Annotated in this window: 53 protein-coding genes (2 of these 53 running past the window's edge); 24 read left to right on the forward strand and 29 right to left on the reverse strand. The window is 72.7% G+C overall.

Annotated elements, in window-relative coordinates:
* Positions 1-346, reverse strand: partial view of a TetR/AcrR family transcriptional regulator gene (locus LQ940_RS20990; protein WP_308217416.1) — the 5' portion only. The gene continues 269 nt to the left of window position 1, outside the view; the window shows 346 of its 615 coding nt (coding positions 1-346); its start codon is at positions 344-346; its stop codon lies off the left edge, out of view.
* 164 nt (positions 347-510) lie between these two features.
* On the opposite strand from LQ940_RS20990, the gene LQ940_RS20995 reads away from it, so the two are divergent.
* From LQ940_RS20995 to LQ940_RS21005, 3 genes are read left to right on the forward strand one after another with little or no spacing between them, the layout of a single operon-like run.
* Complete coding sequence (locus LQ940_RS20995) at positions 511-1,890, forward strand: extracellular solute-binding protein (protein ID WP_231241376.1); 1,380 nt, start codon at positions 511-513, stop codon at positions 1,888-1,890.
* Positions 1,887-2,834 carry a carbohydrate ABC transporter permease gene (locus LQ940_RS21000; protein ID WP_231241375.1) on the forward strand — a complete coding sequence of 316 codons (948 nt, stop codon included), beginning with the start codon at positions 1,887-1,889 and terminating at the stop codon, positions 2,832-2,834. Before LQ940_RS20995 ends, LQ940_RS21000 begins: the two co-directional genes overlap by 4 nt.
* Positions 2,831-3,748: a carbohydrate ABC transporter permease gene (locus LQ940_RS21005; RefSeq protein ID WP_231241374.1), complete on the forward strand. Its 918-nt coding sequence runs from the start codon at positions 2,831-2,833 to the stop codon at positions 3,746-3,748. The genes LQ940_RS21000 and LQ940_RS21005 overlap by 4 nt, the downstream gene beginning before the upstream one ends.
* Before the next feature lie 21 nt (positions 3,749-3,769).
* Here LQ940_RS21005 and LQ940_RS21010 read toward each other — a convergent pair whose 3' ends face one another.
* On the reverse strand, positions 3,770-4,114 hold the full coding sequence (locus LQ940_RS21010) for a hypothetical protein (protein WP_231241373.1): 345 nt from the start codon (positions 4,112-4,114) through the stop codon (positions 3,770-3,772).
* 102 nt (positions 4,115-4,216) lie between these two features.
* On the opposite strand from LQ940_RS21010, the gene LQ940_RS21015 reads away from it, so the two are divergent.
* Positions 4,217-4,975, forward strand: coding sequence for an SDR family oxidoreductase (locus LQ940_RS21015; RefSeq protein WP_231241372.1), 759 nt, complete (start codon positions 4,217-4,219; stop codon positions 4,973-4,975).
* 80 nt (positions 4,976-5,055) lie between these two features.
* Here the strand turns inward: LQ940_RS21015 and LQ940_RS21020 are convergent, their stop codons facing one another.
* From LQ940_RS21020 to LQ940_RS21035, 4 genes are read right to left on the reverse strand one after another with little or no spacing between them, the layout of a single operon-like run.
* Positions 5,056-5,724, reverse strand: coding sequence for a histidine phosphatase family protein (locus LQ940_RS21020; RefSeq protein ID WP_231241371.1), 669 nt, complete (start codon positions 5,722-5,724; stop codon positions 5,056-5,058).
* Positions 5,724-6,806 (reverse strand): phosphotransferase family protein, encoded by a 1,083-nt coding sequence (locus tag LQ940_RS21025; RefSeq protein ID WP_231241370.1) that lies wholly within the window; start codon positions 6,804-6,806, stop codon positions 5,724-5,726. The genes LQ940_RS21020 and LQ940_RS21025 overlap by 1 nt, the downstream gene beginning before the upstream one ends.
* The gene (locus LQ940_RS21030; protein WP_231241369.1) at positions 6,803-7,558 is read right to left on the reverse strand and encodes an SDR family NAD(P)-dependent oxidoreductase; all 756 of its coding nucleotides are present in this window, start codon (positions 7,556-7,558) and stop codon (positions 6,803-6,805) included. Before LQ940_RS21030 ends, LQ940_RS21025 begins: the two co-directional genes overlap by 4 nt.
* Positions 7,555-8,811 (reverse strand): acyl-CoA dehydrogenase family protein, encoded by a 1,257-nt coding sequence (locus LQ940_RS21035; RefSeq protein WP_231241368.1) that lies wholly within the window; start codon positions 8,809-8,811, stop codon positions 7,555-7,557. Before LQ940_RS21035 ends, LQ940_RS21030 begins: the two co-directional genes overlap by 4 nt.
* A gap of 29 nt (positions 8,812-8,840) precedes the next feature.
* Between LQ940_RS21035 and LQ940_RS21040 the strand changes: the two genes are divergently transcribed.
* Positions 8,841-9,383 carry a hypothetical protein gene (locus LQ940_RS21040; protein ID WP_231241367.1) on the forward strand — a complete coding sequence of 181 codons (543 nt, stop codon included), beginning with the start codon at positions 8,841-8,843 and terminating at the stop codon, positions 9,381-9,383.
* Positions 9,384-9,463: 80 nt separating this feature from the next.
* Here LQ940_RS21040 and LQ940_RS21045 read toward each other — a convergent pair whose 3' ends face one another.
* Both LQ940_RS21045 and LQ940_RS21050 read right to left on the reverse strand, forming a co-directional pair.
* Positions 9,464-11,653, reverse strand: coding sequence for a 3-hydroxyacyl-CoA dehydrogenase NAD-binding domain-containing protein (locus LQ940_RS21045; protein ID WP_231241366.1), 2,190 nt, complete (start codon positions 11,651-11,653; stop codon positions 9,464-9,466).
* Between the two features lie 179 nt (positions 11,654-11,832).
* Positions 11,833-13,044: an acetyl-CoA C-acetyltransferase gene (locus LQ940_RS21050; RefSeq protein WP_231241365.1), complete on the reverse strand. Its 1,212-nt coding sequence runs from the start codon at positions 13,042-13,044 to the stop codon at positions 11,833-11,835.
* 155 nt (positions 13,045-13,199) lie between these two features.
* Between LQ940_RS21050 and LQ940_RS21055 the strand changes: the two genes are divergently transcribed.
* The gene (locus LQ940_RS21055; protein WP_231241364.1) at positions 13,200-13,943 is read left to right on the forward strand and encodes a MerR family transcriptional regulator; all 744 of its coding nucleotides are present in this window, start codon (positions 13,200-13,202) and stop codon (positions 13,941-13,943) included.
* Between the two features lie 195 nt (positions 13,944-14,138).
* On the opposite strand, the gene LQ940_RS21060 is transcribed toward LQ940_RS21055, so the two are convergent.
* A complete protein-coding gene (locus LQ940_RS21060) occupies positions 14,139-15,593 on the reverse strand; it encodes a DEAD/DEAH box helicase (protein WP_231241363.1) in 1,455 nt (484 codons plus the stop codon).
* A 207-nt stretch (positions 15,594-15,800) separates the two neighbouring features.
* Here LQ940_RS21060 and LQ940_RS21065 point away from each other — a divergent pair, with 207 nt between their 5' ends.
* On the forward strand, positions 15,801-16,685 hold the full coding sequence (locus tag LQ940_RS21065) for an NAD(P)H-binding protein (protein ID WP_231241362.1): 885 nt from the start codon (positions 15,801-15,803) through the stop codon (positions 16,683-16,685).
* A 3-nt stretch (positions 16,686-16,688) separates the two neighbouring features.
* Here LQ940_RS21065 and LQ940_RS21070 read toward each other — a convergent pair whose 3' ends face one another.
* The 4 genes from LQ940_RS21070 to LQ940_RS21085 all read right to left on the reverse strand — a co-directional run bounded on the left by LQ940_RS21070 (position 16,689) and on the right by LQ940_RS21085 (position 20,312).
* Positions 16,689-17,375 (reverse strand): CPBP family intramembrane glutamic endopeptidase, encoded by a 687-nt coding sequence (locus tag LQ940_RS21070; RefSeq protein WP_231241361.1) that lies wholly within the window; start codon positions 17,373-17,375, stop codon positions 16,689-16,691.
* Positions 17,376-17,442: 67 nt separating this feature from the next.
* A complete protein-coding gene (locus LQ940_RS21075) occupies positions 17,443-17,637 on the reverse strand; it encodes a CsbD family protein (RefSeq protein ID WP_231241360.1) in 195 nt (64 codons plus the stop codon).
* Positions 17,555-19,132 (reverse strand): flavin-containing monooxygenase, encoded by a 1,578-nt coding sequence (locus LQ940_RS21080; RefSeq protein ID WP_269214286.1) that lies wholly within the window; start codon positions 19,130-19,132, stop codon positions 17,555-17,557. Before LQ940_RS21080 ends, LQ940_RS21075 begins: the two co-directional genes overlap by 83 nt.
* A 22-nt stretch (positions 19,133-19,154) precedes the next feature.
* On the reverse strand, positions 19,155-20,312 hold the full coding sequence (locus tag LQ940_RS21085; RefSeq protein ID WP_231241359.1) for a CaiB/BaiF CoA transferase family protein: 1,158 nt from the start codon (positions 20,310-20,312) through the stop codon (positions 19,155-19,157).
* Between the two features lie 103 nt (positions 20,313-20,415).
* On the opposite strand from LQ940_RS21085, the gene LQ940_RS21090 reads away from it, so the two are divergent.
* The 4 genes from LQ940_RS21090 to LQ940_RS21105 all read left to right on the forward strand — a co-directional run bounded on the left by LQ940_RS21090 (position 20,416) and on the right by LQ940_RS21105 (position 25,544).
* Entirely contained in the window at positions 20,416-20,955 is a 540-nt protein-coding gene (locus tag LQ940_RS21090) for a PadR family transcriptional regulator (protein ID WP_231241358.1), read from the forward strand.
* Positions 20,952-22,967, forward strand: coding sequence for an NADPH-dependent 2,4-dienoyl-CoA reductase (locus LQ940_RS21095; RefSeq protein ID WP_231241357.1), 2,016 nt, complete (start codon positions 20,952-20,954; stop codon positions 22,965-22,967). The genes LQ940_RS21090 and LQ940_RS21095 overlap by 4 nt, the downstream gene beginning before the upstream one ends.
* A gap of 101 nt (positions 22,968-23,068) precedes the next feature.
* Positions 23,069-24,220 (forward strand): MalY/PatB family protein, encoded by a 1,152-nt coding sequence (locus LQ940_RS21100; protein WP_231241356.1) that lies wholly within the window; start codon positions 23,069-23,071, stop codon positions 24,218-24,220.
* A 10-nt stretch (positions 24,221-24,230) separates the two neighbouring features.
* Positions 24,231-25,544 (forward strand): UDP-glucose dehydrogenase family protein, encoded by a 1,314-nt coding sequence (locus LQ940_RS21105; protein WP_231241355.1) that lies wholly within the window; start codon positions 24,231-24,233, stop codon positions 25,542-25,544.
* Positions 25,545-25,662: 118 nt separating this feature from the next.
* On the opposite strand, the gene LQ940_RS21110 is transcribed toward LQ940_RS21105, so the two are convergent.
* The 3 genes from LQ940_RS21110 to LQ940_RS21120 are packed head-to-tail and all read right to left on the reverse strand — an operon-like array spanning position 25,663 to position 29,253.
* Positions 25,663-27,288, reverse strand: a complete 1,626-nt coding sequence (locus tag LQ940_RS21110) for a hypothetical protein (RefSeq protein WP_231241354.1) — start codon at positions 27,286-27,288, stop codon at positions 25,663-25,665.
* Complete coding sequence (locus LQ940_RS21115; RefSeq protein WP_231241353.1) at positions 27,281-28,201, reverse strand: hypothetical protein; 921 nt, start codon at positions 28,199-28,201, stop codon at positions 27,281-27,283. The genes LQ940_RS21110 and LQ940_RS21115 overlap by 8 nt, the downstream gene beginning before the upstream one ends.
* Positions 28,198-29,253 carry a sulfotransferase family protein gene (locus tag LQ940_RS21120; RefSeq protein WP_231241352.1) on the reverse strand — a complete coding sequence of 352 codons (1,056 nt, stop codon included), beginning with the start codon at positions 29,251-29,253 and terminating at the stop codon, positions 28,198-28,200. Before LQ940_RS21120 ends, LQ940_RS21115 begins: the two co-directional genes overlap by 4 nt.
* 72 nt (positions 29,254-29,325) lie before the next feature.
* On the opposite strand from LQ940_RS21120, the gene LQ940_RS21125 reads away from it, so the two are divergent.
* Positions 29,326-30,081 carry a sulfotransferase gene (locus tag LQ940_RS21125; protein ID WP_231241351.1) on the forward strand — a complete coding sequence of 252 codons (756 nt, stop codon included), beginning with the start codon at positions 29,326-29,328 and terminating at the stop codon, positions 30,079-30,081.
* Between the two features lie 16 nt (positions 30,082-30,097).
* On the opposite strand, the gene LQ940_RS21130 is transcribed toward LQ940_RS21125, so the two are convergent.
* On the reverse strand, positions 30,098-31,441 hold the full coding sequence (locus LQ940_RS21130; protein WP_231241350.1) for a GH1 family beta-glucosidase: 1,344 nt from the start codon (positions 31,439-31,441) through the stop codon (positions 30,098-30,100).
* A 15-nt stretch (positions 31,442-31,456) separates the two neighbouring features.
* On the opposite strand from LQ940_RS21130, the gene LQ940_RS21135 reads away from it, so the two are divergent.
* On the forward strand, positions 31,457-32,152 hold the full coding sequence (locus tag LQ940_RS21135) for a pirin family protein (RefSeq protein ID WP_231241349.1): 696 nt from the start codon (positions 31,457-31,459) through the stop codon (positions 32,150-32,152).
* 116 nt (positions 32,153-32,268) lie between these two features.
* Here LQ940_RS21135 and LQ940_RS21140 read toward each other — a convergent pair whose 3' ends face one another.
* From LQ940_RS21140 to LQ940_RS21155, 4 genes are all read right to left on the reverse strand, one after another.
* A complete protein-coding gene (locus tag LQ940_RS21140) occupies positions 32,269-33,477 on the reverse strand; it encodes an RNA polymerase sigma factor (RefSeq protein WP_231241348.1) in 1,209 nt (402 codons plus the stop codon).
* Positions 33,478-33,493: 16 nt separating this feature from the next.
* The gene (locus LQ940_RS21145; protein WP_231241347.1) at positions 33,494-33,886 is read right to left on the reverse strand and encodes a YciI family protein; all 393 of its coding nucleotides are present in this window, start codon (positions 33,884-33,886) and stop codon (positions 33,494-33,496) included.
* A 175-nt stretch (positions 33,887-34,061) separates the two neighbouring features.
* Positions 34,062-34,982, reverse strand: a complete 921-nt coding sequence (locus LQ940_RS21150) for a diacylglycerol/lipid kinase family protein (protein ID WP_231241346.1) — start codon at positions 34,980-34,982, stop codon at positions 34,062-34,064.
* Positions 34,979-36,559, reverse strand: coding sequence for an FAD-binding oxidoreductase (locus LQ940_RS21155; protein WP_231241345.1), 1,581 nt, complete (start codon positions 36,557-36,559; stop codon positions 34,979-34,981). The genes LQ940_RS21150 and LQ940_RS21155 overlap by 4 nt, the downstream gene beginning before the upstream one ends.
* 17 nt (positions 36,560-36,576) lie before the next feature.
* On the opposite strand from LQ940_RS21155, the gene LQ940_RS21160 reads away from it, so the two are divergent.
* The 5 genes from LQ940_RS21160 to LQ940_RS21815 all read left to right on the forward strand — a co-directional run bounded on the left by LQ940_RS21160 (position 36,577) and on the right by LQ940_RS21815 (position 41,526).
* Positions 36,577-37,170 (forward strand): TetR/AcrR family transcriptional regulator, encoded by a 594-nt coding sequence (locus LQ940_RS21160; protein ID WP_231241344.1) that lies wholly within the window; start codon positions 36,577-36,579, stop codon positions 37,168-37,170.
* Positions 37,167-38,807 carry a glycerol-3-phosphate dehydrogenase/oxidase gene (locus tag LQ940_RS21165; RefSeq protein ID WP_231241343.1) on the forward strand — a complete coding sequence of 547 codons (1,641 nt, stop codon included), beginning with the start codon at positions 37,167-37,169 and terminating at the stop codon, positions 38,805-38,807. The genes LQ940_RS21160 and LQ940_RS21165 overlap by 4 nt, the downstream gene beginning before the upstream one ends.
* Positions 38,808-38,902: 95 nt before the next feature.
* On the forward strand, positions 38,903-39,907 hold the full coding sequence (locus LQ940_RS21170) for a sigma-70 family RNA polymerase sigma factor (protein ID WP_231241342.1): 1,005 nt from the start codon (positions 38,903-38,905) through the stop codon (positions 39,905-39,907).
* Entirely contained in the window at positions 39,907-40,518 is a 612-nt protein-coding gene (locus LQ940_RS21175) for a TIGR03086 family metal-binding protein (RefSeq protein ID WP_231241341.1), read from the forward strand. Before LQ940_RS21170 ends, LQ940_RS21175 begins: the two co-directional genes overlap by 1 nt.
* Before the next feature lie 9 nt (positions 40,519-40,527).
* A complete protein-coding gene (locus tag LQ940_RS21815; protein WP_269214284.1) occupies positions 40,528-41,526 on the forward strand; it encodes a LuxR C-terminal-related transcriptional regulator in 999 nt (332 codons plus the stop codon).
* A 70-nt stretch (positions 41,527-41,596) separates the two neighbouring features.
* On the opposite strand, the gene LQ940_RS21185 is transcribed toward LQ940_RS21815, so the two are convergent.
* From LQ940_RS21185 to LQ940_RS21200, 4 genes are all read right to left on the reverse strand, one after another.
* Entirely contained in the window at positions 41,597-43,054 is a 1,458-nt protein-coding gene (locus LQ940_RS21185; protein ID WP_231241340.1) for an NAD-dependent succinate-semialdehyde dehydrogenase, read from the reverse strand.
* A 162-nt stretch (positions 43,055-43,216) separates the two neighbouring features.
* Positions 43,217-45,100 carry a penicillin-binding transpeptidase domain-containing protein gene (locus tag LQ940_RS21190; RefSeq protein WP_231241339.1) on the reverse strand — a complete coding sequence of 628 codons (1,884 nt, stop codon included), beginning with the start codon at positions 45,098-45,100 and terminating at the stop codon, positions 43,217-43,219.
* 25 nt (positions 45,101-45,125) lie between these two features.
* Positions 45,126-45,776: a GDSL-type esterase/lipase family protein gene (locus LQ940_RS21195; protein ID WP_231241338.1), complete on the reverse strand. Its 651-nt coding sequence runs from the start codon at positions 45,774-45,776 to the stop codon at positions 45,126-45,128.
* Positions 45,777-45,795: 19 nt separating this feature from the next.
* Positions 45,796-46,236: a MerR family transcriptional regulator gene (locus LQ940_RS21200; RefSeq protein ID WP_231241337.1), complete on the reverse strand. Its 441-nt coding sequence runs from the start codon at positions 46,234-46,236 to the stop codon at positions 45,796-45,798.
* A 58-nt stretch (positions 46,237-46,294) separates the two neighbouring features.
* Between LQ940_RS21200 and LQ940_RS21205 the strand changes: the two genes are divergently transcribed.
* Complete coding sequence (locus LQ940_RS21205; protein ID WP_231241336.1) at positions 46,295-47,233, forward strand: NAD(P)/FAD-dependent oxidoreductase; 939 nt, start codon at positions 46,295-46,297, stop codon at positions 47,231-47,233.
* 84 nt (positions 47,234-47,317) lie between these two features.
* On the opposite strand, the gene LQ940_RS21210 is transcribed toward LQ940_RS21205, so the two are convergent.
* The 4 genes from LQ940_RS21210 to LQ940_RS21225 all read right to left on the reverse strand — a co-directional run bounded on the left by LQ940_RS21210 (position 47,318) and on the right by LQ940_RS21225 (position 51,665).
* On the reverse strand, positions 47,318-49,096 hold the full coding sequence (locus tag LQ940_RS21210; protein ID WP_231241335.1) for a DEAD/DEAH box helicase: 1,779 nt from the start codon (positions 49,094-49,096) through the stop codon (positions 47,318-47,320).
* A 123-nt stretch (positions 49,097-49,219) separates the two neighbouring features.
* Positions 49,220-49,543 carry a hypothetical protein gene (locus LQ940_RS21215; protein WP_231241334.1) on the reverse strand — a complete coding sequence of 108 codons (324 nt, stop codon included), beginning with the start codon at positions 49,541-49,543 and terminating at the stop codon, positions 49,220-49,222.
* Positions 49,544-49,572: 29 nt separating this feature from the next.
* On the reverse strand, positions 49,573-51,390 hold the full coding sequence (gene glmS / locus LQ940_RS21220) for a glutamine--fructose-6-phosphate transaminase (isomerizing) (RefSeq protein WP_231241333.1): 1,818 nt from the start codon (positions 51,388-51,390) through the stop codon (positions 49,573-49,575).
* Between the two features lie 11 nt (positions 51,391-51,401).
* Complete coding sequence (locus LQ940_RS21225) at positions 51,402-51,665, reverse strand: hypothetical protein (RefSeq protein ID WP_231241332.1); 264 nt, start codon at positions 51,663-51,665, stop codon at positions 51,402-51,404.
* Positions 51,666-51,864: 199 nt separating this feature from the next.
* Here LQ940_RS21225 and LQ940_RS21230 point away from each other — a divergent pair, with 199 nt between their 5' ends.
* The 5 genes from LQ940_RS21230 to LQ940_RS21250 form a co-directional block, all read left to right on the forward strand.
* Positions 51,865-52,437: a YceI family protein gene (locus LQ940_RS21230; protein WP_231241331.1), complete on the forward strand. Its 573-nt coding sequence runs from the start codon at positions 51,865-51,867 to the stop codon at positions 52,435-52,437.
* 104 nt (positions 52,438-52,541) lie between these two features.
* Entirely contained in the window at positions 52,542-53,471 is a 930-nt protein-coding gene (locus LQ940_RS21235) for a GNAT family N-acetyltransferase (RefSeq protein ID WP_231241330.1), read from the forward strand.
* A 41-nt stretch (positions 53,472-53,512) separates the two neighbouring features.
* Positions 53,513-54,499 (forward strand): LLM class flavin-dependent oxidoreductase, encoded by a 987-nt coding sequence (locus LQ940_RS21240; RefSeq protein WP_231241329.1) that lies wholly within the window; start codon positions 53,513-53,515, stop codon positions 54,497-54,499.
* 95 nt (positions 54,500-54,594) lie between these two features.
* Entirely contained in the window at positions 54,595-55,560 is a 966-nt protein-coding gene (locus LQ940_RS21245) for an ABC transporter ATP-binding protein (protein ID WP_231241328.1), read from the forward strand.
* Positions 55,557-55,952: the 5' portion of an ABC transporter permease gene (locus LQ940_RS21250; protein ID WP_231241327.1), read on the forward strand. It continues 387 nt past the right edge of the window; 396 of the gene's 783 nt are visible here — the first part of the coding sequence; the start codon lies at positions 55,557-55,559; the stop codon falls past the right edge of the window. The genes LQ940_RS21245 and LQ940_RS21250 overlap by 4 nt, the downstream gene beginning before the upstream one ends.

The raw sequence follows: 55,952 nt of genomic DNA on the forward strand, positions 1-55,952 counted from the left end.
GCTCCAGCGCGGCGGTGAACACCGGCGAGGTGAAGTGGTCGCCGAGCATCTCCAGCACCGCGCGGGTGCGGCGCTCGCCTTGCGGCAGGCGCGTGGCCGCGGCGGCGAGCTCTCGGCCGCGCACCTCGGTCAGGTGCTCGACCGCGGCGACGACGAGGTCGTTCTTGGTCGGGAAGTGGTGCAGCTGGGCGCCGCGACTCACCCCGGCCCGCTCGGAGACCAGCGTCGTGGTCGTGCCGCCGAAGCCGCGCTCGACCAGCACCTCCACCGTCGCCTGCAGTAACCGGGCCCGCATCGCCCGGCTTCGCTCCTCCTGGGAGACGCGGGTCGCGGGTCCGGTGGTCACAGGGCGAGCCTGCCGCCTCATGAACAAACAGTCAAGCCTGACTTTTACTTTTTACTTACCAGCACCGTTGATTTCGATGTAAAACGCAAGTGGCAGGAGAAGTGGGTACCGGAGTGGTTGCCCTGCGCCGCGCCCACCGGGGTCGGCCGCCCTGAGGAGGCCCCATGAGGCGTACCCACCAGCTCGTCCCCCTGGCCGCAGCGGCCCTGCTGCTGACCGCGTGCGCGACCGGGTCGTCCGACGACGAGTCGGACGACGCGTCGTACGACCGCGAGGCCGAGCTCAGCGGCGCGCTGACCGTGATGGGCTTCGGCGCCGTCGACGAGATCGCGAGCACCCGCCTGGACCGCGCCGAGGAGGCGCTGGGCGGCGACGTCGACGTGGAGCTGGTCGAGGGCGACCTGGACATCCAGCAGTTCCTGTCGTCGGTGGCCAGCGGCGAGCCGCCGGAGATCATCTATGCCGACCGCAAGCAGATCGGCACCTTCGCCTCGCGGGGGGCGATCGTCCCGCTCACCGACTGCATCGACGGCGAGCAGGTCGACACCTCGGTCCTGCGGGAGTCCGCGCTGGACCAGGTCACCTTCGCCGACGAGATCTGGGCCGTGCCGGAGTTCAACCTGGTCCAGATCGTGCAGGCCAACGGCGACCTGCTGCGGCAGGAGGGGCTGACGCTCGACGACGTCAACGGCTCCGACTGGGACGCCGTGGCCGAGGCCAACCGCGCGCTGATGGGGCGCCAGGGCGGCGACCTCTCGGTGATCGGCTACGACACCAAGCTGCCGGAGTTCCTGCCGCTGTGGGCCAAGGCCAACGGCGCCGACCTGATCTCCGAGGACGGCCGCACCGCCCAACTCGACGACCCGGCGGTCGTGGAGGCGCTGGAGTTCGCGGTGTCGGTCTACGACGAGCAGGGCGGCTTCAGCGACGTCAAGGCGTTCCGCGACTCCGCCGACTTCTTCGGCGAGGGCAACCAGTTCGCCTCCGGGACGCTCGGAGCGATGCCGATGGAGCAGTGGTACGTCAGCGTCCTCAACGACGTCTCGCCCCAGGCCCCGGTCGTCTTCGACACCTTCCGTGACACCGACGGCGAGCCACTGGCCTTCGCCTCCGGCTCGGCGTGGGCGATCCCCAAGGGCAGCGCCAACCCCGAGGCTGCCTGCCGCTTCGCCCGGGTCATGACCGAGACCGAGAGCTGGGTGGCCGCCGCGCAGGAGCGCGTCCGCCTGCGCGGCGAGAAGGAGGGCGGCATCTTCACCGGGCTGCTGACCGCCAACGAGGAGGCCGACGAGCAGGTGCGCGCGATGGTCGAGCCCAGCGGCGAGGAGAAGTGGGACAGCGCCGTCACCGCGCAGTACGACGCCAACGACCACACCTTCTCGCTGCCGGCGAACCCCGCCGGCGAGGAGTTCGAGACGGCCTGGGAGGACGCGGTCAACCGGGTGCTCAACGGCCAGCAGTCGCCCCAGGAGGCGATGGCCCAGGCCCAGGAGGAGGCGCAGAGCGCCCTCGACGCCGGCTGGGCCGAGTGGGAGGAGCGGTGAGCACCGCTGCGCTCACCCCCTTCCGACGCACGCCCTCCTCCCGCGGTGGCGCCGAGCGCCGGGACCGGCGCGCGGCGCTGCTGTTCATCAGCCCCTGGATCGTCGGCTTCCTGCTCTTCACCGCCTACCCGGTCCTCTACACCGGCTACCTCTCCCTGACCGACTACGACGTGATCAACGACCCCTCCTTCGTCGGGACCGCCAACTTCGAGGAGCTGCTGCAGGACCCCAAGGTCTCGCTGGCGTTGCGCAACACCTTCGTGTTCGTCCTGTTCAGCGTGCCGGCCCAGGCCGTCGTCTCCCTGGGGCTGGCCCTGCTGCTCAACGCGGCGGGGCGCGCCTCGGGCTTCTTCCGCACGGCGTTCTTCCTGCCCAAGATGACCCCGCCGGTGGCGATCGGGATCCTGCTGCTGCTGCTGTTCAACGGCCAGAGCGGACTCATCAACGAGGCGCTCGGGCTGGTCGGGATCGACGGTCCCTCGTGGACCACCGACCCGACCTGGGTCAAGCCGGGGCTGGCGATGATGAGCCTCTGGACGGTCGGCGGCTCGGTCATCATCCTGCTGGCGGCCCTGCGCAACGTGCCGGAGGAGCTCTACGACGCCGCCCGCTGCGACGGCGCCGGCTGGTGGCGCCGCACCTGGCACGTGACCCTGCCGATGATCAGCGGGGCGCTCTTCTTCGTGGTCATCGTGGACACCATCGCCGGCTTCCAGTCCTTCACCGAGGCCTACACCGCCTTCTTCGGCAGCGGCAACACGACCTACGGCAACGACGCGGCGCTCTTCTACTCGATCTACCTCTTCCAGCAGGCCTTCGAGTTCCTGCACATGGGCTACGCCGCCGCCCTCGCGTGGGTGCTGTTCCTGATCATCATGGTCGTCACCTTCGTCCAGGTCCGGGTCAGCAAGCGACTGGTCTACCTCGAGGGGGAGCAGCGATGACCGCCGTCGACACCCCCGCGCCGCGTACCGACCCCGTCGCGCCCCACGCCGCCGTCGCCCACGAGGAGCCCCCGCCCCGCCGCCGTCCCGGCAGCCGCCTCCAGCGGGCGCTGGTCACCGCCGCCCTGGTGCTGCTCACCGTCGTGTTCGTCTACCCCTTCGTGTGGCTGGTCAGCGCGTCGTTCAAGCCGCGCGGCGAGGTCTTCGACAACCGGCTCATCCCGCGGACCTTCACCCTCGACAACTACGTGGAGGTGTGGAACGAGCCGATCGGGCAGTGGCTGGTCAACACCGCCCTGGTGACCGTGCTCGCCACGGTGACCGTCACGCTCTCCAGCGCGCTGGTGGCCTGGGGCTTCAGCTACTTCCGCTTCCGCGGCCGGGGCGTGCTCTTCGGGGTCGTGCTGGCCACGATGATGCTGCCCGGCGCGGTGACGATGATCCCGACGTACCTGATCTGGGACGCGCTCGGCCAGGTCGGCACGCTCACCCCGCTGTGGGCCGGCAACCTGTTCGGCAGCGCCTTCTACATCTTCCTGCTGCGCCAGTTCTTCCTCGGGCTGCCACGCGACGTCTTCGAGGCGGCGACCCTGGACGGCGCCAACAACTGGCAGGTCTTCTGGCACATCGGGCTGCCGCTCACCAAGCCGGCGCTGGTCGTCGTGGCGCTGTTCGAGTTCCAGGCGGCGTGGACCGACCTGATGCGGCCGCTGATCTACCTGCGCGACACGGCGGACTTCACCGTGCCCCGCGGCCTGAAGTCGATGCTGGACCAGTTCGGCTTCGGCGGCGAGTGGCACTGGGAGATCGTCATCACGGCCAGCGTCATCGCCACGGTGCCGATGATCGTGCTGTTCTTCCTGGGTCAGCGGCACTTCGTGCGCGGCATCGCGACCACCGGCAACAAGGGCTGAGCCGTCCGGCGTCAGCCGGGGTCAGCGGGGCACCGCCACCACGGAGACCTGCACGTTGCCGGCGTCCGCGCTGCCGTTGCACACCAGGGAGACGTCGTGGGTGCCGGCGGCGACCGGCACGACCGCCCCCACCGGCACCATGCTGAAGTCCTCGTCGATGTCGTAGCTGTGCGTCGGGGCGGTGACCCCGTCCACGCGGAACTGGCACCACAGCGTGTCGGCGCCCGTCCCCTGCTGCTGGATGGAGAGCTGCCCGGTGGCGATGATGGTCGCGGCCGGGGTGCGCAGCGCCCCGGTCCCGTTACCGGTCGAGAGCGAGCCCAACACGGTGGGGGCGGTGCCGGTGTGCGGACGACGTGGCTGCATGGGGGGCTCCGGGCGTCGAGGGGACAATCTCTCGATGATGCGCCTGGGGGCGCCCGGTGGCTACCCGCTCGGCCCCGCGGGGCGGTGCGGCAGACTCCCTGCATGCCCACGATCCTGATCACCGGGGCCTCCTCCGGTCTCGGCGCCGAGATGGCCCGCCAGTTCGCCGCGAAGGGCTACGACCTCGCCCTGTGCGCCCGTCGCCTGGAGCGGCTCGAGGAGCTGCGCGCGGAGATCGCGGCGGCGTACCCCGAGCGCCGGGTCGTCCTCCGCGCGCTCGACGTCACCGACGACGAGGCGGTCTTCGAGGTGTTCCGCGCCTTCCGCGCGGACTTCGGCACCCTCGACCGGGTCGTCATCAACGCCGGCCTCGGCAAGGGTGCGGCCCTCGGCACCGGCCGCTTCGACGCCAACCGCGAGACGGCGATGACCAACTTCGTCGCCGCCCTCGCCCAGACCGAGGCGGCGATGGAGATCTTCCGCGACCAGGAGTTCGGCCACCTGGTGATGGTCTCCTCGATGTCGGCGCTACGCGGGATGCCGAAGTCGATGACGACGTACGCCGCCACGAAGGCCGGCGCGGCGATGCTCGCCGAGGGCATCCGCACCGAGCTCTACGGCAAGCCGCTGGGCGAGCGGCTCAAGGTCACCGTCCTCTACCCCGGCTACATCGCCTCGGAGATGAACGACGCGGTCGCCGACAGGCCGCCGTTCCTCGTCTCCACCGAGAAGGGCGTGCGCTCCATGGTCTCCGCCATCGAGAGACAGGTCGCCGACGCCTGCGTCCCACCCCTCCCCTGGGCCCCCCTCTCCCTGCTCATGAAGCACGCCCCGCTGCCGGTCCTCAAGCGCCTCATCTAGGTCGCCGTCGGGATAGTCCCGGACGAATGTGTCGTTCCAGCGGCCGAAAAGCGACACAAACGTCCGGGACTACCCCACCCTCAGCGGTAGGTCAGCATCTCGCCGCGCAGGTGGGTGTGCTCGTTGAAGGTGAGCAGGCGGGCGCCCGTCGAGCCGACGACCACACGGGTGACCGAGGAGTTGACCATGACCGTGTTGAAGCGCGACCAGACGCGAGCCGCGGTGGCGGGGTCGCCCTCCGGGTCGGTCAGGGCCGCGGCGACGACGGCGATGGTGCCGCCGGAGCTGACGACCACGACCGTGCGGCCGGGCCCGGCCTCCGCGACCGCGGCGCCCAGCGAGGAGCGGACCCGGGCGACGAAGCCGGCGTAGGTCTCGGAGAAGCCGTGCGCCTCCCCCGCGCTCCAGCGCGCGGTCGCCCGCTCGAAGAGCTGCTGGAAGGTACGGCGGTCGAGCGGACCGGGCGGCAGGTCGGGCTGGGCGGTGACCAGCCCGACGTGGTCGAACTCGTCCCAGCCGGGGTCCACGGTCACCGGCACGTCGTGCCAGCCGCCGCCCGCCGCGATCGCCTCCGCGGTCTCGCGGTGGCGCCGCATGCCGCCGCGGACCACCAGCGCCGGCGCGACGTCCTGGTCGCGCAGCCGGGCGCCGAGCACGCGGCCCTGCGCCCACCCTTTCTCGGACAGCACGTCGTAGTCGTCCGCGCCGAACGACGCCTGGCCGTGGCGCACCAGCAGGAGCTGCCCCATCAGCCGGCCGACACGAGCGAGCGGCAGCGGGTCTCGAGGTAGCCGACCGCGGGGCCGAAGACGGCGTACTGCTGGTTGGTGGTCTGCCCGTGGAAGTAGCGGTACCAGATCTGCTGGGCGATCACGGCCAGCCGGAACAGCCCGAACACCTCGTAGAAGCGCCACCGCTGGGGCGTCATGTCGAAGCCCATGCGCTCGCAGTAGCGCTCCACGACCTGCGCGCGCGTGCACATGCCCGGCGTCGTGGTCGGCTGGCGGCGGAACATCTGGAAGAACTCGTCGTCGCCGGCCTCGACCCAGTACGAGAGCATCCCGCCGAGGTCCATCAGCGGGTCGCCGACGGTGGCCATCTCCCAGTCGAGGACGCCGACCACGCGCATCGGGTCGTCGGCGTCGAGGACCAGGTTGTCGAACCGGAAGTCGTTGTGGATCATCCGCTGGCCGACGTCGGCCGGCTTGTGCTCCTCGAGCCACGCCACGATGTCGGACCAGTCGCCGGTGTCGTCGGTGCGGGCGTCGGCGAACCGCCGGGTCCAGCCGGCCAGCTGACGGTCGACGTAGCCGTCGCCTCGGCTGTACGCCGCCAGCTCGGGCGCCGCGGACACGTCCACCGAGTGCAGCGCCACCAGCACGTCGAGCACGCTCTCGCACAGCCGCGACACCTCCTCGGGCGGCAGCTCCCAGGGCAGGTCGCGGCGCGGGATCGTGCCCTCGATGCGCTCCATCACGTAGAAGTCCGAGCCGATGACCGACTCGTCGGTGCAGTGGCCGACCATCGTGGCGACGTACGGGAAGAGCGGCGCCAGCGCACGCTGGATGACGAACTCGCGGCCCATGTCGTGCGCTCCGGCGGCCTTCACGCCCGCGGGCGGGCGGCGCAGGATCAGGTCGCGCGCGGGGTAGCGCAGCAGGTAGGTCAGGTTGGAGGCTCCGCCGGGGAACTGCCGCACCTCCGGCGTGCCGTCGAGGTCGTCACGGAAGGCCAGCGCGTGCTCGCGCAGCCAGCCGGCGACCCCCTCGACATCGAAGGCGTCCTCGTCGCGGACCGGCGTGGCCGGGTTGCCGGCGTCGCGGTCGCTCATGCGCCGACCTCGTCGAGCTTGGCCGCCTGCGCGCGCATGACCGCGTCGTACGTCGCCCGATCGGCCTGCTTGAGGCCGTAGGCGTCCCGGGCCGCCTGGTCGGGCACGATCACCTCGTCGCCGCGGTCGAGGCCCTCGAGCACCGCCGCGGCGATGTCGTCGGCGCTGAACGGCGAGGTCTCGACCAGCCGGCCGACCACGCCGGCCAGCGCGGAGTCGGCGCCGCGCATGGAGGACATCAGGTTGGTGCGGAAGTACGACGGGCAGACGACGTGGGCGCTCACGCCGTACGCCGCCAGCTCGTGACCGGTGGTCTCGGTGAGCGCGACGACCGCCGCCTTGCTGGCGTTGTAGGACGCCATGCCGGCGGGGTGGACGAGGCCGGCGAGCGAGGCGATGTTGACGATGCGCCCGGAGCGCTGGCGCTTGAGCATCGGCACGAACGTCCGGGTGCCGCGCACCGCGCCGAACAGGTTGATCTCCATGATCCACTGCCACTCGTCCAGCGTGGCGACGTCGAGCCGGCCGCCGCCCGCGACGCCGGCGTTGTTGACCAGGACGTCCAGCCCGCCCCACGTCGACTCCACGTGGGCGAGTGCCACGGCCCAGTCGTCGTCGCTGGTGATGTCGAGGCGCAGATCGGCCCCGTCGGCGACGTCCGTGCGCAGCACCTCGTCGCCGCGCGCCTCGAAGGCCGCGGCCAGCGCCGCCCCCAGCCCCGACGCGGCGCCGGTGACGAGGACCCGGCTCACCGCTTGGCTCCGTACGGGCCGAGCTCGAGACGGGCGACGACGCCGAGGTGCACCTCGTCCGGCCCGTCCGCCAGGCGCAGCGACCGGGCCGAGGTCCACGCGGCGGCGAGCGGGAAGTCCTCCGAGAGGCCGCCGCCGCCGTGGATCTGCATCGCGAAGTCGATGACCTGCTGGGCCATCCGCGGCACCGCGACCTTGATCTGCGACACCTCGGACAGCGCGTTGAGCGGGCCGCCGACGTCGAGCTTCCAGGCGGCGTTGAGCACCAGCAGCCGGGCCTGGTCGATGGCGATCCGCGCCTCGGCGATCCGCTCGCGGTTGCCGCCCAGGTTGACCAGCGGCTTGCCGAACGCCGTGCGCTCGGTGCCGCGCTCGCAGGCCTTCTGCAGGGCCAGCTCGGCCAGCCCGATGAGCCGCATGCAGTGGTGGACGCGACCCGGCCCGAGGCGGCCCTGGGCGATGCCGAAGGCCTCTCCCGGCCCGCTGAGGATGTTGGTCACCGGGACCCGGACGTCGGTGAAGGACACCTCGCCGTGGCCCAGCGGCTCGTCGTACAGGCCCATCACGCTGAGCATCCGCTCCACCTTGACGCCGGGGGTGTCGCGCGGCACGAGCACCATGGAGTGGCGGTGGTGACGGTCGGCGTCGGGGTCGGTGAGCCCCATGAACACCAGGATCTTGCAGTCCGGGTGGCCGATGCCGGTGGACCACCACTTGCGCCCGTTGATGACGACCTCGTCCCCGTCGACGACGGCCGTGGCCTCCATGTTGGTGGCGTCCGAGGACGCGACGCCGGGCTCGGTCATCGTGAACGCCGAGCGGATCCGGCCGTCCAGCAGCGGCTCGAGCCACTCGCGGCGCTGCGCCTCGGTGCCGTAGCGCAGCAGCACCTCCATGTTGCCGGTGTCGGGGGCGTTGCAGTTGAGCACCAGCGGCGCGATCGCGGAGCGGCCGGTGAGCTCGGCGATCGGCGCGTAGTCGACGTTGGTCAGCCCCTCGCCGCCGTCGGTGCCGAACCGTGCGGCGTACTCGCCGGCGTGCTCGTGGGGCAGGAAGAGGTTCCACAGCCCCCGCTCGCGCGCCTTGGCCTTGAGCTCCTCGATCAGCGGCAGCGGCTGCCACGGGTCGCCCGTACGGCGGGCCTCCGCGAGGTCGCGGTGGTAGTCCTCCTCCGCCGGCTCGATCTCGGTCTCGATGAAGTCCTTGACGCGGGCGGTCAGGTCGGCGGCGCGCGGTGAGGGAGAGAAGTCCACGTACCGCACAGTAGTGCGACGATGCCCAAGTGCTGACCCGTCTGCGCGTCCTCGCGGCCGTCGCCCTGGTGGCGCTGCTCGCCGCCGGCTGCAGCTCGACCGAGGAGGAGGAGCGCGCAGACGTCGACGAGGCCGCCCTGCGCGACGGGCTCGTGGCCCTGTGGGTGGGCGACGACGAGACGGCGATGGACACCGCCACGGGCGAGTGCTTCGCCGACGCGCTGCTCGACGCGGCCACGCCCGAGCAGCTGCGCGACGCGGGCATCCTCGACGTGTCCTACGCCGTGGTCGACGAGCTGGCGTTCCTCGACGAGGCGGGGGCGGGGCTGTGGGCGGAGGCCCAGTTCGCCTGCACCGACTTCGTCGAGGAGTCGGTCCGCGCCCAGGTCGCCGCAACCAAGGGCCGGGTCGACCGGGACGCGTACGGAAACTGCCTGCGCAGCGCGCTGACCGAGGACCAGCAGCGCGCCGCCGCCGAGCAGTCGCTCATGGGCGACCTTGACGGCGACGCGGTGGCGGCCTTCAGCGCCGCACAGCTCACCTGCGTCCAGCAGGCCCTCCCACCCGACTGACCCGTCACCAACTGCACGAAATCACCGCTGACCCGTCAGAAAGTTTCTGACGGGTCAGCGGGGGTGGGGCTGGGCGGGGCTCAGGCGGGGAAGGAGCCGCCGGTCTCCGCGAGGTTGCGCAGCCACGGGGTGGGGGCGAAGCGCTCGCCGTACGTCGCCGCGAGCTCGTCGGCGCGCTTGACGAACGCCGTCAGGCCGATCTCGCCGTCGGCACCCTCGTAGCCGGTCATGAACTGGGCCGCACCGCCGGTCATCGGCGGGAAGCCGATGCCCATGATGGAGCCGATGTTGGCGGCCGCCGCGGACTCGATCACGCCCTCCTCGAAGCACTTGGCGGTCTCGAGCGCCTCGGCGAAGAGCATCCGGTCCTTCACGTCCTGCAGCGGGATCTGCTCCTCGGCGACCGGGAACAGCTCGGCCAGGCCCGACCAGAGGGACTGACGCTTGCCGTCCTCGTAGTCGTAGAAGCCGGCGCCGCGCAGGCGGCCGGCGCGGCCGGCCTCCAGCATCCGGTCGACGACCGCGGTGCCCGGGTGCTCCGGCGCGGGCGAGCCCTCGCGCTCGGCGGCCTCGCGGGTGGCCTTGGCGATCTTGGCCATGAGCTCGAGGTTCAGCTCGTCGGAGAGCTGGAGCACGGGGGCGGGGTAGCCGGCCTGGGTCGTGGCGCGCTCGATGGTCCAGGGGCGCACGCCCTCAGCCAGCATGGCCATGCCCTCGTTGACCATGAAGCCGATGACGCGCGAGGTGTAGAACCCGCGGCTGTCGTTGACGACGATCGGCGTCTTGCGGATCTGCTGCACGACGTCGTAGGCCTTGGCCAGCGCCGCGTCCGAGGTCGCCTTGCCCTTGATGATCTCGACCAGCGGCATCTTGTCGACGGGGCTGAAGAAGTGCAGCCCGATGAAGTCGGCCGGGCGGTCGACGCCCTCCGCGAGCTCGGTGATCGGCAGCGTCGAGGTGTTGGAGCACAGGAGCGCGTCCTTGTTGACGTACGGCGCGATCTCGGCGAAGACCTTGTGCTTGAGGGACGGGTCCTCGAAGACGGCCTCGATGACCAGGTCGCAGCCGGCGAGGTCGGACGGGTCGGTCGTGGCGGTGATCCGTCCGAGCAGCTCGTCCTTCTTCTCCGGGGTGGACTTGCCGCGCGAGATCGCCTTGTCCAGCAGCTTCTCCGAGTAGGCCTTGCCCTTGTCGGCGCTGGCCTGCTCGACGTCCTTGAGCACGACCTCCATGCCGGCCCGGGCGCAGGAGTAGGCGATGCCGGCGCCCATCATGCCGGCGCCGAGGACGCCTACCTTGGTGGCCTGGAACGGCTCGAACCCATCGGGGCGCAGCGAGCCGGAGTTGATGGCCTGCAGGTCGAAGAAGAACGCCTGGATCATGTTCTTCGAGCCCTGGTTGACGATCAGGTTGGTGAGGTAGCGCGACTCGATGCGCGAGGCGGTGTCGAAGTCGACCTGCGCGCCCTCGACCGCGGCGCTGAGGATCGCGCGGGCGGCGGGGTAGACGGCGCCCTTGGTCTGCTTGCGCAGCAGCGCGGGGAACGCCGGCAGGAAGCCCGCCAGCGCCGGGGACTTCGGCGTACCGCCGGGCATCTTGTAGCCGGGCGCGTCCCAGGGGTTCTGCGCGGCCTCGGGGTTGGCCTTGATCCACGCCTTCGCGGCGGGCACGAGGTCCTCGCGGGTGGCGACGAGCTCGTCGACCAGGCCCTTCTCCTTGGCGGTGGCCGGGTTGAACTGGGTGCCCTGCAGCAGTACGTCCATCAGGCCGGACTGCAGCCCGAGCAGGCGCACGATGCGGGTGACCCCGCCGCCGCCGGGCAGCAGCCCCAGGCTGGACTCGGGCAGGCCGAGCTTGACCTTGGCGTCGTCGACGACGATGCGGTGGTTGGTGGCCAGCGCGATCTCGAAGCCGCCGCCGAGCGCGGCGCCGTTGATGGCGGCCACGACCGGACGGGGGTACTTCTCGAGGCGGCGCAGGCCGGCCTTGACGCTCTCGGCGAGCTCGAAGACCGAGGCGGCGTCGTCCTGGGTCGCCTGCACCATGGACTTGAGGTTGCCGCCGGCGAAGAAGGTCTTCTTGGCGCTCGTCACCACGACGCCCGTCACGTCGTCGACCTCGGCGTAGAGCCGGTCGACGGCGTCGTTCATCGAGGAGATGTAGAGCTCGTTCATGGTGTTGGCGCTCGACGTCGGGTCGTCGAGGATCAGCGTGACGATGCCGTCGGCGTCGCGCTCGTAGTGCACTGCGGTCTGGGTCGTGGTGCTCATCTGGGTGTCCTGTTCTGGAGTCGGTGGTTGAGGTGCGAGGGCCGCTGGGCCCGAGCCTCGAAACCACCTGTTCTGGAGTTGTGCTGCAGGCCTGCGCTCAGCTCACGGGGTCTCGACACGCGGGTCACGGCTTCGTTCCTCAGCCGTGCCGCTCGCTCGACCACCATCAGCGGGTCCGCTCACACCAGCTCGACGATGGTCGCGATACCCATGCCGCCGCCGACGCAGAGCGTGGCCAGGCCGCGGCGCAGGTCGCGGCGCTGCAGCTCGTCGATGAGGGTGCCGAGGATCATCGCGCCGGTCGCGCCGAGCGGGTGGCCCATGGCGATCGCGCCGCCGTTGACGTTGGTGATGTCGTGGCTGATGCCCATGTCGCGCATGAACCGCATCGCGACGGCGGCGAACGCCTCGTTGATCTCGAACAGGTCGATGTCGTCGACGCCCAAGCCGGCCTTGGCCAGCGCCTTGCGGGCCGCCGGGGCAGGACCGGTCAGCATGATCACCGGGTCGGCGCCGGAGACGGCGGTCGCCAGGATGCGCGCGCGCGGGGTGAGGCCGAGGTCGGTGCCGACCTGCTCGGAGCCGATCGCCATGACCGCGGCGCCGTCGACGATGCCCGAGGAGTTGCCGGCGTGGTGGACGTGGTTGATCTTCTCGATCCAGTGGTACTTCTCCAGCGCCACGTCGTCGAAGCCGGCGTCGGCGCCGATCTGCGCGAACGACGCCTTGAGGCCCGCGAGGCCCTCGGGGCTGGTGTCGGGGCGGATCGTCTCGTCGTGGTCGAGGATGGTGAGGCCGCTGGCGTCCTTGACCGGGATGACCGCGCCACCGAAGTAGCCGTTGGCCCAGGCCTTCGCGGCGCGGTGGTGCGACTCGGCGGCGTAGGCGTCGACGTCACCGCGGTCCCAGCCCTCGATGGTGGCGATGAGGTCGGCGCCGATGCCCTGCGGGACGAAGCCGGTCTTGAGCGCGGTGGCCGGGTCGGAGGCCCAGGCGCCGCCGTCGGAGCCCATCGGCACCCGGCTCATCGACTCGACGCCGCCGGCGAGGATCAGGTCCTCGAAGCCGCCGCGGACGCGGGACGCGGCCTGGTTGACCGCCTCGAGGCCCGAGGCGCAGAAGCGGTTGAGCTGGACGCCCGCGACCGTGTCGGGGTAGCCGGCCGCGAGCGCGGCGGTCTTGGCGATGTCGCCGCCCTGGTCGCCGACCGGGGTGACGACACCGAGCACGACGTCGTCGACGCGGGCCGGGTCCAGGCCGGGGTTGCGCTCCTTGACGGCGTCGAGCAGGCCGACCACCAGGTCGACGGGCTTGACCTCGTGCAGGGAGCCGTTGGCCTTGCCCTTGCCGCGCGGCGTACGGATGTGGTCGTACACGAATGCTTCTGCCATGACCGTCCTCGGTGTTGTGGTGACGTGCTGGTGTGTCGTGGGTCGAGCGCCCCCCCATGATTGTGACACTATCGGTGTCACAATCGTCAAGGGCAGCCGTGTGGGCTGACTCACCCGCGGGCCGCACGAGCCCTCGACCCTCGAAGGAGGCAGGCATGAGCCAGGAGCCCGACGCCGACGCCGCGAGCGAGACGCGGGGCCTGCTCACGCTGGACGAGCTCACCGCCCGGGTCGGCATGAGCGTGCGCAACGTGCGGTTCTACACGACCAAGGGCCTGGTGCCGCCGCCGATCCGGCGTGGCCGCTCGGGCTACTACACCTCCGACCACGTGGCCCGGCTGGAGTTGGTCAAGGAGCTGCAGAGCCACGGGTTCACGCTCGCCGCGATCGAGGGCTACCTGGCAGGGATCCCGACGGAGGCCAGCCCCGAGGACATCGCGCTACGGCGCTCGATGCTCGCGCCCTGGCAGGCCGGCCGCCCCGTCGTACTCTCGCGAGACGAGCTAGTCCGCCGCTGCGACCGGGACGTCTCCGCCGAGGACCTGCAGGTCCTGGAGGCGCTCGGCATCGTCGTACCGGCGGGGTCGGACGCCTTCGAGGTCGCCGAGTCCCAGCTGTCGGTCGGGGTGGCGCTGCTCGACCTGGGCTACCCGCTCGAGGCCGCCGTGGCGACCGGTGAAATCTACCGCCGCCACGGTCGCGAGATCGCCCATGAGCTGTACGACGTGTTCCGTCGCATGGTCTGGCCCGTCTACCGCGAGTCCGGCGCGACCCCGGAGACCGTGCAGACCGTCGTCGAGCGGCTCAAGCCCCTCTCGATCGCCAGCCTGGTCTCCGCCTACGAGGCCGGCATGGACGAGACCAAGCGCGAGAACATCGCTCGCAAGGCGCGCGGCTGAGGGCAGGTGCCGCTCGCCGGGGCCGTGAGCTCGACCCGTGAGTTTCACCGGGTGCCCGGTGAAACTGGTGGCTCCCCGACAAAGTTTCATACGGGAGGCGTGAGTTTCACCGGGTCCCCGGTGAAACTCCTCAGCCCCCACCCGCGCCGAAACGCCCGCCACCGTGAGGTGACGGGCGCTTCGAGGAGTGCGGGGTCAGCGACGACCGGAGCTGAACGACGCCGCGGTGTGGCCGCCGCCCGAGGAGGACGCCGAGCCGCCGCGCGAGCGACCGCCGCCGGAGCGACCGCCGCCGGCCTTGGGGGCCGCCGACTGGGCGGACCCGCCGCGGCCGCGGCCGCCACCGCCACCGGACTTGGGCTGGCCGCCGGAGCGACCGCCGCCACCGCCGCCACCGGAACGACGGCGCGGGCCGCTGCCGGCCGGGCGCGAGCCCGACGTCTCGGGACGGTCGAGCTCGATGCCGCCGACGACCACGGTGCGCTCGCCGGGGGCGAGCGTGGCCAGCATCGGGTGGGCGGCGTTGTCGATGCGCGTGGTGGTCGGCTTGATGCCGGCCGCGCGGGTCAGCTGGCGCACGTCGCGCACCTGGTCGTCGGTCATCAGCGTGATGACGGTGCCGGCGGCACCGGCACGCGCCGTACGGCCCGAGCGGTGCAGGTAGGCCTTGTGCTCGGTCGGCGGGTCGGCGTGGACCACGAGGGCCACGTCGTCGACGTGGATGCCGCGGGCGGCGATGTCGGTCGCGACCAGGGTCGTGGCCTTGCCGGAGTGGAACATCTCCATGTTGCGCGTGCGCGCGTTCTGGCTGAGGTTCCCGTGCAGGTCGACCGAGGGCACGCCGGACTTGTTCAGCTGGCGGGCCAGCGCCTTGGCGCCGTGCTTGGTGCGGGTGAAGACGACCGTCCGGCCCGGCGCGCTGGTCAGGTCGACCAGGACCGAGATCCGGTGCTCGCGATCCACGTGCAGGACGTGGTGGTCCATCGTCGACACCGGCGACTGCGCCGAGTCGGCCTCGTGGACCTTCGGCGAGTGCAGGAACCGCTTGACCAGGACGTCGATCGCCTTGTCGAGCGTGGCCGAGAAGAGCAGGCGCTGCCCGGACTGCGGGGTCTTGTCCATGATCCGGCGTACGGCGGGCAGGAAGCCGAGGTCGGCCATGTGGTCGGCCTCGTCGAGCACGGTGACCTCGATGTTGCCGAGGTCGAGGTGGCCCTGCTGCATGAGGTCCTCGAGGCGACCGGGGCAGGCGACGACGATGTCGACGCCCTTGCGGAGGCCCTGCACCTGCGGGTTCTGGCCGACGCCGCCGAAGACGGTGATCGTCGAGAAGCCGGCGGCCTGGGCCAGCGGCTGCAGGGCGGCGTGGATCTGGCCGACGAGCTCGCGGGTCGGCGCCAGGATCAGCGCGCGGGGCGACTTGGGCGCCGCGCGGCGACCGCTGTCGCTCAGGCGGGAGATCATCGGCAGCAGGAACGCGTAGGTCTTGCCGGAGCCGGTGCGGCCACGGCCGAGGACGTCACGGCCGGCGAGCGAGTCAGGCAGCGTCGCGGCCTGGATCGGGGTCGGGACGGTGATGCCGTTCTTGGTCAGGATGGCGACGAGCGCGGAGGGGACGCCGAGCTCGGCGAAGGAAGGAACAGAGTTCACAGAAGTCACTAACGTTGGTGTGTCTCACCAAGCTGGCCCGTCGGCGACGGGCGGAAAGCATGTGCCTCACGAAGGAGGGGCGCGACCCGAGACGAGAAGTTCCGGTGCGCGCAGGAGCTCGAGGCAAGACTGAACGAGCTGCTGGGTAAGACCCTAGAGCAATCGCGCACCCAACCCCGCATTGCGACGCCTCCCTAGGGTGTGAGCATGACCACCGTCCTCGTCACCGGCGCCACGGGCTTCGTCGGTCGCCGGCTCGTGCCCGAGCTCGTCGAGCGCGGGCACGCGGTGCGCGCGATGACCCGCCGCCCCGATGCGTACGACGGTCCGGGCGAGGCCGTGGCCGGCGACGTCCACGACCCCGCCAGCCTGGAGCGGGCGCTCGCGGGCGTGGACGTCGCGGTCTACCTCGTGCACTCGCTCGACGACGACGACTTCGAGCGCAAGGACGCGGAGGCGGCCACGGCGTTCGGGCGCGCCGCGGCGGGCGCCGGCGTACGCCAGATCGTCTACCTCGGCGGGCTCGGCGCCGACGGCGACGACCTGTCGGCCCACCTCCGCTCGCGTCGCGAGGTCGAGAGGCTGCTCGGCGAGGCCGGGGTGCCGGTGACCGTGCTGCGCGCCGCGATCGTCGTCGGCGCGGGGGGCATCTCGTGGGAGATGACCCGGCAGCTGGTGAAGAACCTCCCCGCGATGGTGGTGCCCCGGTGGGCCGCCACCCGCACGCAGCCGATCGCGATCTCCGACGTCGTGCGCTACCTCGCCGGCGTCGTCGACGTACCCGAGGCGCTGGGCCGGGTCTACGAGATCGGCGGCGCCGACCGGCTCAGCTACGTCGAGATGCTGCAGCAGGCCTCGCAGGTCATGAACGGCCGGACCGCCAAGGTCGTCCAGGTCCCCGTGCTGACCCCGAAGCTGTCGTCGTACTGGATCTCTTTCGTCACCAACGTCGACGTCACCACCGGCCGCAACCTGATCGACTCCATGGGGACCGAGGTGATCGTCACCGACGACGCCATCCGCGAGCTGGTCCCGGGTGAGCCGTTGACCTACACGCAGGCGGTCGAGGCTGCGATCCGCGAGTCGGCGTAGCGCTCACCCGAAGAGCAGCGGCAGCGCGAAGAGCATGGTCAGCGACCAGGTGCAGTGGGTCAGGATCGGCGCCAGGATGCCCCCCGACGCCCGGCGCTGGAGGCCGACGATCAGGCCGAGCAGGATCGCGGCGAAGGACAGCATCACGTTGCCCGACGCCAGCGTGGCCACGAAGTAGGCCAGCGTCGTCCAGAGCACCGGCCGACGCGGGATGGCTGCGTAGGCCGCGCCGCGGAAGAAGAGCTCCTCGGCCACGCCGTTGACCGCGGTGATGACGACCAGCAGGGGCAGCGATCCCTGGTCGGCGAAGTCGAGGATGGAGCTGACCTGACGCTCCAGCGGGTCGATGGTGCGCACGAGCAGGCCGCCGACCACGAACACCGCGGACAGCGCCAGGCCGATCAGGATCGGGGTGAGGACCGGCCGGACGTGCGTCTCACGGCGCTGGATCCGGCCCAGGTGCAGCGGACCGGAGGCGAAAGCCCCGACCGCCCAGACGGCCGCGAGGCCGAAGGTCGCGGGGTAGAACCACCGGCTGCCCGGGTCGATGCGCAGCGACAGCCCCAGCACCACGGCGCCGATCAGGACGAAGGCGACGGTGACCAGCTGGCGGCGCCGCAGCGCCTGCGGGGTCTCCCGGTGGTCGCGGGGCACGACGTCCCACAACGACCGCTCGAGCCACGTACGCACACAGATCACCCCTCGCCGTAGGACTCTACGGGCGAGGGGTGAGCGTGCTGGAACGGTGTGACGAGGACTACTTCTTGAAGGCGTCCTTGACGTCTCCGGCGGCGTCCTTGACCTTCTCGACGCCGTCCTTCATCGAGGCGCTGGCCTGGTCGCCCTTGCCCTCGGCCTCGAGGTTCTCGTCACCCGTGGCCTTGCCGGTGCCCTCCTTGGCCTTGCCGCCGAGGTCCTCGGCCTTGTTGCTCAGCTTGTCGTCCAGTCCCATCGCTACCTCCAGGGTTGTGCGGGTACGCCGCCGGGCGGATGCCCGCGGACGTCCCTCCAGTGAACGTCAGAACGCCGTCCTCCACTTCACCCCGGCGGATGGTCCGCAGGTCCGTGACGTAGTTCTGCTTCAGCAGCCAGGGCGCCCGGTCGCCCTGCTTGGGCAGCCGGTCGAGGTCGCGCAGCACGTAGCCGGCCTTGAAGTCGAGGAACGGCTGCTCGCCCACCGACGGGTCGCGCACCGCGACGACCGACGTGGCGCCGCGCTCGTCGAGGTGCCGCAGCAGCCGGCACACGTAGTCGGCGACCAGGTCGGCCTTGAGCGTCCACGAGGCGTTGGTGTAGCCGATCGTGTAGGCGAAGTTCGGGACGCCGCTGAGCATCAGCGCCTTGTAGGCCATCGTCCGCGACAGCTCCACCGGCACGCCGTCCACCTCGAGGTCGATGCCGCCGAAGGGCAGCAGCCGCAGCCCCGTCGCGGTCACGACCAGGTCGGCCTCGAGCTCGCGCCCGGACGTCAGCCGGATGCCGCCCTCGGTGAAGGTCTCGATGGTGTCGGTGACGACGGCGGCCGTGCCGCGACGCAGGGCCTTGAACAGGTCGCCGTCCGGCACGAAGCAGACCCGCTGGTCCCAGGGGTCGTAGACCGGCTTGAAGTGCTCGTCGACGTCCATGCCGTCGGGCAGCTGCTTGGCGGTCTGGCTGCGGATGACCCGCTTGACGAGCCCGGGCCGGCGCCGGCTCAGCTGGTAGAACCCGATCGCGGTGAGGATGTTGGACCAGCGGACGGCCGGGTAGGCCAGCCGCTGCGGCAGGCGCCTGAGCAGCCGGGCCAGCGGATCGCGGCCCGCCCGGGAGAGCACGTACGTCGGCGAGCGCTGCAGCATGGTGACGTGCGCGGCCGTCTCGGCCATCGCGGGGACCAGCGTGATCGCCGTGGCCCCGCTGCCGATCACCACGACCCGCTTGCCGGCGTGGTCCAGGTCCTCCGGCCAGTGCTGCGGATGCACGATCTCGCCACCGAACCGCTCCTGGCCCGGCAGCTCGGGCGCGTAGCCCTGCTCGTAGTCGTAGTAGCCCGAGCACGCCCACAGGAAGCTCGTCGTGATCGTCACGGGCTCGCCGTCGCGCTCGACCTCCACCGTCCATCGCGCGGTCTCGGAGTCCCAGCTGGCCCTGGTGACGCGGTGCCGGTAGCGGATCAGCTCGTCGACGCCGTACTCGCGCGCGACCGTGCGCAGGTAGTCCAGGATCAGCGGCCCGTCGGCCAGCGCGGTGTCGCCGGGCCACGGCCGCCAGTGGAAGCCGAAAGTGAACATGTCGGAGTCCGAGCGGATGCCGGGGTAGCGGAAGAGGTCCCAGGTCCCGCCGCTGCGCTCACGGCTCTCCAGCACCGCCACGGTGCGGCCCGGGTGCTCGGTGCGCAGGCGGCAGGCCGCGCCGATCCCCGCCAGGCCGGCGCCGACCACCAGGACGTCCACGTGCTCGGTGCTCATGCCCGGATCGTAGGGCGGGCGCTCACACCTGGACAGCGACCCCGCGGTCGATGAGGTCCTCGACGCCCGCGACGCCCCAGGCGGTGAGGGCGTCACGGGTGTGCTGGCCGGCGGCGGCCGACGGGGGCAGGCCCAGCGTCGCGGTCGTGCGGGAGAAGCGGGGGGCCGGCTGCGGCTGGACCATGCCGTCGCGCTCCACGAAGGTGCCGCGGGCGCGCAGGTGCGGGTGCTCGAAGGCCTCGCTGATCGGGATGATCCCGGCGACGCAGGCATCGGTGCCCTCGAAGAGGGCCACCCACTCCGCCTGGGTGCGCGAGCGGAAGGTCTCGGTGAGAAGGGCCCGCATCTCGTCGTACCGCTCGGGCTCGCCCTGCCCGGGGCAGGTGTCCTTGACGCCGAGCGTCGTGACGAGCGCGTCGAAGAACTGCGGCTCGAGCGCGGCCACCGACAGGTGCCGCCCGTCGGAGGTCTCGTAGACGTCGTAGAACGGCACGCCGCCGTCGAGCAGGTTGGCGCCGCGCTCCTCGGTGAACCCGCCGCTCGCGAGGAAGGCCGCGGTCATGGCGTTCAGGTGCGCGGTTCCGTCGACGATCGCAGCGTCCACGACCTGGCCCCGGCCGGAGATCCTCGCCTCCAGGAGGGCGGCGAGGACGCCGATGACCAGGTACGTCGAGCCGCCGCCGAAGTCGCCGACCAGGTTGCTCGGGAAGTGCGGGCGGGCGGGGTCCTGCCCCATGCCGTGCAGCGCCCCGGTGATCGCGATGTAGTTCATGTCGTGTCCGGCGGACTGGGCCAGCGGCCCGTCCTGGCCCCACCCGGTCATGCGGCCGTAGACCAGCCGCTCGTTGACGGCGAGGCAGTCGTCCGGGCCCAGCCCGAGCCGCTCGGTCACGCCGGGGCGCATCCCCTCGACGACCACGTCGGCGCCGCGGACCAGCTCGAGGACGGTGGCGACCGCGTCGGGGTCCTTGAGGTTCAGGGCGACGCTGGGCCGGCCGCGGTTGAGCAGCATGCTAGAGCCTCCGGCGAGCGGCTGTCCGCCGGGACGCTCGACCCGGATCACGTCGGCGCCGAGGTCGGCCAGGATCATGCAGGCGTGCGGGCCGGGCCCGATGCCGGCGATCTCCACGACCTTCACCCCGCGCAGCGGCCCGGTGCCCTGACCCAGTTCGTACGTCATGGCGGCGAGCATGACAGAGCCACTGTGACCGTGCCTGCGTGACCCGGGTCACCCCGCGTTGCAACTAGTTGCAACTAGTTGCATAGCCTGCCAGGCTGCGCCCATGGCCCTCGAGCACGCCCTCCTCGTCGCGCTGCGGGAGCGGCCCGCGAGCGGGCTGGAGCTGGCCAAGCGCTTCAGCCGGTCGATCGGGTTCTTCTGGAGCGCCACCCACCAGCAGATCTACCGGGTGCTGGCGCGCATGGAGGCGGACGGCTGGCTGGCGGCGACCACCGTCGCGCAGGCGGGCAAGCCGGACAAGAAGGTGTACGACGTCACGCCGGCCGGCGCGGCCGCCCTGGCGCAGTGGCTGGCCGCGCCGACGCCTCCGCACGCGCTGCGCAGCGACCTCGCGGTGAAGATGCGCGGGGCGTCGTTCGGCGACCGTGAGGCGGTGCTGGACGTCGTCCGCGCCCACCTGGCCGACCACCACGCCCGGCTGGAGCACTACCGCCGGCTCATGGAGCGCGACTACCCGGCACCCGACAACCCGGCGAGCCTGAGCGGGCTCGACCTGGACCACTACCTCGTGCTGCGTGGCGGGATCCTCACCGAGGAGACCTGGGTGACGTGGCTGACCGAGTACCTGGAGGCTCACGCATGACCCCGTCGACGGAGTACCCACGCCTGCTGTCCCCGATCACGCTGGGCTCCCTGACGCTGCGCAACCGCGTGGTCATGGGCTCCATGCACACCGGGCTCGAGGACCGCCGGCGCGACCTCCCGGACCTCGCGGCGTACTTCGCCGCGCGCGCCCGCGGCGGCGTCGGGCTCATCGTCACCGGCGGCTACGCCCCGAACAAGCGCGGCTGGCTCAAGCCGCTGGCCTCCGAGATGACGACCCGGCTGCAGGCGATGCGGCACCGCGAGGTGACCTCCGCGGTGCACGAGGAGGGCGGCGCGATCGCGCTGCAGGTGCTGCACGCGGGCCGCTACGGCTACCACCCGCTCAGCGTCTCGGCCTCGTCGCGCAAGTCGCCCATCACGCCGTTCCGCCCGAGCGCGCTGTCGACGCGCGGCGTGGACCGGACCGCCACGGACTTCGCGCGCTCGGTCGCCCTGGCGGTGAAGGCGGGCTACGACGCCGTCGAGATCATGGGCTCCGAGGGCTACCTCATCAACCAGTTCCTGGCCGCGCGCACCAACGACCGGACGGACGCCTGGGGCGGTACGGCGGCGAAGCGGATGCGCTTCCCCGTCGAGGTCGTGCGCCGCGCGCGCGAGCTGGTCGGCGACGACCTGCCGATCGTCTACCGGATCTCGCTGCTCGACCTGGTCGAGGGCGGCCAGACCTGGGAGGAGGTGGTCGAGCTCGCCGGACTGCTGGAGGCGGCGGGAGTCACCGTGCTCAACACCGGCATCGGATGGCACGAGGCCCGGGTGCCGACGATCATCACCCAGGTCCCGCGCGGCGCCTGGCGATCGGCGACCGCGCGCCTGAAGGGCGTGGTGTCGGTGCCGGTGTGCGCGTCCAACCGGATCAACACCCCCGAGCTCGCCGAGGAGATCCTGGCCGCGGGCGAGGCCGACCTGGTGTCGCTGGCCCGCCCCCTGCTCGCCGACCCGGACTTCGTGGCCAAGGCCGCGGCCGGCCGAGCCGACGAGATCAACACCTGCATCGCCTGCAACCAGGCCTGCCTCGACCACGTCTTCGTCAACCGCTTGGCCTCGTGCCTGGTCAACCCGCGCGCCTGCCGCGAGCTGACCCTCACGCTGGGCGCCACGCGGCGCGCCGCCTACGTAGCCGTCGTCGGCGCCGGTCCGGCCGGCCTCGCCGCCGCGGTCTCGGCCGCGGAGCGCGGCTTCGCGGTGACGCTGTTCGAGCGGTCGGCGGCGATCGGTGGGCAGTTCCGCCTGGCCATGGCCGTGCCGGGCAAGGAGGACTTCGCCGACACCCTGCGCTACTACGCCCGCCGGCTGGAGGTGCTCGGGGTGGACGTGCGGCTGGGGGCCGCCGCGTCGCCCGATGACCTGGCGGCGTACGAGGAGGTGGTCGTGGCGACCGGGGTGGTGCCGCGGGTGCCATCGTTCCCCGGCGTCGATCACCCGAAGGTCGTGTCGTACGCCGACGTGCTCTCCGGCGCGGTCGTGCCGGGGCGGCGGGTGGCCGTCGTGGGGGCCGGCGGCATCGGCGTGGACGTGAGCGTCTGGCTCACCCACGACCCGGCCGAGGGCCTCGACGAGTGGATGTCGCACTGGGGCGTGGGCGACCCGTCGCTGCACCCCGGCGGCCTGACCGAGCGCAAGCCGCGCACGCCGCTGCGCGAGGTGACGCTGATCCAGCGCAAGACCACCCCGATCGGCATCGGGCTGGGCAAGACGTCCGGCTGGGCGCACCGCGCCGTGCTCAAGCAGTCGGGGGTCGTGCAGGTCAGCGGCGCGACGTACGACCGGGTCGACGACGCCGGCCTGCACCTGAGCGTCGACGGCGTCGCCTCGGTGCTCGACGTCGACCACGTCGTGCTCTGTGCGGGCCAGGAGTCCGTGCGCGGGCTGTACGACGAGCTGGTCGCGGCCGGCGCCTCCGCGCACCTCATCGGCGGCGCCGACGTCGCCGCCGAGCTCGACGCCAAGCGCGCGATCGAGCAGGGGACGCGGGTGGCGGCGGCGCTGTGAGCGGGCTTGTAACTCACCGCTACGACCTCTGTCATGCCCTTACAAGGGTGCGCTGGATGCACCAACGGTGAGTTACAAGCCCGGCGGCTACCGTCGGCCGCATGATCCGAGACTTCACCGACGACGAGGCGCGACGGGCGCTGGTGCTCAAGTGGGGGACCGTTGAGCGTGACGTGATCCCGGCGTGGGTGGCGGAGATGGACTACGCGCTGGCGCCGCCGGTGGCGCAGGCGCTGAGCGAGGCGGTGGCGCGCGGGGTGACCGGCTACCCGCCGTTCGAGATGGGCGGCGAGCTCGGCCGGGCGTACGCCGGGTGGGCGCGGCGGCAGTTCGGGAGCGAGGTCGACCCGGAGCTGGTGATCCCGACGGTGGACGTGACGGCCGGGGTGCGGGTCGCCCTGGACGTGCTCTCCGACCCCGGTCCGATGGTGATGCCGGGACCGGCGTACGCGCCGCAGCTGGAGGTGGCGCAAGTGACCGGACGGGAGCGGGTCGACCTGCTGCTCGACCCCGACGCCGAGCGCGCCGAGCTGGACCTGGACCGGCTGGACCGGCTGTTCGCCGACGGAGCGCGCACCCTGCTGCTGACCCAGCCGCACAACCCGTGGGGACGGGCCTTCAGCCGCGCCGAGCTGGAGGGGGTCCGCGACGTCGTCGTACGGCACGGGGCGCGGGTGATCTCCGACGAGATCCACGCCCCGCTGGTGCTCGAGGGCGCCGAGCACGTCTCCTACCTCTCCATCGACGGCACCGCCGACCACGCGGTGGCGGTGGTCGCCGCGTCGAAGGCGTTCAACACCGCCGGCCTGCGGTGCGCCCAGATCGTCAGCGCCGACCGCGCGACCCACGAGCGGCTCGTGGACGTGCCGCTGGTGCGCAACGACTCGTGGTCGCCGCTCGGCGTGATCGCCGCGGTCGCCGCCTACACCGACGGCGACGCGTGGCTCGACGCCCTGCGCGCGCGGCTGTCGGCCCAGCGCGACCTGCTCCGCGTCCTGCTCGCCGAGCAGCTGCCGGCGGCCCGGATGCGGCCGCTCGAGGCGACGTACCTCGCCTGGCTGGACCTGCGCGCCTACGGCCACGACGACCCCGCCGCCGTCGCGCTCGAGCGCGGGCGGGTGCGGTTGGCGCCGGGCCACGACTACCAGCCGGGTCTCGGCGGGCACGTGCGGCTCAACATCGCCACGTCCCCCGAGCGGCTGACCCTGATCGTCCAGCGCCTCGCCGAGGCGCTGGGAGAGCCCGCCTCATAGACTCCGAGCCGTGAAGATCACGGTGATCGGCTGCGGCTACCTCGGCGCCACCCACGCGGCCTGCATGGCCGAGCTCGGCTACGACGTCCTCGGCGTCGAGGTCGACGACCGCAAGCGCGAGCTGCTCGCCGCCGGCGAGGTGCCGATGTACGAGCCCGGGCTCGCCGACCTGCTCTCCACCCACGTCGCCTCCGGCCGGCTGCGCTTCACCGACTCCCTCGAGGAGGCCGCCGCCTTCGCCGACCTGCACTTCGTCTGCGTCGGCACCCCCCAGCTGCCGTCCAGCATGGGCGCCGACGTCTCCTACGTGGAGGCCGCGATCGCCGGGCTGGCGCCGCACCTGACCCGACCGTCGTACGTCGTCGGCAAGTCGACCGTGCCGGTCGGCACCGCCGCGCGGATGTCGGCCCTGCTCGCCGAGCTGGCACCGGTCGGCGCCGAGGCGGAGCTGGTGTGGAACCCCGAGTTCCTGCGCGAGGGCTTCGCGGTCAAGGACACGCTGGAGCCCGACCGGGTCGTGCTCGGCGTCACCAGCGAGCGCTCGGAGAAGGTCCTGCGCGACTTCTACGCGCCGATCCTCGAGCGCGGCACCCCGCTCGTCGTGACCGACTACGCCACCGCCGAGCTCGTCAAGGTCTCGGCCAACGCGTTCCTCGCCACCAAGATCTCCTTCATCAACGCGGTCTCCGAGGTGTGCGAGGCGGCCGGCGCCGACGTCGTGGACCTGGCCGACGCGATCGGGTACGACGTGCGGATCGGTCGCCGCTTCCTCAACGCCGGTATCGGCTTCGGCGGCGGCTGCCTGCCCAAGGACATCCGTGCCTTCGTGCACCGGGCCGGGGAGCTCGGCGTGGAGGACGCGATGTCGTTCCTGCGCCAGGTCGACGACATCAACCAGCGCCAGCGCTCGCGCGTCGCCGAGATCGCCGAGGGGATGCTGGGTGGCAGCGTCGCCCGGTCCCGGATCGCGGTCTGGGGCGCGGCCTTCAAGCCCGACAGCGACGACGTCCGCGACTCCCCCGCGCTGTCCATCGCCGGCAAGCTGCATCTGCGCGGCGCCGACGTCACCGTCTACGACCCGCAGGCCAACGAGACCGCCCGCGCGGCCTTCCCTACGCTCGGTTACGCTGGCTCCGCCGTCGACGCCGCCCGCGACGCCGACCTGGTGCTGCACCTCACCGAGTGGCCGGAGTTCCGCACCGTCGACCTCGCCGAGGTCGGCGGCGTCGTACGCCGCAAGCAGATCCTCGACGGCCGCAACCTGCTCGACCTCGACGCCTGGCGCGAGGCCGGCTGGACCGCCCGCGGGCTCGGCCGGCACTGAGCCCGGAGGTGTCCGGCGCGCCGGAATGCCTTACTTCGCGCGCGTGTCTGGCGCTTGTCAGGGGTTGCAACCCCTGACAAGTGCAGGCATACCCGGCTGACCGGGTATTCATCCCGGCCTACGGCACGTCGGCGGCGTCGGCCTCGAGCAGCCGGGAGGGGCGGAAGCCGGGCCAGGTGCGCTCGACGTGGGCCGGGTCGAGCAGGTAGTCGAGGTCGGCCTGCCAGGTGTGGCCGGTGGCGTTGCGGCGCAGGACGTAGCCCAGGCCGTGGGTGCGGTAGACCGCCGCGCCGGAGCGCAGCACCGCGTCGAGGAGCTGGGCGTCGACGAACTTGCGCACCGAGCGGAAGCCGCCGACCTCGCGCAGCAGGCCGCGCTCGATGAGCATCGTGCCGCCGGCCACGAACACGGCGTACAGCTCGCTGGGATAGCCGCGCTTGACCGTCAGGTCCGGCTCGGCGAGGTAGTGCAGCTCCGACTGGGTGCCGACGAGCTGGGCGCCGCTGTAGGCGCGGGCCCGCAGCAGGTCGGCGACCAGGTCGGGGGCGTACCAGTCGTCGTCGTCCATCTTGAGCACCAGGTCGCCCGAGGCGGCGTCGCTCGCCGCGGCCAGTACGTCGCCGAACACCGTCTGCGCCGTCGCCGGCACGATCTGCAGCGCGATCGACGCCGGCAGCAGGTCCCGGACCCGCGCCGGGTCCGGTGCGAAGCCGTGCGGCGCGAGCACCAGCTCCAGCGACTCCACGCCCCGCTGCCGCGCGACCTGGCGCAGCGCGAAGTCCAGCATCTCCGGGCGCCGCGTCGCGAGCACCACGCTGACGCTCCCCCGCCCCGCCACGCGTACGTCGGCCAGGTCGCCGACGGCCCGCCGCCAGGCGAAGGTGGAGAAGGTGTCGAGTGCGGCGCGGCGCAGCACCAGGCTGTGCTCCTCGCGCGCGAGCGGATCGGTGAGGTCGACCGGTGCCGCGACGGCCGCGGCGACCTCGTCACCGAGGACCGGGGCGGCCACGTCCCCCACGAGCGGCACCCCCGCCATCGCGAGCCCGGCGACGACCGCCGGCGCGTCGACGTCGACCCGTACGCCGGCGGCCGGCCGCAGGGAGGCCACCAGCGCCTCGGTCGGACCGTCGCGCAGGTCGAGCGACGACAGCGCGACGACCGGGCCGGCGGCGCGGGGGTCGAAGCCGATCGGGTTGAGGACGCGCTCGTCGAGCGGCCCGAGGGACACCGGCCCCGGCACCTCCCGCAGCGTGACCGGCGTACGGCCGGTGACCTCGGAGGGCTCCGCGGGGTCGGGGGCGCCGGGCAGCAGCACGTCGGCCGGCACCTTCTCCGACACCACGTCCAGGGGTGAGACCCGCAGCCCGCGACCACCGGCGACCTCCGACCACACCGACTGGCGCCCGGCCTCCCGGACGACGTCGGCCACCTCGGCCCGGCGCTCGAAGCGCAGCGTGGTGAACCACCCGTCGCCGGCGGGGCGCGCGTGCAGTCCGAGGAGGCCCGGCCACTCCGGCTTCGGCACGAGCGCGAGCGGCGCCGAGGCCGCCGCGACGTAGACGCCGACGAAGCCCGAGCGCAGCCCGGCGGGCAGGAGCAACCGGCGCAGCGCGGCGCGGTCGGCCACCGCCACCAGGACCCGGTCGTAGCGGCCCGCCTCGGCCGGAGCCGATGTCGAGGTCACCGTCAGCGCACCCGCGGCCGCGTCCAGGAACTGCCGGACCGGCGGCGGCAGCTCAGACATCGATCCGACCCGGCCGCTGGACGAGCGGGCGTGGCGCGTGCGGCAGCCAGGTCTGCGTGACGTGGTCGACGATGTGCACACCCGGGGGCGCCTCGATGCGGTGCAGGCCCGGCACCCGATCGCCGCGGCCCTCCTGCAGCGCGCGGTAGACCTCGATCTCGCGCGCCTTGCGCGGCGCGCGCGAGAAGTCCAGGTCGTCGAGGTTGGTCCAATGCGCGAACTCGTCGGCGTCGAGCCACTTCAGCTCGACGCACAGACCCTCGGGGGCGACGATCCGCTCCGAGGCGCTGGGAAACTCCCGCACCTCCCACTCGAAGGCCTTGACGAAGGTGAACTCCGGGCCCATCGGGTAGACCCACGGCTCCAGGAAGCGGTAGCCGAGGTCGATCCACGCCACCGACTCGCTCTCGATCGACAGCGGGTGCCGCGGGATCGCCACGACGGCGTTGGAGTCCTCGAGCTGCCAGGACAGGTCCGCGAGCAGCCCGACGCCCTCGCGGGTGAGCACCATGTCGCCGTCCCACTTCATCGAGTAGCCGGTGCGGACGTGGGAGAACGACCAGTTGTAGAAGTGGGTCAGCGAGTGCACCGAGTCGGGCGGCGTCGCGAGGTGCTCGGCGCCGGCGCGGCTGACCCGGAAGGGGTACGTCGTCACGGTGAGCCGCTCGCTCGCGCCGACCTCGGCCGCGACCCGCGCGGCCACCTCGGGGGTGCCGTCGTCGGAGAGGTTGTCCACGACGACGACCTGCTGCACGGCCTCGAGCATCGGCGGCAGCACCCACGGCAGGTTGCGGGCCTCGTTCTTCACCCGGAACACGCATGTCAGCCCGGGCGCCAGCGCCCCCTCCTGCCACGCCCACCGGACGTCGTACTCCGCGATCCCTTCGAGGCAGGGGATGTCGGGGACCGTCATCGCGCGCGGCCGAGCGCCCGGCGCAGGCCACGGCGGGCGCTCGCGGGCACCATCGCCCGCACGCCGTGGGGCACGCGGTCGACGCCGCGCCGCACGACCGAGGCCGGCATCGGCTGCTGGGCGAGGCCCTCGCGGTGGGCGGCCAGTGCCGACGACTGCGCGACGGCCTCGGCCTCGTCGTAGAAGTCGGCGTACGCCGCCCGCAGCTCGTCGAGCGCCGCGTGCCGGTCGGGGGTGTCCCCGTCCGGGTCGGCGAGGCCGTCGAGGTGGCGCCACGACTCCTCCGCGAGCTCGCGCAGCCGGGCCGGCACCTCGACGTCGTCCCAGGTGAGCTGGACGCGGCGCAGGCTGGGGTCGATGAACGCGTGCACCGCCCGGATGTCGTTGGCCGAGGCGGACTTGACCGCGTCGAGGTCGAAGGCCTGCCCGACGGCGTTGACCGGGACGGTCCAGTCGGTGAGCAGGTCGTGGTAGCGGACGAAGGCACGCGCCGAGCCGCGGGTGGCGCGCTCGGTGTGGAGCATCATGTTCACCCAGGCGGCGGTCCGGTTGACCTCGCCGAACTTCGACGCGTAGTAGCGCTGCTTGCTCCCCACTACCTCGGTGACCGGGCGCAGCATGGTGACGTAGGCCGGCGTCGCGTCGCAGCGCATCGCGGCCGAGCGCCACAGCCCGAGGAACCACGCCAGCCGCGGGTCCTTGATGACCAGCTCGGCGCCGCCCTCGGCGAACTGCGACTCCAGCCACTCGTGCAGCCGGGCGCGCAGCGGCTCGAGGTTGGTCAGCTTGCCCGCCTCGAACCACGCCGCGGGTCGCGAGTCGGAGACCTGGACGTTGCAGCGCTGCAGCAGCTCGTCGTGGAACTCCACGACCCACTGCGGCTCGCCGAAGCCCTTCGGGTTGGTCTCGTCGGCGTCGACCTCGGGCTGCGGGACGTGCATGCCGAGGGTCTGCAGGGTGCCGGACATGGTGCTGGTGCCGCTGCGGCCCGAGCCGACGACGAAGACCACGCGACGCTTGACCGGCAGTGTCTCGTGGGAGGTGGCCGACATGGGCGTCATGCTACGGCTCGGCCACGTCGCCGGGGCTCCGGCCCCGCGGCGGCGCACCCCTAGGATCGGCCCGTGAGGTGGGTGCGGCGGCGACGGGGTGAGAGCGAGATCGAGGCCCTGCGCACGGAGGTCCGCGACCTGCGGACCCAGGTACGTCGCCTGCGCGGCCGGGACCGCCCGGACCTGGGCTACCTGTTCGTCGTCACCTACGGCCGCTCCGGATCGACGCTGCTCACCGGCGTCCTGAACAGCATCCCGGGGTTCGTGGTGCGCGGCGAGAACCGCGGAGCGGTCTACCACCTGTTCGAGTTCCACCGCACGATGCTGCGCGAGAGCAAGCGCGCCTCGCGCAAGACGCTGCGCCAGCGCACCCACTCGTTCTTCGGCATCGGCGACTTCCCGCCCCAGCAGTCGCTGGCCGGGCTGCGGCGGCTGCTGCTGGACACGGTGCTGCGGCCCACCCCCGAGACCCGGGTGACCGGCTTCAAGGAGATCCGCTGGGCGCAGCCCGACCTCGCGGAGTACGTCGCGTGGCTGCGGGAGGTCTTCCCCGGCGCGCGGTTCGTGGTCAACACCCGCGACCACGCGGACGTGGCGAAGAGCAAGTGGTGGGGCGAGCACGACCCTGACGACGTGGCCCACCGGCTCGCCGAGATCGAGCGCCGCATCCTCGAGGTCGCGGACGGCCTCGGCGAGGCGGCCTACCGGGTCCACTACGACGACTACGTCGCCGACCCGACGGTGCTGCGCGGTCTGTTCGACTGGCTCGGCGAGCCTTGGGACGAGGAGGCCGTGCGCGAGACGCTCGCGGTGCGACACTCGTTCTGAGCTCCTACCGGCTGACCTACCGGCCCGGCTGGGCGGCGATCATGTCGGCGTACCACTGGTAGGAGCGCTTCGGGGTGCGCTGCTGGGTCTCGAAGTCGACGTGGACCAGGCCGAAGCGCTGGGTGTAGCCCTCGGCCCACTCGAAGTTGTCGAGCAGCGACCAGGTGTAGTAGCCGCGAACGTCGACGCCCCGCTCGATCGCGGTCTGGACGGCCCTGAGGTGGGCGTCGAGGTAGTCGATGCGCGGCTGGTCGTCGACGACGCCGGCCTCGTCGGGGCCCATGTTGTAGGCGCAGCCGGACTCGGTGACGATGATCGGCGGCAGGGCCGCGCGGAAGCGGGCGCGGAACATGATCAGCCACTCGCGCAGCGCGTCGGGGACCACCGGCCAGCCGAAGTCGGTGACCGGGTAGCCGAGCAGCTCGCGGAGCTCGAACGGCATCTCCGCGTCCTCCGGCGCGGCGCCGATGCGCATCGGGTTGTAGTAGTTGACGCCGTAGAAGTCGAGCGGCTGGCGGATCGTCGCCAGGTCGCCGGGCAGGACGACCTCGTCCAGCAGTGGCTGCAGGTCGACGGGGTAGCGGCCGAGCAGCATCGGCTCGAGGAAGAGCCCGTTCCAGATGGCGTCGAACAGCTTGGTGGCGCCGACGTCGGCCGGCTGGTCGCTGGCGGGCCACATCGGGGCGTGGTTGTTGGCGCAGCCGACGCTCGTGGCGCCCGCTGTGCGCAGCGCGATCGCGGCCCGGCCGTGGGCGAGCAGCAGGTGGTGGGCGACCGGCAGGCTGTCGAACATCAGCGTGCGCGCGGGGGCGTGCATCCCCACGGCGTAGGCCATCAACGTGACGACGTTGGGCTCGTTGACCGGGATCCAGTGCTCCACGCGGTCGGCGTAGCGCTCGCCGACGATCGCGGCGTACTCGGCGAACCGGTCGATCGTCGCGCGGTTGAGCCAGCCGCCGTCGTCCTCGAGCGCCTGCGGCAGGTCCCAGTGGAAGAGCGTCGCCATCGGCTGCTGCCCGTGCTCGAGCAGGGTGTCGATGAGGCGGTCGTAGAAGTCCAGGCCCTTCTCGAGCGGCCTGCCGGACCCGGTCGGCTGGATGCGCGGCCACGCGATCGAGAAGCGGTAGCCGGTGGTGCCGAGGCCCTCCATCAGGGCGACGTCCTCGGGGTAGCGGTGGTAGTGGTCGCAGGCGACGTCACCGGTCGAGGCGTCCTTGATGTGACCCGGCTCGTGGGTGAACGTGTCCCACACGCTCGGCCCGCGTCCATCCTCAGCGGCGGCACCCTCGATCTGGTACGACGCGGTGCTGGTCCCGAACCGGAAACCGGGTGGGAGCTGGGGGTACGGCAGGTCGGGCACGGCACAATCTAGCCTGTGACCGCCACCATCCGCAGGGCTTCAGCACGCTTCGCCGACCGGGCCGACGGGCGGGTGACCCACCATGCCTTCTCGTTCGGGCAGCACTACGACCCCGAGCACGCGTCGTTCGGTCCGATGCTCTGCCACGACGACCACCTGTTGGGCTCCGGACGGGGCTTCGACCCGCACCGCCACGCCGACCTCGAGGTCGTCAGCTGGGTCGTCTCGGGGGCGCTCCTCCACGGCGACGAGACCGGCGACACCGCGGTCGTCGAGCCCGGGAGCGTCGCGGTGCTCTCCGCCGGAGCGGGGACCTCCCACGCGGAGCACTCCGCGCCCGGCGGGCCCACCCGCTTCGTCCAGGTCTGGCTCACCCCCGACGAGCGCGGCACGACGCCGTCGTACGACGTGGTGCCGGTCGACCTGGTGCGCAACGAGCTGGTGCCGGTCGCCGCGGGCGACGGCTCGGCGCCGGCACGGGTCGGGGTCGCGGGCGCGACGTTCTCGGTGGCGCGCCTCGACGAGGGCGCCACGCTGGCGCTGCCGGACGCCCCGCTCGTCCACGTCTTCGTGGCCACCGGCGCGCTGACCCGGTCCTCGCTCGCCGAGCCGCTCTCGGCCGGCGACGCGCTCCTGCTCACCGACGAGACCGGGCGCTCGGTCACCGCCGCCGTCCCCACCGAGCTGCTCGTCTGGACGTTCGCCGGCTGAGTCGCTCGGCCGTCCGGCGCCGCGGGTGGGTTCCGGGGATTTCCCGGTGGTTCTGGGGCGTTTTTCTGGCCGGGAAGCGCCGGGTTATCAGCATCTGCTGATAACCCTGCCGTGCCTCAGCCGAGCGCCGCGGCGCGAGCATTGAGGTAGCGCTGCTCGGGGATGCTGGTGGCCAGGCCGGCGGCGACCCGGTAGGCCGAGACTGCCTCGGGCGTGCGTCCGGCCAGCTCCAGCAGGTGCGCTCGCACGGCGTGCAGCCGGTGATGACGCCGCATCGCACGGTCGTCGAGCAGCGGGTCGGTGAGGGCGAGCCCCACCAGGGGGCCGTCGGTCATCGCGACGGCGACGGCGCGGCTCAGGGTGACGGCGGGACTGGGCGCCACCTCGTGCAGCATCGCGTACAACGTCGCGACCTGGAGCCAGTCGGTGTCCTCGGAGCACCCGGCCTCGTCATGGACGGCGGCGATCGCCGCCTCGAGCTGGAAGCGGCCCACCCGGCCACGGGGCAGGACCTGCTCCAGGAGCGCCACGCCCTCCGCGACCAGGGCGTGGTCCCACCGTGAGCGGTTCTGATCGGCCAGTCGCACCAGGTCCCCGGCCGCGTCGGCTCGCGCCGGCGTGCGAGCGGCGGTCAGCAGCATCAGCGCCAGCAGCCCCGCCGTCTCGTCGTCCTCGGGCACCCGCTCGCGCAGCAGGCGGCACAGCCGGATCGCCTCGTCGGTGAGCGAGACATCGACGAGCCGGTCCCCGCCGCTGGCGGCGTACCCCTCGTTGAAGACGAGATAGAGCACGTGGCGGACGGCGCCCCATCGTGCGGCCAGCTCGGCCGGGGCCACCACCCCGAAGCGCGCACCGGCGTCGCGCAGGGTCGCCTTCGCGCGGCTGATCCGCTGCCCCATCGTGGTCGCGGGGACCAGGAAGCCGGCGGCGATCTGCTCGGTCGTGAGACCACCGACCGCGCGCAGGGCGAGCGCCACCTGGGAGGCGGTGGAGAGTGACGGGTGGGCGCACAGCAGGAGCAGCTCGAGCGTGTCGTCCGCGGACTCGACAGGTCCCGGCCCGACCTCTGTGGCGGCGACGCGCAGCTCCCGGTCGGCGCGCGCGCTCTCGCTGCGCCACCGGTCGACCAGGCGGCGCGAAGCGACCCGGACCAGCCACGCGCGGGGTCGCTCGGGCGGGCCGTCGCGCTCCCACTGGGCGGTGGCGTCGACGAACGCCTCCTGGACGGCGTCCTCGCACGCGTCGAAGTCGCCGTACCTGCGGACCAGGGCGCCGAGGACGTGCGGCAGCTCGGCGCGCCACACGTCCTCGATCGCGCCGGTCATGGGCGAGTGCCGCGCCTCAGTCGTCGCCGCCACCCGGCCACATCGCCGGGCGGAGCTCGATGGTGTCGCCGGGGTTGGCGAACCGTCGGGCCACCTGCTCGGCCCGCTCGCGGTCGCCCACGTCGATCATGAAGAAGCCGGCCAGGTGCTCCTTGACCTCCGAGTACGGTCCGTCGGTGGCCAGCGTGTCGCCCGACTCCCAGCGGTAGACCGTCGCGGTCGCGGGGTCGCCGAGCGCCTCACCGGTGACCAGCTCGCCGTTCTGGTGCAGCTCGGTGAGCAGCTCCTCGAACTCGCGGTCCATGCGCGCGCGCTCCGCGGCCGGAAGCGCCTGGAACCCTGCGTTGTACTCCCCCGTCGGGTGCCCCCACGGCTGCGGGTTGGAGTGGATCAGGATGACGTACTTCATGCGAGCTCCTCGGTGTCGGTCCCATGGTGCCGTGCGGCGCCACACCGGTACGTCGGAGCCGCGCCGGCGATCTCGACATCGCCCGCCGAGCTTCCGGGGATTTACTGGTGCTTCTGGGCCGTTGTTCTGGCCCGGAAGCGCAGGGTTATCAGCATCTGCTGATAACCCTGCCCACTCAGCAGACCACCGACAGCGCCCCCGGCAGCACCTCGACGACCGCGGCGAGGCCGGCGAGGCCGGGCAAGGAGCCGAGCGACTCGCCGTCGCCACCGACGGGCACGGCGGAGCGGCGGCCGTCGGCGGCGACCTCGACCCGGCGGCCGGTGAGGACGGTGACCTCGGGCAGCGAGACGTGGGCGCCGTCGTAGACCTTGGGCAGCGAGCGCATCAGTTCCAGCTTGCCGGCCGCCTCGATCACGACGACGTCGAGCAGGCCGTCGTCGAGCCTCGCGGACGGGGCGATCAGCATGCCGTTGCCGTAGTAGCCGGAGTTGGCGACGACGACGCAGGCGGCGGGGTACTCGCGGGTCTCGCCGTCGATGCTGACCCGGAACCGGGCCGGCTGGTACGTCGCCAGCGCGCGGAGGGCGGCGTACGGGTACTGCGCGCGCCGGGGCACCCAGCGGGCCCGGTCGACGATCTCGGCGGCACGGGCGTCGACGCCGGAGTGGACCGACCCGGCGATGTGCCGGACGGCGGCGCCGTCCGGCGCGCAGAACGCCAGCAGGTCGACGGCGCGCACCTCGCCCTCCAGGAGCACGCGGGCCTGCGCCGACGCGTCGGCGGGCAGGCCGAGCATGCGGGCGAAGTCGTTGCCACGACCCGCGGGCAGCAGGCCGAGGGTGCCGCCGCGCAGCGAGACCGCCCCGACCAGCGAGGACAGCATCCCGTCGCCGCCGACGGAGACGACGACGTCGCCGCGGTCGACGGCGGCGTCGACGAGGGAGTCCATGGCCTTGGGACCCGGTGAGTACGTCACCTCGACCGTCGCTCCCGCGGAGCGCAGCTCCCGGGCGACCGGGACGACGGCCTCGGGGGCGGCCCCGCCCCCGGAGGCGGGGTTGACCAGGAAGCAGAACGAGCGCGGTGAGCTCACGGCACCAGCACCCCCGGGTTGAGGATCCCGGTCGGGTCGAGGTCGGCCTTGACCGCGCGCAGGATTGAGGCGCCGAGCTCGCCGATCTCCTGGGTGAGCCACGGCCGGTGGTCGGTGCCGACCGCGTGGTGGTGGGTGATCGTCGCGCCGGCCGCGACCATCGCGTCGCTCGCCGCGGCCTTGGCCGCCTGCCACTGCGGCAACGGGTCGGCCGACTCCTTGGCCGCCACCGTGAAGTAGAGCGAGCAGCCGGTCTCGTAGACGTGCGAGACATGGCAGAGGACCAGGGTGCCCTCGCCGAGCGCCGACTCCAGCGCGGTCTTGACGTCGGTGTAGAGCCGCTCGCGGTTGGACCAGAAGGTCGCGGTCTCCAGGGTCTCGACCAGCACGCCCACGTCGAGCAGCGAGTCGCGCAGGTACGGCGCGTGGAAGCGGCCGTGCGCCCACGCCCGGCCCGGCTCCTCCCCCAGGCAGCGGCCGCCGAGCCCCTCGAGCACGGCGGTGACCGCGGCCCGCTTGGCGGCGTTCGCCGCGGGCTCGCCCTCGTAGCCGACGATCATCAGGCAGCCGCCGGCCGACTCGCCCCCGATCTCGTCGGGGCGGGCCAGGTTGATCGCCGTCTCGGCCTCGTCGGAGAGCCGGAGCACCGTCGGCAGCAACCCGGTCTGGGCGAGCGTGCGCATGGCGTCGGCACCGGCGTCGAAGGACGGCCAGTGCCAGCCCTCGTAGAGGCTCTCGGCCGGCCGGCGACGCACTCGCACGGTCACCGAGGTGATCACGCCGAAGGCGCCCTCCGAGCCGAGCACCAGCTGGCGCAGGTCCGGTCCGGCGGCGTTGGCGGGGGCGCTGCCGAGGACCAGCTCACCACGTGGGGTCGCCACTCGCAGCCCGACGACGAGCGCGTCGAACCGGCCGTAGCCGGCGCTGGACTGACCACTGGAGCGGGTGGCGGCGAAGCCGCCGATGGTCGCGTACTCGAACGACTGCGGGTAGTGCCCCAGCGTCAGGCCCGCCTCCGCGAGCAGCGACTCCGCCTCCGGGCCGCGCAGGCCGGGCTCCAGCACGGCGGTCATGGACACCTGGTCCACCGCCAGGAGCCGCTTCATGCGGACCAGGTCGAGCGAGACCACTGCGGCGAAGCCCTCGCGCTGCGCGACCAGCCCGCCGGTGACCGAGGTCCCGCCGCCGAAGGGGACGACGGCGAGGTGGTGCTCGACGGCGAACGCGAGAACCGCCGCCACCTGCTCGTGACAGTCGGGCCGTACGACGACGTCGGGCGCGTCGTCGAGGTCGCCGGCGCGGGCCCGGAGCAGGTCGGGCGTCGACTTGCCGCGGGTGCGCAGCCGGCGCACCTCGTCGTCGGTCACGACGTGCTCGTCACCGACGAGCTCACGCAGCCCCTCCAGCAGCCCCTCGGCGATCCGCGGAGCCGGCACCGACACCGCCGGGGACGCCGGACGCTCGTCGAGGCCGAACGCCATCTCGATGAGCCCGCGCGCCGACGCCGGCAGGTCGCTGGCGGCGTCGGGGCTGCCCCAGCGCTGGGGATGCATCTCGGACTGCACGAATCGCGTCATGCGTTACAGTGTTACATGTGACGTCACTTCGTAACACCCCCGGTGACCCGAGGGACGCCTACCTGGACGCGGCGCGGGCCTGCATCCTCGACGTCGGCTGGCGGCGTACGACGCTCACCGAGGTCGCCCGCAGGGCCGGGGTGTCGCGGATGACGATCTATCGCAGCTGGTCGGACATGCCCACCCTGCTCGGCGACCTGATGACTCGCGAGTGGACCGGCGTCGTGCAGGCCGCGGTGGCCGCCGAGGGCGCGGACCGGCCGGCGGTCGACCGGCTGGTGTCCGGCATCGTCGGCACGGTACGGGTGCTGCGCGAGAACGAGCTGTTCGTCCGGATCGTCGAGCTCGACCCCGAGCTGGTCCTGCCCTACGTGCTCTCCCGGCGCGGCCGCTCGCAGGACCTGATCCTCTCCCTCACCGAGGCCGCGATCCGCGACGCCCAGGCGGCCGGCGAGGTCCGCGCGGGCAACCCCGTCGCGATCGCCCGCGGCCTGCTGCTGGCCACGCACGGCTTCGTGCTGTCGGCGCACACCATGGTCGACGACCTGGCCAGCGAGCAGGAGCTCGACGCCGAGCTCACGACGCTGCTCACCCGCAGCCTGGCGCCATGACCACTCCCACGGCCGGCGCGCCGACCGGGCCGGCCACCCGCATCACCCCGGGGCTGGCCGGAGCGCCGGAGGACGTGGACCTGGTCGTGATCGGGCTCGGCATCACCGGCGCGGGCGTCGCGCTCGACGCGGTGACGCGCGGGCTGAGCGTGCTCGCCGTGGACGCCCACGACCTGGCGTTCGGCACCTCGCGCTGGTCGTCGAAGATGGTGCACGGCGGCCTGCGCTACCTCGCGCAGGGCCAGGTCGGGGTCGCCCGCGAGAGCGCGGTCGAGCGGGGCATCCTCATGGAGGTCACCGCTCCGCACCTGACCCGGCCGATGCCGATGCTGGTGCCGCTCAACTCCTCGGTCAGCCGGGTCCAGGAGCGGCTCACCCACGCCGGGCTGCTCGCCGGCGACGGCCTGCGACGCAGTGCGGGCACCGACGAGGAGACCCTGCCGCGCCCGCGCCGCCTCACCGCGACCGAGGCTCTGGCGATGGCGCCGCCGCTGCGCTCGGCCGGGCTGCGCGGCGGCCTCCTCTCCTGGGACGGGCGGGTCGAGGACGACGCCCGTCTGGTGGCCAACGTCGCGCGCACCGCCGCGTCGTACGGCGCCCACGTGCGCACCCGTGCCCGAGTGCTCGCCGCGACCGGCACCGCCGTGGAGCTGCGCGACGAGCTGACCGGGGAGGCCCGCTCGGTGACCGCGCGGGTCGTGGTCAACGCCACCGGCGTGTGGGCCGGCGACGTGGTCGAGGAGGTCGCGCTGCGTCCCAGCCGCGGCACCCACCTCGTGCTCCGCCAGGACACGCTGCCGGGCCTCTCGGTCTCGGTGTTCGCCCCGATCCCCGGCTCGACCAGCCGCTTCGTCCTGGTGCTGCCGCAGCCCGACGGGACGGTGTACGTCGGACTGACCGACGAGGCCGCCGACGGGCCCGTCCCCGACGTCCCGCAGCCCACGGACCCCGAGATCGGCTTCCTGCTGGACGTGGTGTCGGCCGCGTTCGAGCGGCAGCTGCGGCGCGAGGACGTGGTCGGCGCGTTCGCCGGCCTGCGCCCGCTGCTGGCCACCTCCGGCCCGGACGACGCCCCCGACCCGGCCGACCCGCCCGATGCGGGCGACCCCGAGGGGCGCGGCGAGACGGCGGACCTGTCGCGACGCCACGCCGTCCTGCTCAGCCGCACCGGCGTCGTGACCGTGGTCGGCGGCAAGCTCACGACGTACCGGCAGATGGCCGAGGACGCCGTCGACGCCGCCGTGCGCGCCGCCGGCCTGGACGTCGGGCCCTGCCGCACGCGCACGCTGCCGCTGCTGGGCGCCGCGCCCCGGCCGGTCCTCGCCGCGCTCGAGCAGCCGGCCCGGCTGGTGCGCCGCTTCGGCACCGACGCCGAGCTGGTCCTCGCCAGCGCCCGCGAGGTCACCGGCCTCGGTGACGAGGAGCTGCTCGCTCCGATCGCCGCGACCGTCCCGGTCACCCTCGCCGAGCTGGTCTTCGGCGTCACCCACGAGGGCGCGGCCGACGTCGACGACCTGCTCGACCGGCGTACCCGGGTGGGGCTCGTCCCCACCGATCGGCCCCTCGCCGTCCCCGCCGCCGAGCGCGCACTCGCCCTCGCCCGCGGACAGGAGGGCTCGGCGCACCGCGGCCGATGAGTTTCTCCGTCGACGGGGGTCGGTAGGTCGAGGCACACTGGACGACCCGAGGGAGCCGACCGATGACGGCGACGATGGCACAGAGGACCGAGACCGTGACGACCGACGAGGCGAGCACGAGCAGGACGAGCGAGAGCACCACGCACACCCAGGAGCTGGCCGACTTCGACACGCTCACCGAGCGCTACCAGCGCGAGCTGCTGGCCCACTGCTACCGGATGAGCGGGTCGGTGCACGAGGCGGAGGACCTGGTCCAGGAGACGTTCCTGCGCGCCTGGAAGGCGTCCGCGGACTTCCAGGGCCGCTCCTCGGTCCGCACCTGGCTCTACAAGATCGCCACCAACGTGTGCCTCACCAACCTCGAGGGCCGGCCGCGGCGCCCGCTGCCCGCCGGCCTCGGAACGCCGGACCAGCTGGCCGGTGACGCGCTCGAGCGCGACCACGAGGTCGCCTGGCTCGAGCCGGTGCCCGACGCCGCGGTGGTCGTCGCCGAGCGCGACTCGATCCGCCTGGCCTTTGTCGCCGCGCTCCAGCACCTCCCGGCGCGACAGCGCGCGGTGCTGATCATGCGCGACGTGCTGCGCTGGTCGGCCGCGGAGGTGGCCGCGGCGCTCGACACGACGACGGCCGCGGTCAACTCCGCCCTGCAGCGTGCGCACGCCCAGCTCAAGCAGCGCGGGCTCACCGAGGACAGCGTGGAGCCGGCGCTGACCAGCGCCCAGGAGCAGCTGCTGGAGCGCTATGTCGAGGCGTTCTGGCGCAAGGACATCGCCACGATCGTGCAGCTGCTCACCGCCGAGGCGGTGTGGGAGATGCCGCCGTTCACGAGCTGGTACGTCGGCGCCACCAACATCGGCGACCTCATCGACACCCAGTGCCCGGGCGGCACCCACGACATGCCGATGCTCAAGACCTCCGCCAACGGCCAGCCCGCGTTCGGGCTCTACATGCGCGCCCAGGACGGCAGCGGCTTCGTCCCCTTCCACCTGCAGGTCCTCGAGCTGGACGGCGACCGGGTCAAGCACGTCGGCGCGTTCTTCGGCCTGGACTTCACCCGGTTCGGGCTGCCCGCGCACCTGCCTCCCGGCTACGCCCCCTGATGAACGCGCTCGACGGTGCCGTCGAGCTGCTCGACCGGTCCCTCGCCTACACCCGCGTGGCTCTCGCCGCCGTCTCCGACGACGACCTGGGCCGCCCGACACCGTGCGCGGGCTGGGATCTGGACCGACTGCTCGCCCACATGGAGGACGCGCTGGACGCCTTCGGCGAGGGCGCCGCGGGCGAGGTACGACTCAGAGGCGCCGCCACCGCGGCGGCGCCGCGGGTACGCCGCCTGCAGCGCAAGGCGTGCGACCTGCTGGGGGTCTGGAGCGACGACCCGCCCCCACGCACCCGGATCGGCTCGCACCCCGTCGACACCTCGGTGCTCGCCCTCGCCGCCGCGCTCGAGATCACGGTGCACGGCTGGGACGTCGCCCGATCGCTCGGTCTCGACCACCCGGTGCCGGACGACCTGGCGGACCGGCTGCTCCCGGTGGCGCGGGCCCTCGTCACGCCCGCGGACCGCGGCCGGCGCTTCGCCGGGCCGCGCCCGGGCGCCGGGCGGGCGGGTCCGGCGGTGCGGCTGCTCGCCTTCCTGGGCCGGGACCTGACTGGTCCAGTCGGTGAAGATTCGCCCATTACCGACACAGGGCCGCCGGTGGCTTCCTAGCCTGGCGCCATGCTCCCCTCCGAGGCGACGCCGGCGCCCACCACCGCTGCGGCCTCGCCGTTGTGCCAGGTCAGCGACCTGGTGCGCGCCGGCGCGATCAGCGCGGCCCTCCTCGACCTCGACGGCCTCGCCGCCGACCGGGGCGCGCGCGGCGAGGCGGACCGGGCCCGGCTGCTGGCCCTGCAGATCGAGTGCCGCCTGGCCCGGGGCGACCTGGCCGAGGCCATGCGCCTGGGCGACCAGCTCGCGGCGTACGACGGTCGGCGCGGCCTCGCCGGCGCCCTGGCGCACCAGGCCGCCGGCGAGCTGGCCCTGGCCCTCGGCGACCCCGAGGGGGCGGTCGAGCACCTCCTGGCGGCCGGCCGGACCGCGGCCCGGCTGCCCCAGGGCTCCGAGCTTCTCGACTGGCGGGCGGCGGCCGCGCTGGCGCTGGTGCTCACCGGGCAGCGCCGCGAGGCCGCCGAGCTCGCCGAGGAGCACCTGCGGCTGGCGCACGAGCACGGGTCGGCGTACGCGGTGGCGCAGGGGCTGCGGACGCTGTCCGCAGCCGACGCCGGCGGCCGCCGGGTCCACCTGCTCCGCGAGGCCAGGTCCGTGCTCACGACCCTCGACGCGGCCCGGCTCGCCGCCCAGGTCGACACCGACCTCGCCGGCCTGCTGCTGCTGTCACCGACTCCCGAGCAGGCGCAGGAGGCGGTCCTGCTGCTCCGCTCGGCCGAGCTCTACGCCGGGCTCGAGGAGCTGTGGCCGCTCCAGAGCCGGGTGCGCCGTCTGCTCGAGCGCTGCGGCGAGGCGCCCCAGCGGCTGCGGGCCGACGCACTGGGGCTGCTCACCCCCTCTGAGCGGCGCGTGGCAGGGCTGGCCGCCGACGGCCTCACGAACCGCCAGGTGGCCGCGGAGCTGCAGGTGTCGGTGAAGGCAGTCGAGTGGCATCTCTCGCGCACCTACCGCAAGCTCGGCATCTCCTCGCGCGCCGGCCTGGTGCCGGCGTTCGCCGTGACCGCCTGAGGACCGTGAGGCTCGCGCGCCCGCCCCGCTGACCCGTCAGAAAGTTTCTGACGGGTCAGCGGCCGGGAGGTCAGTCGGCGGGCAGGGCGACGTAGGTGGTCTCGAGGTACTCCTCGATGCCCTCGAACCCACCCTCGCGACCGAAGCCGCTCTGCTTCATCCCGCCGAAGGGCGCGGCGGGGTTGGAGACCAGGCCGGTGTTGACCCCGACCATGCCGAAGTCCAGCGACTCGGCCAGCCGGATGGTGCGGGCCAGGTCGCGGGTGTAGACGTAGGACGCGAGGCCGTACTCGGTGTCGTTGGCGCGCTCGATCGCCTCGGCCTCGGTGCCGAACGTCGTGATCGGTGCGACCGGGCCGAAGATCTCCTCGGTGTTGATCGCCGAGCCCGGGGACACGTCGACGAGCACGGTCGGCGAGTAGAAGAAGCCGGGGCCGTCGGGGGCCGAGCCACCGGTGACCACCGTGGCGCCGTCGTGCACGGCGTCGGCGACCAGCCGGCTGACACCCGCCAGCGCCTTCTCGTCGATGAGGGGGCCGACGTCGACGCCGTCGTCCTGCCCGCGCCCCAGGGTCAGCGCGCCCATGCGCCGCCCGAGCTTCTCGGCGAACTCGGCCGCGACGTCGGCGTGCACCAGGAACCGGTTGGCCGAGGTGCAGGCCTCACCCATGTTGCGCATCTTGGCGACCATGGCGCCGTCGACGGCGGCGTCGAGGTCGGCGTCCTCGAACACCAGGAACGGCGCGTTGCCGCCGAGCTCCATGCTCAGGCGCTGCAGCCGGTCGGCCGACTGCGCCACGATCGTGCGGCCCACGGCCGTGGAGCCGGTGAAGCTCACCTTGCGGAGCCGGTCGTCGGCCTGCAGCGTGCTGCTGAGCTCGCCGGTCGAGGAGGTCGTGACGACGTTCAGTACGCCGCCGGGCAGGCCGGCCTCCTCCAGGATCGCGGCCAGGGCCAGCATCGTCAGCGGAGTCTGCGAGGCCGGCTTGACGACCATCGTGCAGCCTGCGGCGATCGCCGGGCCGATCTTGCGGGTGCCCATCGCCAGCGGGAAGTTCCACGGGGTGATGAACAGGCACGGCCCCACCGGCTTGCGCACGGTCAGCAGCCGGCTGCCGCCGGCCGGTGCCTGCATCCAGCGGCCGTGGATGCGCACGGCCTCCTCGGAGTACCAGCGGAAGAACTCCGAGCCGTAGCCGACCTCGCCCTTCGCCTCGGCGACCGGCTTGCCCATCTCGAGGCTCATCAGGTGCGCGACGTCGTCGGCCCGCTCGGTGAGCAGCTCGAAGGCCCGACGCAGGATCTCCCCCCGCTCACGTGGCGGCGTACGCGCCCAGTCGGCCTGGGCGGCAACGGCGGCGTCCAGGGCCGCCACCGCCTCGTCGGTCGAGGCGTCGGCGACGTCGGTCAGCACCGACCCGTCGGCCGGGTCGATCACCTCGATCCGGTCGCCGCTCGCGGCCCCGCGCCAGGTGCCGCCGATGAACAGATTGCGCTTGTTCGACCCCAGTAGGTCAAGTCCAGTCATGTAATTCACTCTGTCACCCCTCCGCAACGCAGGAAACGGGTGACGGGCCTGGACCGGGGGCGTAGCATTGTCATGTCGACTTCGGAGGGAGCACCGAGAAGTGGACACAGAACCCCTTGCCGACCCCATGCGGCAAGGGGTTCGCCTGTTTCCGGCCAGCGGTCAGCGGGCGGCGCGCAGGAAGGCCTCCAGGATCGGGCCCGCCGTACGGGACCCGGAGACGCCCTGCTCGACGAACACGGCGACCGCGAGATCGCCCTGGGCCGCGATCATCCAGGCGTGGGTCTCCACCCGGCCGTCCCGCTCGAACTCCGCGGTGCCGGTCTTGGCGATCACCTCGGGGCCGGGTACGTCGAGGAGCGCCCGGCCGCTGCCCTCGGTGACGACACCGCGCAGCATCGACTTCAGCGCGGCGGCCTCACCGGGAGCGAGCGGGTCGACGTCCGGCTCGGTCACCTCGACCGAGCGGAGCAGCCGCGGCACGACGAGGGCGCCCTTCTGCACCGACGCGACCACCGTCGCCATCACCATGGGGGAGGCGAGGATCCGGCCCTGCCCGATCAGGTTGGCCGCCTTCTCCGTGCGCGAGGCCGCCGGCTCCACCTGGCCGAAGTAGGCCGGGAAGCCGAGGTCGTGGTCGATGCCCAGGCCCAGCGCGGCAGCAGCGTCGAAGAGGTCGAGCTCCTCGAGCCGGGAGGCCTGGGAGATGAAGGCGGTGTTGCAGGAGTGGGCCACCGCCGTGCGCAGCGGGATCCGCCCGATCGCGGACGCGGGGTAGTCGGAGTAGTTCTTGAACCGCTTGCCGTCGACGGTGACCGTCGAGGTGCACGGCAGCGGGGTGTCGGGCGTGACCCCCGCCCGCAGGAGCGCCAGGCTGGTGACGGTCTTGAACGTCGACCCCGGAGCGAACTGGCCGAAGGTCGCGATGTTCTGCCCCTCGGTGCCGGAGCCGTTGGCGGCCGCCACGATGTCGCCGGTGCTCGGCCGGAGCGCCACGATGGCGCTGGACGGCGCGACGTCGCGCAGCAGCGCCTCGGCCTCGCTCTGCAGGTCGACGTCCATCGTGAGCTCCAGCGGGTCGCCGGCCGCGCCGTCGATGCGGAACAGCTCGCGCTCCTTGTCGTCGGAGCCGACGGCGTTGACCACGGCCCCGGGCCTGCCCTGCAGCTGCTCGTCGTAGCGGGCCTGCAGCCCGGACAGGCCGGCCTGGTCGCCGGGCTCGTAGCGGCCGGGCTCCTCGGCGACCATCTCGGCGGTGACCTCGCCGACGGTGCCGAGGATCGGTGCGGCGAACTCGCGCGACGGCGCGAGCGGCAGGTCGTCGCCCAGCGCCCGGGCTCCCGGGATCCGCTCGTAGCCCTGCCCGACCGCCGGCGGAACCTCGCCGGCGCGGTAGACGATCGCCTCGACGAAGGCGAGCTCCCCGGCGCCGGTGACTGCCTTGACGTACGGCGCGACGTCGACGCCGACCAGCGCGGCGAGGCGCCGCGCGGAGGCCGCCGCCCGGGCCTGGGGGACCTGACCGCGGTCGATGCCCAGTCGCACGACGGGCCGCGGCGTGACGATCTTGAGGCCGCGCGCGCCCACGATGTCGCCACGGGCGGCGCGGACCGGCGTCAGGTCCAGCGTGGTCGCCGCCCCCAGCGAGGGCTCCACCAGCTCACGAGACCAGACCACCTGCCACGCGTCGTCCACGAGGTTCAGCGTCGCCTCGCTGTCATAGGTCCACGACTCCTCCGCCGTGACCGGCCACGACCAGGTCAGCGTCGCGGTGGCCGTGTCGCTCTGCGCGGAGACGTCACCGACCTCCACCGACGGCTCCACCTCGCCCATCCCCTCGACGACCTCGGCGTACTCGGCGCTCGCCGCCTGCGGTGTCACCTGGGTGAAGGCCACGTCGCTGAACTCGCCGCTGCCCAGCGCGCCCGCCAGGGCCGCGACGGCCTCGTCCGCGTCCGGTCCCGCTCCGTCGCCGGAGCCGGTCGAGGAGTCACAGGCGGTCAGCAGCAGCAGGAGCGCGGTCGGGCCGGCGAGTCGGAAGCGCATGCGTCCCTTCTAGCATCCGCCTCCGTCAGTGGCGCGCGAGCCACCGCTCGAGGTCGATCCCGGCGCGTCGCGCGGCCGCCCGTGCCGCCGGTGTCGTCAGGTCCAGACGTCGGAACACCTCGGGCTCGATCCGGGCGTCCACCGCGCGGTGGCGCCGCTGGGACGCCGCGATCTTCGCGGCCGGCACCCGGGCGCCGTACGTCGTGGCCGTGCGGGCGGGCGCGCCGGCGAGCAGCGGGCCGATCAGCGGCGCGTAGCCGGAGGAGTGCCCGAGGCGGTTGGGGTGGTAGCTCTCGGCGGTCTGGTTGAGGCGAGACTCCTCGGCCGGCGAGAACCAGGTCGCGGCGTTGCAGTCCTCGCCCATGAAGATCCGCGGGTAGCCGACGACCACCACCTTGGCGCCGGCGGCGCGGGAGCGGATGGCGGAGTACAGGGTGCTCAGGCGCCCGGGCAGGGTGTTCTTGATGAACGCCTGCACACCGTCGATCGCGCCGTTGCAGTCGCCGGCCCACCAGGGGGTGGCGCACTCGGTCAGGACGCCGGTGAAGCCGGCGTCGTTGCCACCGACCGAGATCGTGACATAGCGGGTCGTCCCCGACAGCGCCGAGAGCTGAGCGCTGGTGACGTCGGCGATCTTGGCGCCGGCGCAAGCGCGGAAGTTGAGTGCGGGCCACACACCCTGCCAGGTGCGGGCCCTACCAGGAAGGGGTCACCCAGAGGGAGGAGCCGTCGGTCGGTCCGCCCACCAGGTCCTCCACGTGGTCCCGGAAGCGCGGGCAGCTGGCGATGTCGTGCGCCCGGCAGCGCAGGGCGTGCTCGGTCATCTCCCGCGAGCGCTGCATCTCCTGCATCCGCCGGTCGAGGTCGGCGACGTGCTCCTCCAGCACCCGGTGCCGATCCTGCGCCTCCGCGTCCAGCAGGACCAGGATCTGCTCGAGGCTCATCCCGGCCGCCTTGCTGCGCAGGATCACCGCGACCCGGTAGACGTCGTCGCGGCCGTAGCGGCGCCGGCCGCCGCCGTCACGGGCCGGGGCCAGCAGACCGACGTCCTCCCAGTGCCGCAGCACGTGCGTGGCCAGCCCGAACCGGGTGGCGAGCTCGCCGACGGACAGGTCCACCTCGGGGCTTGACTTCATGTCAACATGAAGTCACATCGTCGTGTCTGAGACAAGTTCCTAGGTCAGGAGACACACGATGGAGATCGACACCTACGACGTGGTCGTGGTCGGCGGCGGGCCCGCCGGCCTCCAGGCCGCCCTCACGCTCGGCCGCATGCACCACCGGGCGCTGGTGCTCGACTCGGGCCGATACCGCAACGACCCGACCGGACACCTGCACAACTTCCTCACCCACGACGGCAGGCCGCCGGCGGAGCTCCGGGCGCTCGCGCGCGCCGACCTGGCGACGTACGAGACGGTCACGGTGCGCCCGGTCGAGGCGGTGTCGATCACCCCCCAGGCCGGCGGCTTCGTCGTGGACCTTGCCGACGGGTCGCACGTCGCCGCGAGCCGGGTGCTGCTGGCGACCGGGCTGCGCGACGCGCTTCCCGACGTGCCCGGGCTGGCGGGGCTGTTCGGCTCGGTCGTCGCGCACTGCCCCTACTGCCACGGACACGAGTTCGCCGGGACCCACGTCGCGATCCTCGGCTCCGGTCCCCACGTGGCGCGGGTGGCGATGCTGGTGCAGCGGATCGCCGCGCGGATCACCGTCCTCACCGACGGCGGGGCCCTCGACGAGGAGTCCGCGGCCCTGCTCGGGCGCGAGGGGGTCACGCTCCGCCCCGACCCGGTGCTCGGCGTGTGCCGCAGCGCCGCCGGGGCGCGGGTGTCGTTCGCCAGCGGTCCCGACGAGGAGGTCGGCGGGATCTTCGTCACGACGGCCCTCAGCCAGTCCGCGCCGTTCGCCGAGCAGCTCGGCCTGGACCTGCTGCCCTCGGGCTGCGTCGAGGTGGACGCGTTCGGCCGCACCTCGCTGCCCGGCGTGTACGCCGCCGGGGACCTCGCGCACACCAGCGCCGTACCGATGCCGCTCGCGTCGGTCCTCAGCGCCGCCGCCGCCGGCCTCGTCGCCGCCACCGCCGTCGACGCCGACCGGGTCCTGGCGCTGCTGGGGGCGGTCCCGGCCGCGGGATGAATACCCGGTCAGCCGGGTATCCCGTCGCTTGTCAGGGGTTGCAACCCCTGACAAGCGACCGAAACGCCCGCGGAGTACGCCGGGTCAGTGCTTCTTGTGGCGCGGCTTCTTGAAGGGGCGGTCGCCGTCGTCCTCGGAGGGGCGGGTCCGGTTCATCTTCGGGCCCTTGTCCTCGGTGAGCTCGATCAGCTTGCCGCTGATGCGGGTGCTCTCGAGCTTCTTCCACACCTCGGCGGGCAAGTCGGCCGGCAGCTCGACGAGCGAGAAGTCGGGGCGGATCTGGATGTGCCCGAAGTCGCCGCGGCTCAGCCCGCCCTCGTTGGCGATCGCGCCGACGATCTGCCGCGGCTCGATCTTGTGACGCCTGCCGACGTTGATGCGGTACTGCGCCATCGGCTGGTCCGAGCCACCGCGCGGTCGCCGCTCGGGGCGGTCCCCGCCACGCTCCGGGCGGTCCTTGCGCGGCGAGCGCTCGGCGCGGTCGGCCCGCTCCTTCGCCGCGGCCCGGCGCTCGACCTCGGGGTCGAGCAGCAGCGGCGTCTCGCCCTGCATCGCGATCGCGAGCGCGGCGGCGACGTCCACCTCGGGTACGTCGTGCTCGCGGATGTAGTGGCTGACCACGTCGCGGAAGAAGCCGATCGACTCCGAGCTGAGCGCCTGGGTGATCTGGTCGTCGAAGCGCGCGAGCCGGGTGACGTTGACGTCCTCGGCGGTGGGCAGCGCCATCTTCGTCAGCGGCTGGCGGGTGGCCTTCTCGATGTGCTTGAGCAGGTACTGCTCGCGCGGGGTCACGAACGAGATGGCGTCACCCTTGCGCCCGGCCCGGCCGGTGCGGCCGATGCGGTGCACGTAGGACTCGGTGTCGGTGGGGATGTCGTAGTTGATGACGTGGCTGATCCGGTCGACGTCGAGGCCGCGGGCCGCGACGTCGGTCGCGACCAGGATGTCGAGCTTGCCGGACTTGAGCTGGTTGACGGTGCGCTCGCGCTGCACCTGTGCGACGTCGCCGTTGATCGCCGCGGCGGAGAAGCCGCGAGCACGCAGCTTCTCGGCCAGCGTCTCGGTCTCGTTCTTGGTGCGGACGAAGACGATCATCCCCTCGAAGTTCTCGACCTCGAGGATGCGCGTGAGGGCGTCGACCTTCTGCGGGTAGCTGCAGATGAGATAGCGCTGGGTGGTGTTGGCCGACGTGGTGGTCTTGTTCTTGACCGTGATCTCGACCGGGTCGTTGAGGTACTTCTTCGACAAGCGACGGATCTGCGCGGGCATCGTCGCCGAGAACAGCGCGACCTGCTTGGTGTCCGGGGTGTCGGCCAGGATCGTCTCGACGTCGTCGGCGAAGCCCATGTTGAGCATCTCGTCGGCCTCGTCGAGCACCAGGAAGCGCAGCTCGCTCAGGTCGAGCGTGCCCTTCTCGAGGTGGTCCATGATCCGGCCCGGGGTGCCGACGACGATGTGCACGCCGCGGCGCAGTGCGCTGAGCTGGACGCCGTAGGCCTGACCGCCGTAGACGGGCAGGACGCGGACGCCCTTGGTGTGCGCGGCGTACTTCTCGAACGCCTCGCACACCTGGAGCGCGAGCTCGCGGGTCGGCGCCAGGACGAGCGCCTGCGGGTTCTTCTGCTTCACGTCGAGCTGGTCGAGGATCGGCAGCGCGAACGCCGCGGTCTTGCCGGTGCCGGTCTGGGCCAGGCCGACCATGTCATTGCCGGCGAGGAGCGGCGGGATGGTAGCGGCCTGGATGGCGGACGGGCTCTCGTAGCCGACGTCCTTCAGGGCCTTGAGGACGGCGTCACCGAGTCCGAGGTCCGCGAAGGTGGGAGTCGCTCCCTCGATCGTGTCGGTCTCTGATGGGTTGGTCACACCTCAACGTTAGTGGCTCCCCGGCCCTGCTTCCGATTCGCCAGCGCGGTGGCTTCTATCACGCGCCTGCCGCCACACCGCGCCGACCTGACGGGATGGCTCGGCAGCTCCTCCGCGCGGCGCTCAGCCGGCGTACGCCGTAGCGATCTCGATCGCCACGTGCGTCAGCTCGGACTCCGGCAGCGTCTCGCATCGCTGGCTGGTCCCCTCCTGGCGCGGGCCGCTGACCCGCTGCTCGGAGCCCGTGATCTGCGTCAGCTGCTCGTCGCTGATGACGGTGCACGGCGCGCCGGCCTGCTCCGCCTCATCGTCCGGCTCGGACGGCCCCTCGCTGGGCTCGTCGCTGGTCTGCGACGTCGCGGGATCGTCGCCGTCGCCACCCCCGCACCCCGCCACGAGCACCGACAGGACGGCGGTGGCAGTGGCGTGCGCGAGGGGACGTCTCATCCCAAGGTCCTACCCCCTCCAGACGCGTCTCACTCCACGGTGACGCTCTTGGCCAGGTTGCGCGGCTTGTCGATGTCGTGGCCAAGGGCCTGCGCGGCGTGGAAGGCCAGCAGCTGCAGGGGGATCGTCAGCAGGATCGGGTCGAGCTCCCGCTCGCTGCGCGGTACGTCGATGCGCTGGACGTCGAGGCCGCCGAGGTCCACGCCCGCGTGGGTGACCACGACCAGCGGGCCGCCTCGGGCCGCGATCTCGTGCAGCGCGCCGACGTTGCGGTCGGTGAGCTCGTCGTCGGGGACGATCGCGACCGTCGGGACCGCCGTCGAGATCAGCGCCAGCGGGCCGTGCTTGAGCTCGGAGGTCTGGTAGGCCTCGGCGTGCCGGTAGCTGATCTCCTTGAACTTCTGGGCGCCCTCGCGAGCGACCGGGAAGCCGCGCACACGACCGACGAAGAACAGCGACTCCGCCTCGGCCAGGCCCTGGGCGATCTCGGCCAGCCGGTCCTCCCCGTCGAGGATCTCCTGCAGCTGACCGGGCATCGCCGTGAGCGCCGCGATGAGCCGCTTGCCGTCCGCGATGGACAGGTCGCGCACCCGCCCGAGCTGGAGGGCGAGCAGGGCGAAGCCGAGGAACATGTTGGTCAGCGCCTTGGTGCTGGCGACGGCCACCTCGGGCCCGGCGTGCAGGTAGATGCCGCCGTCGCACTCGCGCGCGATCGCCGAGCCCACGACGTTGACCAGACCGATCACCCGCCCGCCCTTGCGGCGGATCTCCTGGACCGCCAGCAGGGTGTCGATGGTCTCCCCGGACTGGCTGACCGCGACGTAGAGGGTGTCGTGCTCGATGATCGGGTTGCGGTAGCGGAACTCGCTCGCGGCCTCGGCGTCGGCGGGGATCCGGGCCAGCTCCTCGACCAGCGAGGCGCCCATCTGACCGACGTAGTAGGCCGACCCACAGCCGAGGATCTTCACGCGCCGGATCTCCCGGGTCTCGCGCGCGTCCATGTTGAGCCCGCCGAGGTGGGCGGTGCCGAAGCGCTCGTCGAGCCGCCCGCGCAGCACCCGCTCGGCGGCGGCGGGCTGCTCGAGCATCTCCTTGCGCATGAACGAGTCGTGCTCGCCGGCGTCGTAGGACGCCGGGTCGACGTCGACCTGGGTGGCGGCGCGCTGGACGCGCGTCAGGTCCTGGCGGTACGTCGTGAAGCCCGTGGCGGTCACCGTCGCCATCTCGCCGTCGTCGAGGTGCGCCACCGTGGTGGTGTAGCGGACCAGGGCGCCCAGGTCGGAGGCGATGTGCATCTCCTTCTCCCCCACGCCGATGATCAGCGGGCTGCCGTTGCGGGCCACGACGATCCGGTCGGGGAACTCGGCGTGCAGCACCGCCACGCCGTACGTGCCCTCGATCGCGGCCAGTGCCTCGGCGACGCGCTCCTCGAGCGTCTCGGCCGAGGACCGGGCGATGAGGTGGGCCAGGACCTCGGTGTCGGTGTCGCTCGCGAGGTCGACGCCCTCGTCGGTGAGCCGCTGGCGCAGGGCCGCGGCGTTGTCGATGATCCCGTTGTGGACGACGGCGACGTCGCCCTTGGCGTCCACGTGCGGGTGGGCGTTGACGTCGTTGGCCGGGCCGTGGGTGGCCCAGCGGGTGTGGCCGATGCCCACCTTGCCCGTGAAGCGCTTCGGCAGGTCCTCGCTCAGGTCGCGCACCCGCCCGGCCTTCTTCGCCACCCGGAGCCCGGAGCCGAGCACGGCGACACCGGCCGAGTCGTAGCCGCGGTGCTCCAGGCGAGCCAGGCCCTCGAGCAGCAGCGGGGCCGCCTGCTGGGTGCCGATGTAGCCGACGATGCCGCACATGTCGTGGGTCCTTACGTGTAGATGAGGCGGCGCAGCTGCCGCTCGGTCAGGTGCGGAGCGGCGACGACGTGGTCGCGCAGCTCCGCGGCGATGCGGGCGAAGATCTCGGGGTTCTTGGCGCCGTAGGTCTTCAGCTCGCGGTGGCGTCGACGGACGAAGTCCTCGACCGGCTCGGCCTGGAAGGCCAGCACGTCCTCGATGACCCGGACCGCCTCCGCTGGCGCGAGTCCGGTGCTGGCCACGACATGCTCGACGAGCGCGCGATCCGGAGTCACGTGCAGCACTCTCGCCCCCCGAGGTGAGCATCTGCAAGTTTCTGCCCGACTTCGGGCAGGACTGCCGACTTCGGTCGCCAAAGCCACGACCGGGCGGAGCGGCCGAGTCCAGGGCTTTACGCTCCGGCGGGAATGAAACCGGACCGGCGTCCGTTCTCACAGTTGTTGAGAGTTCAACCACCTAGCCGAGGAGCCCCACATGAGCACCGACTTCGACCCCACCACCAACGTCATCGAGGACATCGCCGGTGACTACACGATCGACCCGCACCACTCCCGCGTCGGCTTCGTCGCTCGCCACGCGATGGTGACCAAGGTCCGTGGCCAGTTCCACGACCTCTCCGGCACCGCGCACGTCGACACCGCCAACCCGGCGGGCTCCTCGGTGTCGCTCACCATCAAGACCGCCAGCCTCAGCACCGGCAGCGCCGACCGCGACGGCCACCTGGCCTCCGCCGACTTCTTCGACGCCGAGCAGTTCCCCGAGATCACCTTCACCTCCACCGACGTGGCGCGCGATGGCTCCGACTGGTCGATCACCGGCGACCTCACGATCAAGGGCACGACCAAGCCCGTCACGATCCTCTTCGAGGAGACCGGCTCGGCCCGCGACCCCTTCGGCAACGTGCGCGTCGGCTTCGAGGGCGGCGTCACGGTCAACCGCAAGGACTGGGGCCTCACCTGGAACGCCGCGCTCGAGACCGGCGGCGTCCTCGTCTCCGAGAAGATCAAGCTGGAGTTCGACGTCTCCGCCATCCAGAACGCCGCCTGACCCTTCCCCCTCCGCTCATTTGGCGAAGTTGGTGACGGGTCAGCGGGGGGCGGAGCCGCAAAATGAGGTGAGCGGGGTGGGGTGGTCGCGCTTGACTGCGGGACATGTCCGCAGCCCCCATCCCGCACGACCAGCTGCCCGACGGGTACACCCAGCGCCCGCTGCGGGTGGGCGACGCGGCAGCGGTGACCGCGGTGATGGCCGCCCAGGAGCTCCACGACGTGGGCGAGGTCGTCATCGAGGAGGCCGACATCGTCGCGGACTGGCAGCGACCGTCGTACGACGTGACCGCGACGTCGGTGGGGGTCTTCGCCGGCGAGGAGCTGGTCGGCTACGCCGAGATCACCGGCGGTGACCGCGGCGACGCGGCCGTGCACCCCGAGCACCGCGGCCGGGGGCTGGGCACGGCGCTGGCGCAGTGGATGCAGGAGCTGGCGAGGGCGCAGGGCACCCCGGTCGTGGGCATGCCGGTGCCGCAGGGGTCGGCCGGCGACCGGCTGCTCGAGGCCCTCGGCTACCACGTCCGCTGGACCAGCTGGGTGCTCGAGCTGCCCGAGGGCGCCGAGGTGCCACGGCGTGAGCTGCCGCCGGGCTACACGCTGCGCGAGGCGACGCCGAGCGACCACGAGGCCGTGTGGGGCCTCAACGAGGACGCGTTCCTGGAGTGGTCCGACCGCGAGCGGCAGACGTTCGCGGACTGGCAGGCCGGCGTGCCGCAGCGCCCGGGCTTCGAGCCGTGGAACCTGCGCCTGGCCATCGACCCCGCCGGCGGCGTCGCCGCCCTGGCGCTGGTCCACCTCGCCACCGAGGGCCCGGCGCCCGAGGGGTACGTCGACCGCCTGGCCACCCGGCGCGACCAGCGCGGCAAGGGGCTGGCCCAGGCCCTGCTCGCCGACTCCTTCGCCGCCGCCCGAGCCCACGGGGCGGTGCGCTCGACGCTGTCGACCGACACCCGCACGGGGGCGCTCGGCCTCTACGAGAAGGTGGGCATGGTGGTGTCGTCGACCTGGGTCAACCGAGCCATCGCACTCTGAGTCACTAGAACAGGTTCCACCCCCTCTGCCAGGGTGGCCCCATGGCCCACTTCGTCACCCGCTACGACTTCCGCGCGCCCGGCGCCGACCCGGCCAGGCGGCAGGAGATCTTCGCCCGCGCGGTCGAGCAGGCGGCGTACCTGGACGCCCACGGCGAGGACGCGATCATGCTGTCGGAGCACCACGCCTCCGACGACGGCTACCTGCCCAGCCCGATCCCGGTGGCCGCGGCGATCGCGGCGGTGACCCAGAGGGTGCCGATCACGGTGTCGGCGCTGCTGGCCAACCTCTACGACCCGGTCCGCCTGGCCGAGGACATCGCGGTGCTCGACCACCTCGCCGCCGGCCGGGTGAGCTTCACGATCGGCCTGGGCTACCGGCCCGAGGAGTACGAGCACCTCGGCCGCCCCTGGGCGACCCGGGGCGCCGACCTGGAGGCCGCGATCCTGGTGCTGCAGCGGGCCTGGACCGGGGAGCCGTTCGAGCACGAGGGCCGCACGGTGCGGGTGACCCCCACGCCGTACTCGCAGCCGCACCCGATGCTCTTCTACGGCGGCGGCTCGCTGGCGGCGGCCCGCCGCGCGGGGCGGCTGGGCCTGCACTTCGCGCCGCAGCACGGCGACCCGGCGCTGCACGCGGCGTACGAGGAGGAGTGCCGCGCCCAGGGCCGCGAGCCGGGGATCAGCCTGCGCTCCCCGAGGGGGCCGGCGCACGTCTTCTGTGCCGACGACCCGGACGCGTTCTGGGGCCGCTACGGCCACCACCTGCTGGCCGACGCGACCGGGTACGCCGCGTGGCGCGGCCACGGCCAGCGCTCCTACGTGCAGGACGACTCGCGCACCGTCGAGGAGATGCGCGCCGCCGGCGGGTACGTCGTCCTGACCGCCGACCAGCTCGTCGAGCAGTGCCGCAGCAAGGAGATCCGGCTGGTCACCAGCCACCCGGCCTGCGGCGGCCTGCCCGCCGAGCCGTCCTGGGAGAGCGTGCGGCTGATCAGCGAGGTGGTGCGCCCGGCGCTGGCCGGGTGAGCATGACGGATGTCATGGCCGGGCCATGACAGGACTCCGGGGACCGATGACAGCGCGCACTGCCGGCGCAGCGCCCGGCGCGACATCGTGGAGCCATGGACACGACAACCTCCTCGCGAGCCGACCGGCCGGCCGGCGTTCGGCACCGCGAGCCCGCGATCCGCGTGCGCGACCTCCGGCGCAGCTACGGGTCGGGCAAGCAGACCTTCGAGGCGGTCCGCGGCCTCGACCTGGACATCGAGGCCGGCTCGGTGCACGCCCTGCTCGGGACCAACGGCGCCGGCAAGACCTCCACCATGGAGCTGATCGAGGGGCTCGGCCGCCCCAGCACCGGAGAGATCCGGGTCCTCGGGCTCGACCCGCTCGCCGACCGCGCCGCCCTGCGGCCCCGGCTCGGGATCCTCTTGCAGCGCAGCGGGTTCTCCGGGGACCTGACGGTCGCCGAGACGCTGCGCATGTGGCACAGCACGCTGAGCCGCCCGCGCCCCGTCGCCGACATGCTCGGCGCGCTGCGGCTGGAGGCGAAGGCCGACACCCGGGTCGTCGGCCTCTCCGGCGGTGAGCAGCGTCGGCTCGACCTGGCGTGCACGCTCATGGGCCGGCCCGAGGTCGTCCTCCTCGACGAGCCGACCACCGGCCTGGACCCCGAGAGCCGCCGCGACGTGTGGTCCCTGATCGGCGGGCTGCGCGACGAGGGGGTGACGGTGCTGCTCACGACGCACTACCTGGAGGAGGCCGAGGCGCTGGCCGACGAGCTCGCGATCATGCACGAGGGGCGCATCGTGCGTCGCGGCACCGTCGCGCAGATCGTCGAGGGACACCCCTCCGTGGTCCGGTTCCGGACCCCCCAGGCCTCGCTGCCCGACCTGCCCCGGGTCCGCCACCGCAGCGCCGAGCGCGGCGCCACGGTCCTCGAGACCGACGACCTCCAGTCGACGCTGGCCGCGCTCCTCGCCTGGGCCGAGCGGGACGGCGTACGACTCGCCGACCTGTCGGCTCGCACCGCCACCCTGGAGTCGGTCTTCCTCGACGTCGCCGACCACGAAGGAGCACCCCGATGAGCACCACCACCCCGACGAGGTACGCCGGATCGCGCCGCCGCGTGGTCGGGCTGGCGCGCGCCAACGCGCTGCTGATGACGCGCAACCGGCTCACGCTGTTCTACGGGGTCGTGCTGCCGCTGCTGCCCCTGCTGCTGCTCCTCGCGGGCGAGCGCGGCGACACCGCCGTCGGCGGAAACGCGGTGACCACCACGCTGCTGATGGCCCTGCTCTTCCCGGTCTACTACAACGTCCTGTCGCTGGTCGTGTCGCGACGCGACGAGCTCGTCCTGAAGCGGCTGCGCACGGGCGAGACGCGCGACGGCGAGCTCGTCACCGCCCTGTCCCTGCCCGGTGTGGTGATCTGCCTGGTCGTCTCGCTACTCACGGTCGTCGCCGGGCTCGCCGCCGGG

This window comes from Nocardioides sp. cx-173 (assembly GCF_021117365.1).
In the GTDB taxonomy this organism is placed as follows: domain Bacteria; phylum Actinomycetota; class Actinomycetes; order Propionibacteriales; family Nocardioidaceae; genus Nocardioides.

Bases quoted from the DNA above. Each gene is read 5' to 3' on its own strand.
- LQ940_RS21200 (WP_231241337.1), bottom strand. From the start codon at position 46,236: ATGAAGTCAAGCCCCGAGGTGGACCTGTCCGTCGGCGAGCTCGCCACC.
- glmS (WP_231241333.1), bottom strand. From the start codon at position 51,390: ATGTGCGGCATCGTCGGCTACATCGGCACCCAGCAGGCGGCCCCGCTG.
- LQ940_RS20995 (WP_231241376.1), top strand. From the start codon at position 511: ATGAGGCGTACCCACCAGCTCGTCCCCCTGGCCGCAGCGGCCCTGCTG.
- LQ940_RS21010 (WP_231241373.1), bottom strand. From the start codon at position 4,114: ATGCAGCCACGTCGTCCGCACACCGGCACCGCCCCCACCGTGTTGGGC.
- LQ940_RS21110 (WP_231241354.1), bottom strand. From the start codon at position 27,288: ATGTCTGAGCTGCCGCCGCCGGTCCGGCAGTTCCTGGACGCGGCCGCG.
- LQ940_RS21065 (WP_231241362.1), top strand. From the start codon at position 15,801: ATGACCACCGTCCTCGTCACCGGCGCCACGGGCTTCGTCGGTCGCCGG.
- LQ940_RS21190 (WP_231241339.1), bottom strand. From the start codon at position 45,100: ATGCGCTTCCGACTCGCCGGCCCGACCGCGCTCCTGCTGCTGCTGACC.
- LQ940_RS21095 (WP_231241357.1), top strand. From the start codon at position 20,952: ATGACCCCGTCGACGGAGTACCCACGCCTGCTGTCCCCGATCACGCTG.
- LQ940_RS21815 (WP_269214284.1), top strand. From the start codon at position 40,528: ATGCTCCCCTCCGAGGCGACGCCGGCGCCCACCACCGCTGCGGCCTCG.
- LQ940_RS21235 (WP_231241330.1), top strand. From the start codon at position 52,542: ATGTCCGCAGCCCCCATCCCGCACGACCAGCTGCCCGACGGGTACACC.
- LQ940_RS21045 (WP_231241366.1), bottom strand. From the start codon at position 11,653: ATGAGCACCACGACCCAGACCGCAGTGCACTACGAGCGCGACGCCGAC.
- LQ940_RS21085 (WP_231241359.1), bottom strand. From the start codon at position 20,312: ATGACGTACGAACTGGGTCAGGGCACCGGGCCGCTGCGCGGGGTGAAG.
- LQ940_RS21120 (WP_231241352.1), bottom strand. From the start codon at position 29,253: ATGTCGGCCACCTCCCACGAGACACTGCCGGTCAAGCGTCGCGTGGTC.
- LQ940_RS21240 (WP_231241329.1), top strand. From the start codon at position 53,513: ATGGCCCACTTCGTCACCCGCTACGACTTCCGCGCGCCCGGCGCCGAC.
- LQ940_RS21145 (WP_231241347.1), bottom strand. From the start codon at position 33,886: ATGAAGTACGTCATCCTGATCCACTCCAACCCGCAGCCGTGGGGGCAC.
- LQ940_RS21005 (WP_231241374.1), top strand. From the start codon at position 2,831: ATGACCGCCGTCGACACCCCCGCGCCGCGTACCGACCCCGTCGCGCCC.
- LQ940_RS21020 (WP_231241371.1), bottom strand. From the start codon at position 5,724: ATGGGGCAGCTCCTGCTGGTGCGCCACGGCCAGGCGTCGTTCGGCGCG.
- LQ940_RS21100 (WP_231241356.1), top strand. From the start codon at position 23,069: ATGATCCGAGACTTCACCGACGACGAGGCGCGACGGGCGCTGGTGCTC.
- LQ940_RS21015 (WP_231241372.1), top strand. From the start codon at position 4,217: ATGCCCACGATCCTGATCACCGGGGCCTCCTCCGGTCTCGGCGCCGAG.
- LQ940_RS21245 (WP_231241328.1), top strand. From the start codon at position 54,595: ATGGACACGACAACCTCCTCGCGAGCCGACCGGCCGGCCGGCGTTCGG.
- LQ940_RS21215 (WP_231241334.1), bottom strand. From the start codon at position 49,543: ATGAGACGTCCCCTCGCGCACGCCACTGCCACCGCCGTCCTGTCGGTG.
- LQ940_RS21025 (WP_231241370.1), bottom strand. From the start codon at position 6,806: ATGAGCGACCGCGACGCCGGCAACCCGGCCACGCCGGTCCGCGACGAG.
- LQ940_RS21050 (WP_231241365.1), bottom strand. From the start codon at position 13,044: ATGGCAGAAGCATTCGTGTACGACCACATCCGTACGCCGCGCGGCAAG.
- LQ940_RS21080 (WP_269214286.1), bottom strand. From the start codon at position 19,132: ATGAGCACCGAGCACGTGGACGTCCTGGTGGTCGGCGCCGGCCTGGCG.
- LQ940_RS21175 (WP_231241341.1), top strand. From the start codon at position 39,907: ATGAACGCGCTCGACGGTGCCGTCGAGCTGCTCGACCGGTCCCTCGCC.
- LQ940_RS21090 (WP_231241358.1), top strand. From the start codon at position 20,416: ATGGCCCTCGAGCACGCCCTCCTCGTCGCGCTGCGGGAGCGGCCCGCG.
- LQ940_RS21230 (WP_231241331.1), top strand. From the start codon at position 51,865: ATGAGCACCGACTTCGACCCCACCACCAACGTCATCGAGGACATCGCC.
- LQ940_RS21115 (WP_231241353.1), bottom strand. From the start codon at position 28,201: ATGACGGTCCCCGACATCCCCTGCCTCGAAGGGATCGCGGAGTACGAC.
- LQ940_RS21165 (WP_231241343.1), top strand. From the start codon at position 37,167: ATGACCACTCCCACGGCCGGCGCGCCGACCGGGCCGGCCACCCGCATC.
- LQ940_RS21155 (WP_231241345.1), bottom strand. From the start codon at position 36,559: ATGACGCGATTCGTGCAGTCCGAGATGCATCCCCAGCGCTGGGGCAGC.
- LQ940_RS21185 (WP_231241340.1), bottom strand. From the start codon at position 43,054: ATGACTGGACTTGACCTACTGGGGTCGAACAAGCGCAATCTGTTCATC.
- LQ940_RS21205 (WP_231241336.1), top strand. From the start codon at position 46,295: ATGGAGATCGACACCTACGACGTGGTCGTGGTCGGCGGCGGGCCCGCC.
- LQ940_RS21140 (WP_231241348.1), bottom strand. From the start codon at position 33,477: ATGACCGGCGCGATCGAGGACGTGTGGCGCGCCGAGCTGCCGCACGTC.
- LQ940_RS21055 (WP_231241364.1), top strand. From the start codon at position 13,200: ATGAGCCAGGAGCCCGACGCCGACGCCGCGAGCGAGACGCGGGGCCTG.
- LQ940_RS21075 (WP_231241360.1), bottom strand. From the start codon at position 17,637: ATGGGACTGGACGACAAGCTGAGCAACAAGGCCGAGGACCTCGGCGGC.